Raw genomic sequence first — 48,471 nt, 5'->3', positions numbered from 1 at the left:
TAAGTACTTTACACCATAAGGTGTAACCCATTGCCTAATCCATCCAATAGCTACGTCTCCAGATGGAGTTAAGCTAATTAATAGTTCAAAGTCAGGTGCACCCTTAATTCCCTTTAACATAGGAATTTGATCTAGTGGTGTACCATAGAAATCTGCTGGAACAGCCGCATGAATATTTTCAGCTAATGCCTTTCTCGCAGTCTCTCCACCGGGGACATAGCCTAGGAAGACATAGTCTTCTCCATACTTTTTACCATATGCATCTGGGTTCACTTTTTCAATTGCAGATCTATAGCATATTGGCCCATCACTATATAGTGTAGCAAAGACCACTTTAACATTCTTTGCAAACAAGTCATGCATGGTAGCTATCATGAATGGCTCGAATGCAGGTAGAGAGCTAACACCATAGTCTATGCTCACAAAGACGTAGGCTCCATCAGGTAGGTTCTTGATATATTCGTGATATTCTTTAACTCTTGCACTAACAGGAACTGGTAGTCCTATAGGTTTCACCAGTGGAAGGGATAAGCAGATTAGAAGAAGTGTATAAATGAATTCCCTTGGCAATGCTTCAACATACTCGAGAAGCGACTTGCCCATCCTAATCCCTCCTTCCAAAGTATCCAGTCTCCCAGCCCATCAATGTTCTTATACCCAGCAGTATAGCTCCAAGTCCTGCACCAATAGCTATACCCCTGAAGGATGATTTTACAATATATTTGTTGATCCAATCTGCAGCATCAACTATTGGAGAATATATTTGCAAGGATGGTGTCCTGGACATTAAAGTTATAAATCCAACTAATAATAGTGCTGCAGTTTCAATGTTTCTAGCTCTGAAAGATCTTATAGTGGCTGAAGTAATGTAAAAGGCCAGTGATGAGTACATAGCTCCAGCACAAGCACCGAACACATATATTTGCATCCAACGATATTGATCAGCTGTAACATTTAATCCAAGTCTTGGCTCTCCACCAATACCGATAATCGCCATAACTAGAGCTACAAATATAAGCCAAGCACTATAGTACCATTGACCAGGAGTTTTACGGCTAATATGCCTCATGTGTATTAGCATTATGTTTGTGAAGCCGAAGCCAACAGTAAAGGCTGCTAATAGATTTGCCCAGTTTGTTAAGTCTCCACCTATTCTATTAAGGGTAATCTGATAAGGCTCTGTAGGTTTAGCTGGAACAAGGAAATACTGTATAATTATAACTATACCAGTTATGAAAGTTATTGCAATGGGTACATATCTCCTATATGCAACAGATGCCATACATAATCACCTACCATTTAAGGAAATCTAAAATAGCCTTTGAACCGGCAGAGTATAGTAATGCACCTAGTAAACCGAAGATTAATGCAAATAGTTTCCCAAGGTCCTGTACAAATAGGCTGCCAGTCTGAGCGGGGTCCTTAGTTAGGTAAGCTCCAGCTGCATAACACTCCTCACCAATTAAGACGTAATCTGCAACTATGGCGAAGAATGGTATCTGATAAGCTCTCGCAGTTCCAGCGATTTGTATGGCTCCAATTCTGAAGAAAGTTTCGGCGAAGATCAATGACTCAGCGTAGAAGGGTCCAACCATTATATTTGCAGCTGGTCTTTCACGCTCAGCAATACCTTGAACTGCAGCTGCGAAGGCGAATTGTGAGCTTGAAAGATAACGGATGGCCTCTTCAGGCCTGGCTTTCTCAGGTTTACCCTCAGCCAAGAAAGCTTGTCTATATAATTCTTGTGCTAGAGGCATAACCGTATGGCTATAGCACGAATAAATCACTGGAACATCATATTTAGCGCATAGTCTAGCAACTTCTGCAAATACTGCCAATCCTGCCAATTTTAGTGGAGCCCAAGTGCCAGTTAACCCGCCTAATCCAGTTGTTACGTGAACTGGTTTACCCATTTCTGCAGCTCTACCTACAGCTTCTTCTAGAGCCTCTAAGCCAGCGATTTTTCTAATGTTTATTGTCCATCCTTTCTTTATTCTGTCGAAGGCCCAAAATGCAATGGCCCAGAATAATATTAGTATAACAAAATCCAATTGTCTACCTGAGACAATCATAGTTCTCTCTCCATAAAACAACTTTTATATTAACTGCTATACGTTTCTATCCTAAAAACATATTTAACCTTTACTAAAAAAATCAGTATAAAAAAATTTTTTAGACATGATTAAGAAAAAAGAAATAGAAAATTTGAATTAATTATAGGAGATTTCTACAAAAATATAGGATAAATTTAGAATTTATAGTCAAAAATAAAGTATCTTCTTACACTGACTATCTAGAATTGAAATATTAGAATAAATTTGCAAACCATGAAGCAATATTTAATAAGACAAAGTAGAATTATTACATTACTTGAGGATGATTAAGCTCGAAAGGGCTGACCTTGCAGGGGATGATTGACCCGTGCATAATGACTCAACAAATTTAATAGCAATATAAGTGATTATTATGGAAATAATCCCAGCAATACTGATGGGGGTTATTCAAGGTCTTTTAGAATGGCTGCCAATAAGTAGTAGCGGTCAAATATCAGTAATCTTAATGGAAGCACTAAATATTAATCCCATCAAGGCATTTCAACTATCCTTAACTCTACACATAGGAACAGCATTAACAGCCATCACAATATTTAGAAGACAAATTTTTCAAGATATAAGAGAAAAACTAGAAAATAAACTATGGAACGACCCAATTTTCCTAATACTTCTAGTCTTACCAATCATCTCCATGATGACTGGATTACCTACCCTTCTAATTTTAAGGTACTACTTAAAAAAATTAAATGCCGAAATAGCTACGTCGATAATAGGATTCTTCCTAGTGATAACAGGCTTCACACAGTTACTATTGAAAGAAAAAAGTAGATATAAGCTAAAAGGAATGAATTCCCTCAATATTAGAGACATCATCATACTAGGTTTAATTCAAGGATTCTCTATAATTCCAGGTATATCCAGAAGTGCAATTACAATCTCATGTCTACTCGCAAGGAAATATAAAGGAGAAGATGCAATTAAAATATCATTCATCGCATCAATACCATTATCACTAGCCATTGGAATCTATGGACTGAAGGAAAATATATCAATTGAAATCATTCTAGGCATTCTAGCATCATTCATCACAGGCATGTTATCAATTAAAACGATGATAACTCTATCTAGGAAGCTAAGATTCCCAGTCCTACTCATAACGTTAGGCCTAATAATGATCTTACAACTAGTAATCATTAGACCATAAAGCAACATAAAATTTAAGTACTCCTTATGGAAACAAATCGACAATAAATTAGGAGGTAAAATATTGGGAGGACCAAAAAAGAAAAAACCAATCAAAAGAAGAAAACCAAAGAGAAGAATAGAAGCAAAAAAACCTGAACCACAAAAAAACATAAGGGAAGTAGTAGTCCCAGATAAACTAGCAATCCAAATTGAAAAAGAAACATCAAAAATGAATTATGTTACACCATACATTATAGCAACAAAATACAATATAAGAGTCAGTATTGCTAAAGACATACTAAGAAAACTATCTGAAAAGGGCATAGTAGAGAAAATTTCATCCAATAGAAGAACTACAGTATATGCCCCAATCATGAATAAATAAACAACGAATAACAATTAACGTTAACGAAAGATTTTTATTTAATATATTTAGTTTTAACTTCGACAAGGTGATGTCATATTGTGTTGTATATATACAATACTTTAACCCGGAAAAAAGAGCCATTCCAACCATTAGACCCTAACCTTGTAAAAATCTATGTCTGCGGACCCACAGTCTATGACAAAACACATATTGGACATGCGAAAACATACGTAGCATTCGATGTGATAAGAAGATATCTTGAATTCCTAGGATACAATGTATTATACATAGTAAATATAACAGACATAGAAGACAAAATAATAATGAAATCTCTCAAAACAGGAAAGGAATGGCATCAAATAGCCGAAGAATATATAAAAGACTTCTTCAACGCCACAGACAAATTAAATATAAGACGGGCCCATATCTATCCAAGAGTTTCAGAACATATAGAAGATATAATAAAATTCATAGAAAAACTAATTGAAAAAGGATATGCCTATGAGGCAGAAGGAAGTGTATACTTCTCAGTAGATTTATTCGACGATTACGGAAAACTATCCAATATAACTAAAGAACAATTAAAAACCTTTGAAGAAGGTCTTGGAAAGAGGAAGCCATATGACTTCGCACTCTGGAAGAAGGCAAAACCAAATGAACCATATTGGAAAAGTCCATGGGGACCGGGAAGACCAGGATGGCATATTGAATGTTCAGCAATGTCATCAAAATATCTAGGATCACAATTTGACATTCATGGAGGCGGCGAAGACTTAATATTCCCACACCATGAAAATGAAATAGCCCAAAGTGAAGCATACTTTGGAACTAAACCATGGGTAAAATACTGGATACATACAGGCATGCTAGTAATGGGAAAAGACAAGATGTCAAAGTCTATAGGAAATGTAATCACAGTTGAGGAACTAATCTCTAAGCATGACCCAATGGAAATACGATACTACTTAATAAGTGGACATTATAGAAGCCAACTAGCGTTCAGCGAAGAAACACTCAAACATGCCAAAGCAGCCTACAATAGAATTTTAAATGCAATTACAGATCTAAATCACATAAAGCAAGAAATGTCTGAAAAATATAAGGCAACCAATGAAACTCTAGAAACATTTCATAAAATAATTAAAATTAGAAACTCATTCATCCAAGCAATGAATGACGATTTTAACACACCAGTAGCACTAGCCAAACTCCATGAATTAACTTCACTAGTAAATAAGAAAATAGTAAAATCACCTGAACCATTAACGGTTCTAGCTGCACTAAAAGTATATGAAGAAGCAAGCAGCATACTAGGATTATTCGAAAAGGAATTTAGAAAGAAAGAAGGAGGAGAAATGAAATTAATTTCATCACTAATAAATCTAATATTATCTATAAGGCAAAAGTATCGGAAGAAGAAAGAGTGGGAAACTGCAGATTGGATCGCATCTGAGTTAAGAAAAATGGGGGTCGAACTATCAGATATGAAAGACAAAACATTATGGCGAATAAAACTATGACTTTTCACTGGGTAAGAAAGGTGTTAAAAATCTTTCGTCAACATAGACCTCAGCACCAGCTAATAAAGCTAGAATAATGGCACTACTTGGAACCATAATTTTCTTAAAAATTTTACCATTAATATTAACTTTAACAGTAGCACAATAAACATAACCTCCCCTATGTTCAAGCACATCATCTATAGTCACTTCTTTAACGGCATCCCTTAAAGCATGCTCAACAAATGGGAGCTCAGCTAAAAATAAAGCCAATATCATTCTAGGATCGCTTGTTATATCAATTCCATTAGCCAACCTCTCAATGGCAATTGCCGCATCAATAGGTATTGAACTCATATCAAAAAATCTGCCATCTTCAAGAGTACATCTAAGTATCGGATACTGAAAGCGGGGGTTAAACATTATTTTATAACTAATAACTCTAACCTTACTCAATATATTCCCTCATTGTAAAATTAGAAGTCATTATATTTAAGTGTGCCTTAAGTCACCCAGTTCATCATAAACTGAAGCGAGCAATATAGGGAGAATTACAGTTGCATCACCATAAACAGTTACATGCTTCGCTTCAGGTTTAACCTTTCCCCAACTTATAGCCTCTCTCACTCTAGCACCACTTAAACTTCCATCATACTCAACTGCAGTTGTAATATAAATCGCATAGTCTAATCCACCTTTAAACTGATTCCACCAAATAACATGATGCTTACTAATTCCTCCACCGATAATTAAAGCTCCACTCCTCCTAGACTCAAAAACAATATCAGAAAGCTCCTTCATATCTTCAAATAAATCAATTGAAAAATTACGTGACTGAGAAAACATAAATAAATGTGTACCAAAAGCCGAGTCAACTATTCCAGGTACATAAATGGGAACATTACTCAAGTAAGCCTGCCTCAAAAAGGAATTCTCATCATTTATATGCTTACCTAATTCCATTAACAGTTCACGTACACTAAATCTATCCTTGACTCTGGAAATCTCATTCATAAGACGCCAAGTAACAGATTCAATAAGTGGACCATAGGAATCAAGGGGAATAAGGACATTTCCCAAGCGATGTATCTTCAATTCACTTAGCATAACATCATCTAAATCAAAGCTACCATGAAAATACTTACCACCGAAACTTCGAGCAATATCATGATCTATTGCACCGCCAGTAGTAATAATCACATCAATCAACCCTTTAGAAATAAGTTCAGATAATACTCCACGCAATCCAGTAGCAATAAGATTTCCAGTAAAAGATAAGAAAACAGTACATTCCTCATCCCTGAACATTTCAGTAGCAATCTCTTTAGCCTTTGCTATAAATCTTGAAGAAAAACCACCCATTACATCATATGCTTCAACCAGTTTACTTACAGTCATATAATTTCCAATCCTAACATCCCGTACCTCTGAAACAAGTAAATCATTAATCTTCAAAACAATCACCCATTAATCTAATGGCAAACCTTTACAATGAACCTTCCCACTAAAACGCCTAATGAAATTTTTACATGTAAAACATACAAGAAAAGGTGTTAGCTTGCCCCTAACAGGACACTCAACAGCTTCAGATCTCATCTTCCTAAGCATTTTCCTTCCAACAGCACCCTTCAATTCATTTTGAATTTCTTTAGGAACACGTAATGTCTTTTCTAAAGTAACTACGTCAACAACATACCTATAGTCACCCATTAAAACCACCTTTCGAGAATATGAGAAAACCATCCATATAAAATTAATTTTCAATATAGGGAATGATTTTAAGTAACTTTTACGACTACCAATAAGTGAGGAACCTTGACCAGACGCATTACACCCATAGATGTAGCATCAAAAGATTATAAGGCCTCCAAAAGATATGCAATACACATATATGTGGAAAGCATCGGAGTAGCAATTGAAGCCGCAAAAAAAGCAAGGGAAAAATTCAATTTAGATGAACACGAATACGTAATAGTCTTTGAAAAACTACTAGACAAAGTATTGGGACCCCTAAAATATCTACTTCAAGAATTCGACTACTTACCAGAAGATGCAAAGCATCTCTTTAGAACAACAGAAGAAAAAGAATTAGAGGAAAAAATAGCTAAACTTGTAAGTGAGAGAATAGAAAAAATGATTGAAGAAGCTGAGAGACTTGGCAGCAAAAATTAAGGAAATGGAAAAAATAATACATGAAATAAAAAACTGTAAGAAGTGCAATTTATGGAGAACTCGTAAAAATCCAGTACCTGGAGAGGGCGATATAAACTCTGAAATTATGTTTATTGGAGAAGCTCCAGGAAAAAGTGAAGATGAACAAGGTCGACCATTCGTTGGAGCAGCTGGAAAGCTATTAACTCAGTTGATAAATAGCATCAAACTAAGTAGAAACGAAGTCTACATAACAAATATACTAAAATGTAGACCTCCGAATAACAGAGAACCAGAACCAATGGAAATAAAAGCTTGTACACCATATTTGAAAAGACAAATCAAAATAATAAAACCCAAAATAATAGTTACTCTGGGGAACTATTCTACCAGGTTCATTTTGAAACAATTAAAGATACAATTTCGAGGAATAACAAGAGTTAGAGGAAAAATATACATGGGAACCATAGAAAACATAAAAGTAAACGTAATACCAACATTTCATCCAGCAGCAGCTCTATACAATCCGAAATTTAAAAAATATTTAGAGGAAGACTTTATAATAATTAGAAAAATATTGAAAGGAGAGATAAAGCAAACAGGACTACTAGACTTCATAAAAATCCTAACATTCTAACAGAGAAGTTTTATCCCTTTATAACATAGAATATTAAGGGAAAATTAAAGGTGAAACTTCAATATCAATAAAGGATGCACTATCATTTCTAATACTCATAATCACGTTAATTACAATAAAAATAAGAGAGGTAGGTTACCAAGAAATAGCAAAGATAATTCAAGACACAATTGAAAAAATAGGGAATTACTCTATAGTCATAATTCCCATCATACTTTCAGTACTATACGTTTCACTTAAAACACTTACATCAAAGGATAAAATTCTCATAGGCTTCAATACGGTAAAACCAGTAATAATAGATCTATCAAAACCACGACATGTAGTCATCTTTGGAATGACGGGAAGTGGGAAGACAGAAACAGCGAAGAAAATAGCATTATCTGCGAAAAAGAAGAAATTAATTATAGATTGGGCTGGAGAGTATAGGTATGGAAGAACAGCTAAGCCTCAAGAATTAAACTTAAAACTAACACCACATGAAATAATAGACTCAATATCAAGTGCATTTCAATTAACCATTCCTCAACAAGCATTCCTCCTCCAAGCGACAAAGGGAACAGAAACACTAAGTGAAATAATCAGCAGAATAAAAAACATAAAGGCAAGTGAAACTGAAAAAGAAATTAAAAATGCACTACTGAGAAGATTACTCCCACTGGAAGAGCTAGGATTGTTTACTGGCAACTTGAGTTTAAAGGAGATTGACACCCTAGACTTATCTCAACTAACATATGAAGCAAAAAAGCTTACAATAAATATAGTACTGAGAATGTTCTATAATGCACCTGAACCAAGAATTCTAATAATAGAAGAATCACAAAACATTATACCGCCAGTACAATTAAATCAAACTCCAACCACAGCAGAGCTGATTATAAATGAACTTAGAAAAAGAGGAGTAAGTGTCATCCTAATAGCCCAAATGCCAAGTCAAATATCATTATCATTTAGGAATTCAGACTACATAATAATCCACAGATTACAGTTAACAGTTAAAGAAGCACAAATACTAGGTCTAAACAACCATGAAACAATGAAAATAGCAAAACTTGAAACAGGAGAATGCCTCATAATCAGCAAGGGGAAAAAAATCTGGACAAAAGTTTTTAAAGGGAAAAAAGTCCAGAGAGGAAAAAATCACAAGAAAGTCACAAAGAATAACATAAAAAACGATAATTATAGAACTCTATATCCAACCATTGAAGAAATAATTGAAGAAATATCATCAATATCAAAGTGGAGGCTAGAAACATCTAGTAGAATAGGCAAGATTGAAGAAATATTAAGCAAAATAATCCAAGATATAAGAGAGCTAAACGATGCATGGGAAGCCATAAGAAAAGCAAAAATAGCAATTAATCCAATATCAATAGGAGACTTTATAAAAAGAACAAACGAAAAAATAACTCAACTATCAACAGCAATCGCAGTTCTAAGGAAAAAACAGATAGAAGAAAAACCTAAAATAATAAAAAATGAACAACAAAACATCAACCAAATAAAATTAGAATTAAAGGAATTAAAAAGAAAAATAGAAGACCTAGAAAAAACCACTAAAAAGAACACTCGTAAAATTTATGGGCTGATAGTAAAACTACAGAAAATTCAAGACAACCTTATTGAATTTGAAAGATGGATCAAGGAGGCCTTTAATAACATTGAATAAAAGTATGATATCAAAATACTTTCCATATAAAAGCTACAGAGAAAACCAAGTAAAACTAATAGAAGCAACTAGAAAAGCAATTCTAGATAAGAAACATTTAGTTGTACAAGCACCAGCAGGATTTGGTAAAACAATATGTATACTTACAGGCGCATTAGAAGCAACAGAAAAAAGCAATTTAAAAGTACTATGGATATGTAGAACACATAGAGAAGCAGATCGAGTAATAGAGGAAGCAAAAAGAATACATTTAATAAATCCAATCATATCAGCAATCACAATAAGAGCAAGAAGCGAAATGTGCCCCTTACCATTAAGTAATGAAATAAAAATGGATGCTGAATCATTCTCAATACTATGCTCCGAAATAAAAAGAAAAAAGCTATGCCCATACTATAGTAAACAAAAAATAGACAACATAGAACTCCCATCAATCGGATCAATAGAAAACATAACCCAAATATGCTTAGAAAATGGAGTCTGCCCCTACGAAAGCATAAGGAAAAACATTGAAAAATACAAGGTGATCTCTCTAACATACCTATACGTGCTAAAAGAGCCGATATTTAAACGACTAAAAATAAATCAAGAAAAATGCATATTAATCATAGATGAAGCCCATAACATATTAGAAACAGCTCAAAAACTATTAAGTGAAAAACTGACACAAAAAAGTCTAAAAATGACCATAATAGAGGCAAAAAAATATAATATAAATACTGCAGAAAAAATAGCAAACAAAATTCTAAGTATAATAAACTCAACAGAAAAAGAGAAAATAATAGAGAAGATAAACTTCATATCGAAAATAGAGAAAGAATCTAAAAATAAGGTCAATGCAATAGCAGAACATTTGCTCGAAATAGGCATGAGCATAAGAAGACAGCTTGCATCAGAAAACAAACTTCCAAGATCACACATACATCACCTGGGGAAATTTCTAACCCTATTAAACAATGCAAAGGAGAAAGAAGAATTCACCCTCATTACAAGAGAAGGAGAAATCGAAATACTATGCTTTGACCCAAAAAACATAATGCGCAGAATATTTAAAAACTATCATACAACAATAAGCCTTTCTGGAACCATTAATAAGGAATACATCAAAATGGTGGGAGTAAAACGAGCAGAGTATATGGAAATACCGATAAAATATCATCCTGATCAAATACTATCCATAATAGCAATCAATGTCACTAGCGACTATGAAAAAAGAAACATTCAAATGTACAGGAAAATGCTAGAGTATATAATCGTAACATCAGAAATTGTAAATGCAGGAATAGGAGTATTCACAGCATCATACAATGTATTGAAAGGAATCATAGAAGCTGGAGTATTAAACATTAAAAAACCAATATTTATTGAAGAAGAAAAAATGCCATCAAGAATAAATGAAATACAAATAAACTTATTCAAAGAAAAAGCAAGAAAAACTGGCGCATTATACATAGGAGTATGTGGAGGAAGAGCAAGTGAAGGAGTCGACTATCCAGGAAGAGAAATGGACGTAGTGATATTAGTAGGAATACCATTCCCAGAACCAACACCATCAATCAAAGCCAAGATAAAATATTATGAAAGAAAATTCGGCAAAAAAGCTGGAAAACTATATGGATACATAATACCATCCATGTGGAAAGCAGCTCAAGCAGCTGGAAGAGCTATAAGAGGACCTAAGGATAGAGGGGCAATAATCTATCTTGACAAAAGATACCTAAAATACAACACTCTACTCCCAAATTGGATGCGTCCAAAGAAAAAAATAAAAGATGCAGCAGAACTAAAAGAAGAATTAAGCCTATTCTTTATACAGTAAAAATAAATAAACTAAACTTAGAAAAGTTAAAACATGAATAGCAAGTATGAAAAATACATAATTAAACTGGAAATACCCACAGACAAAACAGTTAAAATTGAACTCATACGGAAAAATGCACCACTAACAATTCAAGAACTACTAAGGAAACTCCCTCTAATAACACGAATGAGAAAGTATAGAAGAGAAATAATAATACACTTCCCAATGCGATTTAAAGCTGAAAAAACCACCACTAATCTGAAAAAGGGCGAGGTAGCATACTGGCCATTATCACAAGCATTACTCATATGTCTAGATGACACAAATACAATCAACCCAGTCATACTAATAGGAAAGGTAATTGAAGGCCTAAAATATCTCACAGATATATCCAGTGGAATAGGAGTAAAAATTAGTGAAGTAACTTAAAATTAAAGCTTTAAAAATGAAGGCTTCTCCTTCAACTTAATAATTGGAACTGCAATCCATCCAGGCTTAACACCCTCCGAAATGAGTACTTGCTCCCCCCTCTCCTCCGCCTTAACTAAAAAGTATTTTCCAGAAATCTCCTTTTCACTTTCATAGTAATAGAAAATAGGCATTCCGTAAAACTTATAATAATCACGGTAAACTGCAATTATTCCTAGAACATCCTTACCTCTATCATTAAAATGTAAAACATAAATAGGTTGCCCCAAAGCAGCAATTGAAGCAACAAACCTAGCTAAATCCTCAATAGAATTCACCCTCAAAGAAATAGGAGGAACAATCTTAAATGATTCATCAATCTTTGACATAATATTCACCTAGAATAAATTCTAGAGAGGATATATTAAAGTAATTGTGTTAAACCAAGAAAATGGAAAAGTGAAAGCGCTTAACAAATAGATAATTTTACTGTAGATTCTCAACAAAAATTCTTATTCTCTCAACTCCTTCTCTAAGATTTTCAATCGAAGAAGCATATGAAATTCTAAGGTGAAATTTACCTCCCCTTCCAAAAACACTCCCTGGAACAGTACAGACCCCAGCCTCTAAAAGCAATCTTTCAGCAAGCTCCATTGAATTCATACTAAGAAAAGAGAAGTCCGGAAATACATAGAAAGCCCCTTTCGGATATAAACATTCTACACCATCAATGGAATTTAATGCATCAACCAGAAATTTTCTTCTCCTATCATATTCCTTAATCATAAATTTAACTGGTTCTTGATCACCTCTTAAAGCAGCTACGCCAGCCATCTGCACAAAAGCAACTGGACATGTAACTGAATTTTGCTGAATTTTAACGAGGAAATTTATTAGTTCTTTAGATGCAATGGTAAACCCAAGTCTCCAGCCGGTCATAGCATAAGCCTTCGAAAAACCATCAATAACAATAACTCTATCAAATGAGTCAACTAAGGAAAGAATTGTAAATGGAGAAAATTCATCATAAACAATTAATCTGTAAATTTCATCAGAAATTACATAGAAATCATAATCATCAGCAAGATCTAATATCAATCTAAAATCATCCTTTAACAGAACACTTCCAGTAGGATTATTTGGAGAATTTACAATAAGAGCTTTAGTTCGATTACTAATAGAATTTTTTAACATTTCATCTTTATCAGAACTCAAGTAATATGGAACTTCAACTATTTTTCCACCTGAAAGAACTATACAAGAATTATAGGTAGGCCATGCAGGAGTTAACACTACTACCTCATCGCCTGGATCTATAATTGATTGAAATACGGAGTAAATTGCAAATTTAGATCCGGGAGTAACAATTATTTCACTCTCAGCATCAATACTAACATTAAAATGCTTTGAATAATATTCAGCAATAGCTTCCCTTAATTCTAACAAACCTCTAGAAGACGTGTAATGTGTATACCCAGCTTTTAAGGCATCAATACAGGCACTTTTAATATGATGAGGCGTATCAAAATCAGGCTCCCCAATATCTAACTTAACTATACTCTTTCCCTCTCTCAAAAGGCTATTCGCCTTTTCAGCTATACTTAATGTGGGAGAAGGCTTCAAATTAGATACACGCTTCGATAGGCGCAACATTTCACAACACCGTTAACAACGAAACTTACCAATAGTCCTTAAAAATTATTTCGATTTAAACATAATTAAGAAGGATAAAATTAAAAAGGAGGTTAAGAGTACTGAATATTTCTAGGCCTTCCTCTCTAGTACTATTTCAATCGTTGAGACATTGCGCATTTGTTCACCTGTGCCAACCTGCTCTGTACCAATGGAGACACTTTTGACGTCCACTTGTTCTGGCATAAATCTTGTTTTCACTATCTCAGCTACATCCACAGCTTTGCTGATCGCTCGTCCCCTAGCCTTTATTATAACATTCTGAGCACCCTGATTAAACTGGATTACTACTGCCAAAACGTAATTCATAGTTCCCTTCTTACCAACCAAAACAACATTTCCAGTCTGTTGAGCCATTTTCCACCCTCCGTTGCAGTTGTTTAATGAAGTCGTATTCTAGTGAGAATATATTAAATTTAAGTCTTACTACAATCGACAAAAACAATTTGTTTAGAACAAAAGTTTTTTAAGTGAATTAATAAATTCTTTAGCTCTTTCAAAAGTCTTCAACCCATATTCCGTTGGGACATAGTATGTCTCACCATTACGTTTAACCTTTTTAATTAAACCTTCCCTCGCCATTCTATATAAAACAGCGTAAACAGTCACAGTTGAAGGAGAAAAATTAAATTTCTCTCTAATGGCCTTCTTGACCTCATAACCATATCTAGGTTTCTCTTTTAATACACTCATGACATATAACCATAAATTCTCCTTAGTCAACTTTCTAACAAGCCTATTATAAGCCATAAATTGATACACCCACAATATTTACGACGCGAAATATATTTATAGTTTTTAGGAAAAGAGGAGGAGAGGGAAAAGGTCATGTCTAAAAGAATAAGAGTTGCAGTTGTGGGAATTGGGAATTGTGCATCAGCCTTAATTCAAGGAGTATACTACTATCAAAATGTAAGTGATGATGAAATAGTACCTGGGTTAATTCATACAAATTTTGGGGGATACAGAGTCAAAGATATAGAGTTTGTAGCTGCATTTGATATAGATTCAAGAAAAATTGGCCTTGACTTATCTGAAGCAATATTTTCAGGCGAAAATAATACTCGTAAATTTGCAGACGTACCTAAAATTGGAGTAGAAGTGATGAAAGGACCAGTGTTAGATGGAATTGGAAAGTACTTGAAGAAAGTAATACCTATAGATGAAAATCAAAAACCAGTAGATGTAGCAGATGTCCTACGTAAAACAAAGGCAGACATGCTAATAAATTTCCTACCCGTAGGAGCTGAAAGAGCTTCACGTTGGTATGCTCAACAAGCATTAAAAGCAAACTGTGCATTTGTAAACTGTATACCTGTGTTTATAGCATCAAATATAGAATGGCAGAGAAAATTTGAGGAGAGAAAAATACCGTTAGCCGGAGACGATGTAATGAGCCAAATTGGAGCAACAGTTCTACATAAAACCATAATAAAATTGTTAGTTGATAGAGGAGTCATAGTAGATGAAAGCTACCAACTAAACGTAGGTGGCGACACCGATTTTCTAAACATGTTAGAAAAAGAGAGGTTAAAGTCAAAGGAAATTAGTAAAACATCGGCCGTACAAGCAATGACCCCCTACAATGTACCATTGAAGATAGGCCCGTCAGATTACATACCATTTCTAAAAAACAAAAAAATATGCTATATTTGGATTAAGGGGAGATATTTTGGAAACACACCAGTATACATTGATGTAAAACTAGATGTATGGGATGCACCCAATAGTGCAGGGGTAGTTATAGACGTAATAAGATCAGTGAAAATTGCATTAGATAGGGGGATAGGAGGGCCATTAATAAGCATATCTGCATTTGCATTTAAACATCCGCCGATACAAGTTCCATATCATATAGCAAAGCAATGGGTTGAAGACTTCATACAAGGAAAAAGAGAACGATAACACAATTTACTTTAAGGAAAAAAGAAAAAATATCATGGTGAAAATGTGGTAGAAAAAGAGCAACAACTTGAAGACCTAAGAAAAAAGATAGTAGAGAGAATCCAAGAGCTAAGTGAAGAACTAAAAGCGTGGCAAACATGCCTACAGCTAATAGATGAACTACTCAGACATAAAGAAATAAGACCACTAAAAACTAAAAAGGTAATCGCTGAAATACGAGATGACATCGGTGTCCTATTAGCAAGAATATATGAAGACGAAAATGAAGTGAAAATAATACCAGAAAAAAGAGTAAAAGTAAATGTAAACTCAAAAGAATTTAAACAATTCTTTATTAGAAAAGTACTAGAAAACATTAGAAAAGAAAATCCTGGAGTCCAATATAAAGTTAGAGAGAGCAAAGGAGTATTAGTAGAAGTATCTCTCAAAAACATTTCAAGTGAAAGAGAATTAAGAAGAATTCAAGGAGCAGTAAAGTGGACGTTTAAAAAGTTTTTAACGAGTTAAACTAAGCTTTAAACCATTTGAACATATAGTAAGTAATCCTCCTACTTGAAGGATCAGTAGTAGCAATAATAAACTTCTTCCTAACACTATGAGAAAGCCTCCCAGCTCTAACAATTTCTATTGGATCTAAAGAACTTTTAATAGGAAGAACCTCTACGAGAAATGGTGCATGATCAATTCCAGGACCATACTTATAAACAGCAAAATCTGCACCAAACTTAATTCCAGGACGAACAACATACCCCTTATCTCTTAAATCCTTATATACATGATATATATCATCAAACAAATTGTAGCTTTCCCTAGCAATCTTCAATAAAGAATCATAGGAAATCTCATTGCCAAATTCATCTACAATAACAATTTGACCCTTCTCAAGCAAGTATAAAGCCTCAAAAAGAGATAACTCAAGTGGACAGGAAAACTCAGCATCCTTGGGTTTTCTAACCCCTACAGGTTTACCGTAAAATCCCTCCTTGTATAAGTGACGAGACTCATCAATACTCCAAACTATGACACGTGAATCTACCAGACTAGCCTTTATCTTCCTAGACTTATCACCCACAAAATAACCCTCCAATATCAGCAATTGTTATTTATATCTCTTTACTAATACTCTGTAAACTAGGCGGGGGATAAATGCTTCGGTACGTGGGTAAACACAAGGAAAAACTAATATTTATAGCATCATATATGATAGGCTTCATCATAATAGTCGCTCTACTCTACTATGTTGGATTTGGAAGTGTAGCCACAGTGATTATGCGAATGAGCATAGGCTTCTTCATGATAACATTAGCATTAGACCTTGCAGGATTAGTATTCTACGCATTGACATGGCATATACTTTTAAAAGGCTTAAAATGTAACATATCATTTAAAACATCATTGACAGTTTCATTAGCAAGCATCTTTACGTGTTATGTAACTCCATCAGGGGTATTATTAGAGCTATTAAGGGTAGTGTTAGCAAATAAAGAAGCAAAGATACCTATAGGACATAGTGCAGCATCAGTTGTAATGCATCGAATACTATATACCGTAGGCTTTATACTATGTGCTGTTGCAAGCTTCGCAGTAGTACAAGCAAAATATACAACTCTAGGAACTATAGAAACCTTACTCTTACTTATAATAATACTTTCCATAGCATTCGCAGCGGGAATACTATATTTGAGCCATCGTGCTGACATAATAGAAAAAATGCTTATAAGGCTATATCGAAGATTCGAGGGAAGAATAAATAAAATTATACGTGTATATGAAAGTGAAGAAATTGTAAATTCACTCTCAAATACAGTGTCGGACTTTAAAAATGCATTTACAGAATTAAGGAAAAAACCATTATATCTTTTAATGGCATTCATAACAGTTTTAATCACATGGATTGTTGATATCGCAATATTCTATGTAGTGTTCCTAGCCTTGAATTATCCAATATCCGTATGGGCAGCTGCATTAACAATAGTAATAGGTGACTTTGTGCAAATGACACCGATAATGATTCCTGGAATGCTCGGAATACTAGAAACAGCATTCACAACAACTTTACTAGCCTTTGGCATACCATTAGATATAGCGGCATCGGCAGCTATACTTGCAAGAATAGCTACATTTTGGTTTGACATACCAGTTACTGCAATAGCTGCATCATATTATGGAGTAAAGTATTTATTAAAAGGTGCTAAAGCAATATCAGAATAAGAAAAATTTACTCTAGAATTACACCTTCAACAACTCTATCAGAAATAACTTTTGTTACTTTAACTTTAACAACTCGACCAATTAATTTCTCACCCACACTACTTGGAACCTTCACATGTATTACTGGTCCATGTTTAAAAGGATAAGCTATAAAAGGAACTTTTTTAGAAATAGATCTAACAATAATAGCGTCAACAACCTTTCCAACTAGTCTCCTCTTAAGACTCTCATTTATTCTCCTAGCTTCATTCCAAATCATGTAACTAACTGGATCCCTATAAGCCGGAGGAGCCTTAGGGAAATTACCAAAGGCAGACATTGGTAATGGTTGAAAACGATAAACAGTAATTTTTTCAACACCAATAGAAAAAGCCTTCTCCATTACCTCTACAGTAGCTTTAGCAGTCTCTAATTTCTGCCCAGGAAGACCATGAATGAAGTAGAGATAAGGCCTTAAACCATAACGCTTCAAAATCTTGACAGCCCTAATAACTTCATCAGGGCTTGAAGGACGACCTAACTCATAGGCATGTTCAATAGAACCAGTCTCACAACCGATATGAACAGGGGAACCACGCAGATATTTAGCAAGAACATATGCAACATCCTCATCAACTAAACATGGCTTAACATTTTCAATCCCAATAAATACTCTATGACCAGCCTCATCAATAATGTTCTTAATAGCAGATAATAACTCTTCAATCATATCAAGGTTAGGAGGAGGATCGCGAGGGTTAGTTAAGGGTTTAGGCTCAACAAGTAAATCCCGACCATAATCAAGGAAATCTGAACCACTTAGAACAATACGTCTAACACCAATTTTAATCAACCCATCAATCTCCCTTACAATCAAATCAATAGACTTACTCCTAGCTGGACCAAAAAGGCTAGGAACAGAACAATAGCCACAGCCAGGAGGAATTTTAACAGGACAATTATACCTCTCCTCTAAATCTCCACTCCTACATTTGTTGCAACCAATACATCTCCGCCCATCAGGAAGAGGAATGGTGGTTCTATAATAATTGCTACATCCTCGAACAACCTCCACATAAACTCTACAAGCAAAAAAGTTAGGATATTCCTTCACAGCCTCTATTGAAGGGAAATAAGAATTCAACTTATCTCTACTTAAAACAGGTCTTAATGGATTCACATGAAAGCCATTATCTATAGAAAATGCTATGCCCTTAATTTTTGATAATATGTTTTGCGATAATTCATCATTAAAAATAATTTGCAAAAGTTCTTCTAAAGTCTCCTCCCCCTCACCAATTACAGCTATAGGAAAACCAGCTCTTACAATTGCATCATAGGGATCCGAAGCAACTGGGCCGCCAATAATGGCTAAGCCCCCCGAATACTTGTCCCATAAACCCTTGACCTTTCTCACAGCTGGAAAATCAACACTCATAGCACTAACTAAAAGAAATCTAAAATTTCTCAGAACAACAGGTTTAGAAATAAGCTTACTATAATGAATTACTTTGACATTTAAATCATGCCTTTCCAGTACACCTGCAATTATTCTAGGACCTGAACCAATAACATCGAGGGTAGCTAATCTTCCCCCCTTACCACAACCTAAAGTATCAACAATTAAAAAAGACATTAAATTACTCCTACATTTTCAATGGACGCCTAACAGTGGCTATTGAATTATCTGCAATTCCCAAACTTTTCATTTCCTCTGCACTAGCCCAAACTTCCCTTAACGGAATTTTTTCATCGCCCTTAACCACTAAAACACATTTTCTTTTACCTGCAATTACAATTTCGATTCTATCAATAACTTGTAATTCACTCATCATTTGAGGATTCATCCTAGCAGTTCCAGGCTCAATCTCCGGAATCCTTCTAATTCTAAGTCTACGTTCCGGCGGTCTACTCATAATCTCACCGACATAAAATTTTAAATCACAGCTATATTTTAATTAAACGCTGGAAAAACATGCCTAGAGTAAGAGAAAAACTGAAAAAAGGCGATAAAGTTATCTATCCAGCAATAGGAATAAAGGGAAAAATAACTGAAATTAGAAAAATGAATGGAAGAATATGGGCCCTCATTGAACCAATATATGTTTGGATTGAAATTACAAAGCTAGTAAAAATAAATGAAGCTAAATAAGAGGCCCCAACTCATCAAATTTAACCTTCCCTTCAATATAGGATCTAATTTTGACATCAAGATTCTTAACTCCAACTCTAACTTGCCTCCAAGTATCTCTATCCCTTAAGGTAACAGTTTCATCATCTAAAGATTGATAATCAACAGTAACAGCTACTGGAACTCCTATCTCATCAGCTCTAACATATCTACGACCAATAGAGCCAGAAGCATCATATTCAACTCTCAAGCCACTATCCCTCAGTTTCTCATAAACCTTAAATGCAAATTCAGGCAAACCATCCTTATTAACCAAGGGAAAAACACAAACTTGAATAGGTGCAACATCCATAGGAAGCCTTAAAACTATACGTCCATTTTTCTCTGAAAAAGCATACTCCAAAGTAGCATAAACAATTCTATCTGCACCAAATGATGGCTCAACAACCTGAGGTATGAAACGCTTACCCTTAACCTCTAATTTTTCCTTTGAAATAATAAAGTGATTCCTAGTTAATTTAAAACCTAAAACCTCAATAAATCCCCTTCGATTAATCTCATCAACCAATCTATCGAGCTCAATGGATTGTAAAGCAGATATTATCCGCTTAGCATCACTTCTAAACTCCCTACCAATAGCACTCATATTTGGCCTAACAACCAGTTTTTCAGTGGTTATTGGCTTGGGATAAGGCTTAAAAACCCTTAAATCCACACCACTATACTCCATATGACGCCTTAAGTCATAGTCAGTACGATGCGAGTAACCTGCAATTTCAACCCAACCCCACCTCTCAAGCTTAACCACTTGATCATATGTTTGAGCTGAATAATGCGCCCTTTCCTGAGGCAACTTCTCAATAAACATTTGACAATCCTCAGGAATACCTAAACTCTTAGCGAAATCTCTACCTAAAACCATAAAGTACGCTAGCCACTCATTCAAAATTAAACCACTCTCAACTGCATCCAAAGCAGTAATTTGTCTTGGTTTCTTCACTCCAGAGATAATATCACTGATTGGAAGAAGATTTAAGACTTCATCTTTAAAACCATTGAAAAATGGGCATCTAGGATCATCAGGATCGAAAAACAACTCTAACTCCATAATTGTAAATTCCCTCAACCTTATGGGACCCTGTCTAGGTGAAATTTCATTTCTCAAAACTCTTCCAATTTGAGCAATTCCAAGCGGGAGCTTATTGCGCATCACCTCATAAACTCGCTTAAAAGCAAGAAACATACCTTGAGCAGCCTCAGGCCTTGCATATCCAACACTATCACTATAAGGCCCAATAATAGTTCTAAAAAGTAAATTAAAAGTCCTTACAGAGCCAAGTTTGCCACCACACTCAGGACACTTAACATTTTTCTCAACAATAATTCGATTTACCTCATCTAGCGACAGTGACTCTACATCCTTAATCTCAGTTTGTTCAACTATTAAATGATCAGCCCTGAATTTCCTGCGGCAATCAATACATTCAACAATAAAATCTGTAAAATGTTCTAAATGACCTGAAGCCTCAAAAACCTTCGCAGGCATAACTACAGGAGTCTCAATCTCAACTATAAAATCTTGATGACGAAAAATAAACCATTTCCTCCACTTATTTTCAATATTTCTCTTAAGAGAAGCTCCTAAGGGTCCAAAATCTATAAAACCTCTTATACCACCATACAACTCAGCTGCAGGCCAAATAAAGCCCCGTCTCTTAGCAAGCTCAACAATTTTATCATACTTATCCAAGTTCACAACCTCACTGCATAGTATACTCAATCAGTAATGCAATTTAAACTTTAATTGTCTTACCACTATAATGATTTGCAAGTCATATTAATATAAAATATCATCGATAACCACGTATGACACTATATCTTTTCCCAACAAAATCTTTAGATCTAGACTTATCATATTCTATCTCTAGCAAGTCTTCAGTGACCTTCAATTTCAATATACAACTAGAAAGAATATTCCAAGCAAGATACAAATTCAGCGACTTAAGTTCAGGGAAAATCAACTCTATAATAAAAATCTTCAAGTATTTACTTCCACTCAAAACAAGAAAAGGAAAGCCTAAGCTAATGAACTCCTTAACATAAATTTCACTCTTAAACTCAGCCAAGTGATTATTTAAAATCCACTCTTCAAAATCCTTCAACGATACTGAAATCTTACTCATACATAAACACCATCTGAATAAGAGTAAAGTATTTCTCCCCTAAAGATTTTATTACTTTCGGTTAAAATGGAACAGTTAAAATTCTATTTAAACAAAAGCAAAATGAACTTCGGTGGATTCAACCAAGACCTAAATAAATCAAAGTTTATAATTTTCGGAGTACCATTAGATTTAACATCAACCTTTAGACCAGGCTCTAGATTTGCTCCAGCTGCTATAAGAGAAGCAGCTAACAACATAGAAACATTCAGTTTCAGAACTGGAATTGACATCGAAGAAATAATGATCTATGACGCTGGAGACCTAACGATAAATGAAAGCCTAGAAAGAAATCTTAGCAAAATAGGAGAAATAGTGAAAGTAATCGTTGAAATGAAAAAAATCCCGGTGATATTAGGTGGTGAACATACAATTACATATGGAGCCATAAAAAACCTCAAAAACATAGGAGTAATAACTTTTGACGCACACTTAGATTTAAGAGATGAATATCCATTAGGCGTAAAGTGGAGCCATGCAACAATTATGCGTCGAATCACAGAGAAGATTGGAACAAACAAAGTATTCTTTATAGGGACAAGAGCAATATGCAAAGAGGAATATGAATATGTAAAAAAATATCAAATAACATATATCACATCAAATGAAGTTAGAGAGAAGAATCCAAGGATCATAACAAGCAAAATCACTGATGAAATAAAAATAAACAAAATTTCGAGAACATGGTTATCAATAGACATTGATGTTCTAGATCCAGCCTATGCACCAGGAGTAGGAAATCCAGAACCAGAGGGAATAACAACAACGCAACTACTTAACATAATTGAAGAAATAGTAAGGAGGAAAATTGACATTGTTGGATTCGACATTGTAGAAATTACTCCAATATTCGATAGAGGAATAACAGCGATTCAAGCAGCTAAAATAATAATGGAAACAATAGGCTTAATCTATAAAACTAAACTTTTAAACGCTTAACAATAGGAGGTCTAACCTTATAGAAAATCCTATAATTACATTTAGGACACCGAGTACCGGGAATAGACTCGAATTCCCTCAAATCAGTAATCTGATAACCACACCTACCACAACGATAGGGCATGAATTACACCACCAATAAAACATTCAAAGAAGAATATAACTTTGACGCCTCCTCATGTAAAGACTTATAAGATTATTAGAGTAGAATTTCATTGGAGCTTGGGAGCCCATGAGTGAGATATGCCCAATATGCGGGCTACCGAAGGATCTCTGCGTCTGCGAGTCAATAGCCAAAGAGCAACAGCGAATTAAAGTAAAAGTCGAAAAAAGAAAATGGGGAAGAGAGGTTACTATAATTGAAGGAATTAGTGATAAAGACGTCGACCTATATGAAGTTGCAGCAACACTAAAAAGCAAATTGGCATGCGGTGGTACTGCAAAAAATGGTAGAATAGAGCTACAAGGAGATCATAGAGCACGAATAAAGGAACTCCTAGTTACATTAGGATTTCCATCAGAAAACATTGATGTAGAATAAATAACAATGTAAGTTTTTCTTCCCACCATTAAATCTAAGGAATTATCCTACTAGACTCACCAGGCAAATATATGCTATGAGGTTTCATCTCCTCTAAACCAGCAGAAGTTAACCATGCAAGTTTAGCTTTTTCCCACAATTCATGAATACTCTTACATCCAGCATATCCCATTGCCGCCTTGAGCCCAGCAACTAACTCCTTGACAACACTAGCCACATCTCCACGGTAAGGAACCCAGCCCTCCACACCCTCAGCAATCTCCTTGGCAGGTATAGCATAGCGATCAATAGCAAACCTCTTGGCACGAGCAGAGGGACTTGCCATCCCCCTATACCTCTTATAATAACGTCCTCCAATGGCTACAAGAGTACCTGGACTCTCTCTACAACCAGCAAATATATTACCCATCATCACAGCCCATGCACCAAGAGCCAGTGCCACAGCAATATCACCTGAAGAACGAATACCGCCATCGGCAATTATGGGTAATGTAAATCCATATTCCTCCAATGCATCTGCAACTTGAGCAGTAGCAAATAATGTGGGAGAGCCAGCTCTAGTTACCTCATAAGTAGAACAAATAGAGCCAGAGCCGATTCCAACTCTAATTCCAGCAATACCATCAATCTCAGTTACAACATCAACTGTAGCTTCATACGTACCAATATTTCCAACAATAACATCAGCACTAACATTTCTAATCAACTTTCTAGTAGAATTCATAACATTTTCATTATGAAAATGAGCCACATCAACAACTAGGATATCAACAAATCTATCCAAAGCCTTAGCCCGTTCAAGATCAAAAGGAGAAATGGCAGCTGCACATAAAAGTTGACCCTCCTCATTCCTGGCAGCGTTAGGAAACTTTTCTCGGGCTAAGATATCTTTAAAAGTAATTAATCCAACCAACTTTCCATTCTCATCCACTACTGGAAGCTTCTCAATTCTATATTCATGTAACAAACGTTTAGCTTCATCAATAGTAATAGATTGAGAAGCGGTAACTACATTTCTAGTCATAACCTCTTCAACCCTAAGATGAGGATTAGCAAAACGAACATCACGCCCAGTCAAAATTCCAACTAACCTCTCATTTTCAACTACAGGCAAACCAGAAATAGAATGCTTACGCATTAATTCTAGAGCATGCTCAACACTATCATCAGGAGAAATAGTGATAACATCACGTATAATAAAGGACTCAGCTCTCCTAACACGCTTGACCATTTCAACTTGCTCCTCCATACTACAATTCCTATGAATAACGCCTAACCCCCCAAGCCTAGCCAAGGCAATAGCCATTTCACTCTCAGTAACTGTATCCATTGGAGAAGATACAAATGGAATATTCAACTCATAATTAACAGTAACCTTAGTTTTCAAATCAACCTCCTTTGGCTCAAAATAAGCCCTACCAGGAAGAAGAATTAAATCCCTAAAAGTAACCGCAACTTGAGCCTTCTCCAATTTACTTCTAAATCTCAACTAAACTCACACTCCCACTTTTAAAATAAAGACAACTTGCTCACTTATTAATATACTCACACCGCTAACAACTTAAAATTAAAAAATAAGATAACATTTCTACTTCTATGATAAAGACTAGGATAAAAATGGAGGGGTCAACATGAGTATAAGTACTGAACTTGGATTCATGAGAGTTGGAGCCCATAGCCACATAAAAGGACTGGGATTAAAAAATGGAAAAGCCCTAATCAAAGCAGATGGTATGGTTGGACAAATTGAAGCAAGAGAAGCAGCAGGAATAATTGTAGAGTTAATTAAACAAGGCAAAATGGCAGGTAGAGGAATACTACTCGCCGGACCACCAGGAACAGGTAAGACAGCCATAGCTGTCGCAATAGCGAAAGAATTGGGAGAAGATGTGCCATTCATAGCTATTACTGGGTCAGAAATATACTCCAGTGAACTGAAGAAAACAGAGGTATTAATGCAAGCCATGAGAAAAGCTATTGGAGTAAGAATACATGAATTTAGAAAAGTGTATGAGGGAATGGTCTCAGACCTAGACATAAAAATGACAAGACATCCATACAATCCATATCAGCAAATACCTGAAAGTGCAAAAGTAAAACTAAAAACGAAAAATGAAGAAAGAACACTAACAGTAGGATCGTCAATAGCAAGAGAGTTAATAGCTAGAGGAGTTGCAATAGGGGATGTAATATGGATTGAAGCTGAAACCGGAAGAGTTACAAAAATAGGCAAATGCAAGGAATATGAAGGACCAAAATACGATATTGAAACAGAAGTACAAGTCCCCCTACCAACAGGACCAGTACTAAAAGAAAAAGAATTCGTATACACAGTAACGTTACACGACTTAGATGTAAGAATGCATAGTAGCTCAGGAGGGTTATTCAGCCTATTCTTTGGAGGAAGAGAAGAAAAAGAAATACCTCCAGATGTGAGGCAAAATGTAGACAAACTAGTTAAGAAATGGGTTGACGAAGGAACTGCTGAAATAATTCCAGGAGTAATGTTCATAGATGAAGTATCAGCGTTAGATATTGAAGCATTTTCATTCCTCGGAAGAGCTATGGAAAGTGAATTAGCACCAATAATAATTCTAGCAACAAATAGAGGAATAACAAGAATCCGTGGAACTGATATAATATCTCCACATGGCATCCCACTAGACATACTAGACAGACTAATGATAATAACCACAAGAAAATATAATGCAGATGAAATTAAAGAAATCCTACAAATAAGAGCAAGAGAGGAAAAAGTAACATTAAATCAAGAAGCACTAGAAATGCTAACGAAAATAGGGGAAGAAACATCACTAAGATATGCAGTACAGATGCTAACACCAGCACAAATAATAGCAAAAAGAAGAGGAAGAGACATAGTTACAGCAGAAGATGTAAAGGAGGTAAGAATGCTATTTGCAGATATAAAACAATCCTCAGAATATCTCAAGAAATATGAAGCTGAAATGCTCAAATAGTGAAATTAAATGATAGAGATAACCTCAAATACAATTCCAGAAGCACTACAAAAATTAAAAAAGGAAATTACAAAGAAAAATGAGAAAATATTAGAGAAAATAACCATTACAATTAAGAACCCGGAAAAAAGACCCCTCTATCAACTAGACCCAAAAGAAAGAACAAGAAAAATAATCTTAAAATACTATAGAGAAATCACAGAAAACAAGAAATTCAAGAAAAAAATAGAAAAAACAATTAAAAACCTAAAAGAAAGAAGAAAAACAATTATACCATTAAACTTAACCTTTAAAGGCCACAACCTAGGAATCTATTTAGAAATAGAGCCACAAAAAGACAAAATACATCCAACCCTATTTTATTTAATATGTAAAAAAATTGAAGAACTAAACGACCAAATAGCATTCACACAAATACTGCAAGAAGATTTATCAATGGGTTTGAAGTTTAATCCAGGCCCAATAACAGTAAGCATAGAGCTAATTATACTTCACCATTTAAAAGACAACTGAGTATATTAAGCCAAAAATACTAATCACTGATAGCATCGTTGTTATAAGCCAACATGAAATCTTCACATATGTAGCCTTAACATCACCTGGAAAACTCATTTTAGTAAAAATCAAAGAGAGAAAAATAAGAGGTACTGGAGTAAAGAAACATGAAAGTGCAGAAGCATTAATAGCCAGTTTCAATGGTGAAATACCAAATGCCAATAAAATGGGAGCAACCAGCAAAGCCAGTGATCCTAATATCACCTTCCAACCAGCTAAAATAGCAGCTCTAATATGAAGAACTTCAGCTAAATCCTCAATCAATTCATCCATAATTTTAAAATTAGAAACAGCCATCACTGCAGTAGAAAGAAAGGATGAAGCAAAAACTCCAATAATAAGACCAGTTACAGCAAGATCGCCTAAAATCGGTTTTAAAATAAATATCGCCTCTTCTAAAGCCTCTATTCTCAACCCTTGAGGATACAACAATGAAGCACAAATAACCAGAATAGAAGCATCGACAAGTGATACAATTATAGCACCAATAGTAGCTCCAGTATACTCTAGCGGTAACTCCTTAAAATCCCCTGACTTCTGAGCTACTTCAGAAGCCTCAAACAAAAAGGAATAAGCTGATATGGAGGTTCCTAGAATAGCCATTACCGTAATAATATAATCTTTAGAAGAAACTATATTTGGACGTAGAAAACCTTTAACAATCTCCTCTATAGGAGGAGAAGTTAGAAAAGCAATGGGGACACATATAATAACAACAAAACTCATTAAAGTTAAAACATTCTTTACAGTAGGCGTTGATCCTTTAACAGCGAAGACGCAAATAGAAAGAGCTACTATAGGAGCCCAAAAAACTGGAGAAATACCTGTAAGCATGGAAAGAAAAACAGAGCCTCCACCTATTTCAGCTGTTATTAATGCAACATTAGTTGAAGCAATTGCAAAAGCAACAAAAACAGCAGTTAAATTTCCATAACGTACACGAACATTAGAAAGCAAACCTCTCCTAGTAGTTAAACCTATCTGAGCAGTTATCTGCAAAATAAAGATAGTGAAGAATAATACGGGCATAACAGTCCATAATAAAGAGAAACCATAGGCTGAGCCAGCATAACTAAAGGCTGCAATATCGGATGCACCCAGATCAGAAACACCTGCAATAATTGCAGGAGCAATAAATTTTAGATGATCAATTAACCTCTTCTTTAACTCCAACTTCACAGTTTAACACCCCTTAATCAACCGGCTTCTTCGAAAGCAATTGGACCAACATGGATTCATCAATCACTAAGCTAAGGCAAATCACGCCGTCGCGAGCCCTAATATCATCAACTCTAAAGTATAAACCGTTAACCTCTCTTGAAGTTTGTTGATCAATTGCTTCACTAGATTTCTCTTTTGTCACTGAATAAACGACATTAGAAACTCCATATTTTTTAGCAAGCTTTCTAGCAATAGCATAATTGTATGCAACAGGGAAGGCTCCAACAATCAGATAAGTTAAGAGTAAAGCTACATCCTCAAACATTCTAACCACCGTAAAATAATGTATAATTTTTAAGTATTGGACATTTTGAATTTACCTATGTAAAATAACCTAGAAGAATACAAGAAGAATACAGTGAGAAATGGAATTTAAACTCTAAAACAAATAAACTAATCAACATTCAATTTATTAATTTAAAAAACCTTCTAACTATTAATCCAGGATTACTAGCCCTAGTAATAGAAGAACCAACAATTAATATTTCAACATTAGAATCAATCATCATCTCTGCATTAGACAAATTAATTCCACCAGCAACAGCAATTGGAAGCTCAACTGAAGCCTTAACTCTTGAAAGAACCTCAAGAAATTCATCTATCACAGTTATACCAATTCTCCTTTGGACGTCAATGCCTGTATGAAGACATATAAAATGGACACCCATTTTTTCCACATCTAAAGCTCGCTTAACAGGATCAGGAACATTAATTAAATCTACCATAATCATCACACCATGCTCTTTTGCTGAGTCCACAGCCTCAAGTAAAGTGCTATTGTGCGCAACACCAAGAACAGTAACTATATCAGCGCCAGCATCAGCAGCCAGAGAAACCTCAATACCACCAGCATCCATACACTTCATATCCGCAATTAAAATTGCTTCAGGAAATCTCTTCCTAAAAGATCTAATCGCATTAACACCCTCACTTTTAATTAAAGGAGTCCCTATTTCAAGCCAAGTTACCCCACTTCTCCATACAACAGATGCAATGTAAAGAGCCTTATTTAAATCTATAAAATCCAATGCAACTTGAAGAATAGGGTATTTAAACTTCAAATCCCTAACCTCAAATGATTAATACACTAAAAGTATATATTAGGATATTCAATTCAACATGAGTGGTGAATATGAAGAAACATGAAGCCACAATTATAATAATATTAACAATAATTTTTTCAAACATAATTATTGTACCATCATTCTCGCAGACTACTAACAAGTACATAATTGGAATAGAAACTACAATTAAAAATGAAGGAAATATAACCTATCCTCTGACAGATACAAACAAGTTGATATTAATCCCAGAAACTGAATATCAAAAATTAATATCATTTAAATACTATGTAAACAACACAGAAATCAAATGGAAGATACTAGGACTAAATGATGAAGGAAACATAGAGGTAGAATTATACAACATTCCAGATAAATTACCTCCAAATCAAACAATAAACATTAAAATAATACTAGAAGTAGAGCTAAGTAAAAGAACACCACCACAAAATCTTTCCCTAGAAAATGCAGGATCACTAACTGACATTCCAAACGAAATAATCGAAAAATATTGTAGAATGGAGGGATTATGGTCAAAAAGCAATAATGTAAGCAACCTAGCAAATAAACTTGCCGGAGAGGAGAGTAATACACTCCAAGTATTATATAAATTCATAAAATGGATTGAAAACAATATTAGATATCCTCAATTAGAATCGCCCAAAATACCATCATACCCAGACGAAACACTAAAAATAAAAGAAGGAGACTGCGATGACCAAGCAAACCTACTTGTAGCAATGCTTAGAAGTGTAGGCATACCAGCATACACACAACTAGCTTTCCTATTAATAAAAGATTTGGGAAGAAGAACAAGAGAGAATCTACTTGGAGGGCATTTAACAATTGAAACAATAAATGTCGCTGGACATGGATGGGCGATGGTATACATTCCACCATGGGGATGGCTACCAGTAGATATGACCTACTTCAAAAATGCAAAAATAGAATTCGGAAGAATAGTAAGTATAAATGTTGAAGACCACATTATAGGTGCAGCAGTATTTCAATACCATTCACTTGTAACTGAAAATGTAATTAAAACAGATTATATTGAGGACTTAGTCAAATGGATTAAAGAATTAGATATCTACAATTTAAAGTGGAAAGAGAAATATTGGATGGAAATAAAAGTTGAAGAGCCAAAAAGAGAAAGTAATGGAATAATAGTAATGTCGGTTGCAGGACTAACAATACTATCAATAACAGCATTCATATTATACATATACGCCAGGAAGAAAAGAAAAGTAGAAGAAAAAGAAATATTTCCTTTCACAACAATTAAAAGAGAAGCCACCATAATATAGTGAGGGTAGTAAATGGAGTTATTAGAGGCTATAAAAAACAGGAGAAGTATAAGAAGATTTACAAGTGAAAGAATTCCAGATGAAGATTTAAAGACAATTCTAAATGCAGCCATAAGAGCACCCTCAGCAGGAAACCTTCAACCATGGGAATTCATCATAGTAAAAAATGAAGAAACGAAGAAAAAGCTAGCAAGAGCAGCACTAGGCCAAACATGGATGACTAAAGCCCATGTAATAATAGCAGTATGTGCAAACATACCTAGAACAGCCAGATATTATGGAGAAAGAGGAAGAACACTATATTGCATACAAGATACAGCAGCTGCAATACAAAACATGCTATTAACAGTCCATGCACTGGGATATGGCGCATGCTGGGTAGGCGCATTTTCAGAAAGTGAAGTAAAAGAAATACTTGAAATCCCAGAACATGTAAGACCAGTAGCGTTAATCCCTATTGGAGTACCAAATGAAAATCCACCTCCAAGACCAAGAATTCCACTAGAAAAAGTAGTACATTACGAAAAATATTAAATTACAAATGTATTCGCAGCGTATTCGTTCAAGTCTATTTACAAAGGTAAAATGATAATAGCCATACAATAAAACATCCAATGATATACGGGGAAAACAGTGAAGGAAAATGGAAACAAGTACATCCAGCAAATATACAGTAAAATTGCAAAGCACATAGTAAATGATACGAGGAACTGGAGAAAAATAGCAGTCTTCACCTATAAGAAAAACTATAAAAAATTCAAAATAATACCAGAAATGCTAGCAATATCAATAGCAAGAGAGCTATGGGTAAACCATGACATTAGATCAATACTCATGATCAATACAAACAACATAAAATTAAGCAAACTAATAGAAATCACAAAAAACCTAGAGATAAAATCAAATATATTTAGGTTTGGAATACATGACGAAGAATACGGATTCCTACCAAAAGTAAAAATTAAAATAAAAGACATCACCCAAAAAACAAATCTATTCACCAAGATAATCAAAGGAATGGCTCCTGAAAAAAGCGAAAAAATAGACAGAAACACCTTCAAAAAAGTTACAAGCATCAATGAACTCAGCATAAAACTAATAAAAAACCTTAAACCACCCAGCATGAACGAGACAATAGGTAGAAAAATACTTGAAAAAGCAAAAAACGATAAAATGGCAACAATAATGGAAGTTGTCGGAATAGTGGGAGGAGCAGTAGTACAACCATTCATGACCGCCCCAAAAGGGATAAGAATGGTAAAAGAATTAATAGAAATAATAAAAACAAGGAAAAAGGAATTCTATAAAGAGTGGGAAAAGGCCATTAAAAAATCCTTTCAACCACAAACAATTAGGCATTTATTTAGTCAAGAAGAAAAAAGCCAAATACTGAATAGTATAAAACAAAATGGCTATGCAATTATTCTCAATTCAACAATAAACACCATATACGAACCATTTTCCTACTACTTATTATATAATGCTATAGAAGAAGTAGTAAGTGAAGTAGGAGAAGTAGGAGGAATACTAACGAACTCAGAAGACTTAGCGCAACTACCAATAATAGGAGAAAGCATAAGAAGTGGATTAGAAAACGAAAGAAGCGTAAAAATGACGTACATATTTGAAAATGAGAAAATAAACAACGTAGATTCACTTAAAAACTATGTTAACGATAGAGTAGTACTATTTGAAATGAAGACATCAACACTAATAAAACTATTCTTCGAAGATAAAGCAACCCTAACCGGAGAATTAATCTACTGCTTAGCCAAAGCCAGTAGATATGAAAAGTATGGAGAAATACCATTAATAATGAGAGACTATGGATTAAAGGGAAGATGGACAGTAAAAACAATACCAATTGAATCAGGATTAAAAGCATGGCTAAAAAGAACCCTCAGAAAGTTCATCGATAAGATAAATGGACAATACGTCTAATAAGTCAGCCACACTATTCAAAACTACATCAGCCCCATATTTTAAAAGTTGATCCCTTGTCATTAAACCAGTCAAAACACCAATAACCATTTTAGCATTAACAAGCCTACCAGACTTTATATCAGGCCAATAATCACCAACAACAACACATTCATTAATAGGAACGCCAAGACAGTCCGCAGCCCTCTTGAGAACCTCAACCTTTGAAAAGAGCTCTCCATCATCAAAATCCTTACAAGTAACAACACAATCAACGTAGTCAGCCATTCCATGACGCCTCAATTCTCTCCATACACATTCCTCATCAACAGCTCTTCCAGTAACAATAGCAATCTTTACACCTAACTCCTTCAATTTACTTAAAATCTCAATGGCACCAGGAAATGGAGATTCATCCTCCAATATAATGTCACTATAACGATAAAGAAAAGTTCTCCAAAAAACCCTAACAGAAACACCTTTAGGAATAAATAAGTCCAAAGTATCTTCCCTATAATGTTTAATAAAGGTATTCCAATCCAACGACTTCCCACCAAAATCTTGTAATACAAGATTGAAAATCCTATAAAAACGACTAAGAGTATCAATTAAAGTTTGATCAAGATCAAATATAACTGCCTTCAACATATCAGTCCTCAAAGCAAAATTATTAAAACATACATATAATCATTAGTGGGGAAAATGAATATAAAGATAAAACAGAGAATTGGTGCAATAATAGTATTTTGGCATAAAAAACCACAAAAAATAACAAGGAAAAAAATATTAGCCATACTTAAAAGGCATCAATCGAGAAACTTAAAATTCCTAGATGCAGTAAAAACAAGCATTATAATATACTCATCAACAAACCTTAGAAAAGAGGAAATTGAAAAAAGAGTTGAGAAAATACTCTCCATAGAACTAAAAACAAAAGTGAAAATAAAAGCAGTATCCTTCACAACACTAAATGAAATTATAGATAAAATCACGAAGATACTAGCAGAAAAAAAGGAAGATAACAATTAATGTAAATACAATTTCACATATATTGATATAGTAGAAGTGAGAACATGGAAAGAAACATAGAAGAGCTAGCTAAACTAAAAAAGACACTATCAAGAAAACTTGAAAAATTAGAAAAACAAATAGAAATCCTAAGAGAATGTATACAATTAATAGACAAAAAATTAATCGAAAGGACATTTACAACTGCAGAAAGACTAGTGAAAACAATAGAAGAAAAGGAAGAGTTGGGAGAAGAAATAGCAACAATAACCTTCAGGAAAGAGGTATTAGCAAAAATATATAAACATAAAGAAACCATACGGATAATACCATCAAAGAAGATTAAATTCAAAATATCAACGCCACCATTCACAGTATTCTTTATCAACAAAGTTTTGAAAGAGATGAAAAGAAAAGATGAAAGATTAATTGAAAATGGAGAATTAATGCCAGACGAAGCAATACAATATGAAGTGAAGACAGAAAACAACATCATAAAAGAAATAGTGATAAGAAATGTAAAAGAAGAAAGAGTAAACAGCATAAAGGGAGCTGCAAGATGGACCTTCACAAGAATGTATGAGAAATATTTAAGGTGAAAAAATGAGAGAAAACCTCCTAAAACTAGCCGAAAAAAGCAAAATGCTGAGAAATGCACTAGAAATGCCAGAAAATTTAGAGAAGGCACTTAAAAAAACAACGATAATAGGAGAGTTAAAATCAAGAGAAATTGACAACATAACCTTCATTGGAATGGGTGGATCAGGAATAGTAGGAGATATAATTCTAGACTGGCTTGAAGAAAAAATAAACATACCCATAAAAATTTGGAAAAACTATGGACTACCAGCCTACATAAATTCAAAGTCACTAATAATAGCAACAAGCTACTCAGGAAATACAGAAGAAGTACTATCGGCAGTAATCGAAGCAATAAGAAAAAAGGGCAACATAATAGCTATAACAAGTAATGGTGTACTAGAAAAAATACATGAGAAGAAAAAGTTTCCACTAATCAAAATACCCAAAAATTTCCAACCAAGAGAAGCACTCCCCTACCTATTCATAGCAGCATTAAATGCATTAAATCAAGTATATGAAATTCCAACCCATAAATCAGATATAAAAAACACAATTAAATTACTAAAAGAAATAAGGAAACAAATAATAGAACAAAAAGATACCACAATATTTAAAATATCCAATAAAATCATGGAGAAAAACACAAACATATACACCTACAAGCCATTTAGAGCAGCAGCCCTAAGATTTAAACAACAATTAAACGAAAACAGTAAACAATGGGCTAAAGTCGAAATAATCCCAGAAGCATGCCATAATGAAATTGTCGGATGGAGCGGAAACAAAAGCTCATATAAGAACATGAAAGTCATAATGATAAGAGATAAACATGAAAGCGAAGTTATAAAAACCAGAATTGAAGCACTCAAGGAAGAAATATTAAAAAAACAAGTAGAAATACTAGAAATTAAAACTAAAGGAACAAGAACAATAAGCAAGATATTTTCCATAATATATATGGGAGACTTAATCTCAATATTAATCGCATTATTAAAGGGAATAGATCCAAAAAGAATCGAGCCAATTGCAAAATTGAAAACAAAATTAAAATCAATTGGATATATAGATAAAGTCTTAAAGGAATATTTATGCTCATAAATATTAATCTTTATAAATATTTTTCAGTTATATATGAATGGTGGAAAAATGCCGAAACCCATAGTTAAAGTATGTGTAAATGGTTATGGAGTAATTGGGAAAAGAGTAGCTGATGCAGTAATGCTACAAAATGATATGAAGCTAATAGGAGTATCAGACATTGCAACAGACTGGAGAATAAAAATAGCAGCAAGGAAAGGATACAACATATACTGCTCAATACCAGGAAAAATGAAAGATATGGAAAAAGCAGGAATAGAAGTTGAAGGCACACTAGAAGACTTACTAAAGAAAGTTGATGTGGTGGTAGACTGTACACCCAAGAAGATTGGAGCAAAAAATAAACCTATATATAAAAAATTCAATGTAAAAGCAGTATTTCAAGGAGGAGAAAAACATGAAGTTGCAGGCACAAGCTTCGTAGCCCAATGCAACTATGAAGAAGCACTAGGAAAGCAATTTGTTAGAGTTGTAAGCTGTAACACAACAGCTCTATGCAGAGTATTAGGAGCAATAAAACGGGAAATAGGAATAGAGAAAGTGAGAGCATTCATAGTGAGAAGAGCAGTAGATGTATGGGAAAGTGGAAGAACAGGAATAATGAATACAGTTATTCCAACTATGGGTGTAAGTCATCACGCACCAGATGTAAAAACAGTCCTACCAGACCTAGATATAGTTAGTGTCGCTGTAAAGGCTTCACACAACCTATTCCACCTACACTTCTGCCTAATAAAAACTAAAAGAAGTATAGATATAAACAGCATTATAGAAGCATTAGAAAAAGCACCAAGAATAGTATTCGTCAACTCAAAGGATGGAATAGATGGACTACACGCAGTATTTGAATTAGGTAGAGACCTAGGAAGAATGAGAGGAGATATTTATGAAATACCAATATGGAAAGACAGTATAATAGTAATGGAAGATGAAGTATACCTGGCATGGAGCACACCAAATGAAAGCAATGTAATACCAGAAAACATAGATGCAATAAGAGCAATAACTGAAATAGAAAAAGACGCTCAAAAAAGCATTGAGAAAACAGATAAGGCACTAGGAGTACTTAAACGATTATATTAAACTTAAACCCACAATTTTTTAAATTCTAGCAACATTTAAGATTTCGTATGCTCTAAAGAAGAATAGTGAAAAGCCTTGGACTATGAAATACTAGTTGACACATATGAAAGAATAGAAGCAACGACAAAAAGACTTGAAATGACAGATTTACTCGTAAATCTATTCATTAAAACTCCCAGAGAAATAATCGACAAAGTCGTATATTTAACTCAAGGAAAGCTATATCCAGATTACGTTGGAATTGAATTAGGCATTGCTGAGAAAATGGCCATGAGAGCCATCTCATTAGCAAGCGGACTATCGCTAAATGAAATTGAAGAAGAATTAAAGAAAACAGGAGACATAGGCCTAGCTGCGGAAAATGCACTTAAAAAGAAGAAAATTTCAACATTAATGGACTTCTTTGGAAGATCTACAAAACTCGAAAAATTAACAGTTGAAAAAGTCTATGAGACACTAGATAAAATAGCCAGAACGTCAGGAGAAGGCTCACAAGACACAAAAATAAAACTACTAACAAAGCTATTAAGAAGATCATCACCTAAAGAAGCAAGATACTTGGTAAGAATTATAACAGGAAAACTTAGATTAGGAATAGCGGACATGACCATTCTAGATGCATTATCAATAGCATTCTGTAGATCTAAGGAATTCAGACCTATAATTGAAAGAGCATATAATCTTTCATCAGATCTAGGAGCAGTAGCAAAAACACTAGCATATGAAGGAATAGAAGGAATAAAGAAATTCAAGATAACTATTGGAAGACCAGTAAGACCAATGCTAGCTGAAAGACTATCCTCACCAAGCGAAATATTGGAGAAACTTGGAGGGAAATGCGCCGCAGAATATAAGTATGATGGAGAAAGACTTCAAGCCCACAAAAGCGGAGATAAAGTTCAACTATTCTCAAGAAGACTTGAAAATATTACACACCACTATCCAGATGCATGCGAATTAATTAGAAATAACATTAAGGCGGAAGAAGCCATAGTAGAATGCGAATGCGTAGCAATAAATCCTGAGACAGGTGAAATGCAACCATTCCAAGAGTTAATGCATAGGAGAAGAAAATATGGCATAAAAGAAGCAATGAAACTATATCCAGTAAGCCTCTTCATGTTTGATGCACTCTACGTAGATGGAGAAGACTTAACATTAAAACCATACCCATATAGAAGAAAAATCCTAAGCAAAATAGTAGATGAAAATGAAAGAATAAAAATAGCCAAAATGAAGATAATAGGCAACATTGAAGATCTAGAGAAATTTTTCCTAGAAGCAGTTGAAGAAGGATGTGAAGGATTAATGTGCAAATCAATAGGACCAGACTCCATATACCAAGCAGGGTCAAGAGGATGGCTCTGGATAAAATATAAGCGAGACTATAAATCAGAAATGACAGATACCGTTGACCTAGTCGTAGTAGGAGGATTTTGGGGTAAAGGAAGAAGAGCAGGAACATATGGAGCACTACTAATGGCAGCCTACGATCCAGAAACAGACACCTTCAAAACAGTATGCAAAGTCGGTAGTGGATTTACAGATGAAGACTTAGCAAAACTACCAAAAATGCTTGAACCCTATAAAATAACTCACATACATCCAAGAGTTGATAGTAAAATGGAAGCAGATGTATGGTTTATACCAGCAGTAGTATTGGAAATTATAGGAGCAGAAATAACATTAAGTCCCATGCATACATGCGCATTAAACGCAATAAGAGAAGGGGCAGGACTAGCCATTAGATTTCCAAGATTCACTGGAAACTACAGGTTCGACAAAAAAGCTGAAGATGCAACAACAGTAAAAGAGATAATAGAAATGTACAAGTCACAAATGAAAAGAATTTCAATGGAATGACAACAATGTCCAGGAAAAAAGGCAACCAATGGTGGAAAAAATACCTAAACTATCTCGACAATAGTCCCCAGTCCATCAAAAATCTAGTTGAAAAATTAACACCCAAATATCCAATAACATTTATAGAAAAAATAAGAATTAAAAAAGACTATGAACTATGGCCCTTTCAAGAAGAAATTCTAAATAAAATGTTGAAACATGAAAGATCACTAATACTCGGCTTACCAACAGGTCTAGGAAAAACATTTCTGGCAGGAGCATACCTAGAAAAAATATCTAGAGATGGATTACGAGTATTATTTCTAGTCCCATCAGTACCCCTAGGGGTACAACAGACACTATTTGCAAGAAGAAAATTAGGAGTGAAAAATGCATACTTCATCTCAGGAGCAATTCCACCTGAAAAAAGAAGAAAATTGAAAGTATGGAATGCAGGATTCATAGTCACAACACCCCAAACATTCGCCAACGACCACCTATACGCCTTTGAAATGATGCTGAAGGAAGCAAGAATAATGTCTAATCCACTGCCATACCTATCAGAAATTCTAGAAGTAGCAGACTTCCAATTCCCCTTCGACATATTAATTGCAGATGAATGTCAAAGATACATTGGAGAAACAGATGGATATTCAATACTATTAGTTGCAGCTGCATGTAAAGTAAAAATATTAGCCCTCAGCGCAACCCCTCAACTACATGCACCCCACAGACTAGAAGAATTAAGAAAAATATTCAATAAAATAGAAGTTTTTTCAATAGACAATCCATCAATAAAAAAATACATGCCAAGTAGAATATTATACATCACAAAAATACAAACACCCAATGAATTACTATTAGTATACAGAGCCATGGACATCATAATAAGTGAAAAAGAAAAAGAAATTAAAAGCAAATATGGATCAAACCACTTAAAACTAAACTGTACAAATCATCCTGAATGTCGAAAACTAGTAGCATTAAAACTATTAAAATTCAGAATGATTGAAAATGGAGCAAGTAGCGTGTTAAAATATGCTACATGGAGAATAAAGGAGCTAAATAAACCTATAGCAGAATTGAATGGAAAAAGCATAATTAAACTATACAGAGAAGCATTAAAATCATGCTTCAATCACAAGTTAAACGTTACAATAAAAATTCTTGAAAACGAAATATATGATAAGGCAATAATATTCGCAGAAGGAGTAGAAGTAGTTAAACAAATCGGTAGAAAGTTACAAAGCATTTATGGAATGGAAAAAGTAGCAATACTAGTAGGTAAAGGACATATGAAGCTAGAACAACAAGCATCAGCCCTAATGCAATTCAAAGAAAAAGCGAAAATACTAGTTGCCACACAAGTAGGTGAAGAAGGACTAGATATACCGGCTGCTGAAATTGAAATCTGGATAGATCCCCCAAGCAATCCAAGAAAATGGATTCAAAGGTTTGGAAGAATATTACGTCAACCCTCAGGGAAGAAGATAGCAAGAATCTATGCCTTAATATCAACTCAGACCCATGAGAAAAACAAGCTCCTAAGCGTGATGAAGAAAACTGAGAAAACCTATGGATTCACACAAAAAGTAGTATATAAAACAATAACACAAATCGAAAAGGGACAAAAAACATTAACAAGCTTTATGAAAAACTAGTCAATCAAAACAACCCTTGAACCTATAGCTTGACCTGGTAGAGGAGATCTAAACCTAGCTAATACAACACCCTTCCTTCCATGAAGCCTCACAATTTTACCAATAAACCTTAAACCTCTCCTACTTCTCCAAACAACACGTCTACCAATTAAGCGTGAAGCCTCACTCTTAGATGAAAAACCATCAAACCTTAAATATACATATCTGGGATAAAGTCTCTTCAATCCACGCTTATAACCTAAAATAACTCCATTAATCCCAACAACCACCATGACAGTAAACCCCCAATAACTCAGGGGTTCACAGCAAAATAATTCTTGAAAAGTACAATATCAATATTTCTCTATAAACCACTACAAGTAAACCCTAGTACCAATAGGGTCAACCTCAAAAACCATAATCCCCTCACATGGGAAAAAATCAAGTAGAAAATCTGCAAACTTCATAATTTCATTCTTCATACACAATGCATACACAAGTTTGCCATTGAGACTTAAGCCACAAACAATTGGATTGAGCTCCATCAAACCATTAATAATTGAAGATACATTCTTAAAACGAGAAGCAAATCTATTCACAAACAATTTAGTCTTCTCAACAACTGAATTGAAATCTCTCACCAATGAAACATTAAATAGAAAATCCTTCAAATTAAATTCATCCCAAAAATGTGGATAGAACAACATTTCAATAGAAGATGCACTTCCAACAACAACCCTAACATCCCTAGGATAATCTATTTTTAAAAATCCTGCTGGAAAATCAGTGTTTAAATCCCCTACCAAAACCAACCCACCAATGGATTGCAGAGGTGAAGTACCAAAACCAATCTTATACTTAAATTCAATATCCTGAGCTATATTAATAATGGACTTAACTGGAATGCTTAATTTAAGAGCTGAATGAAGAGCTACTAAAGAAGAAATAAGTGCAGCTGAAGGTAAAGACAAATCAAAATTTAGAGGAACCTCAAAGTTAAAGTCAAAAACACCTTGAATACCATTTAAACCAGTTAAAGCTAATAGTCTCCTAACAGCCTCCTCAATCCACGGTAAATTTAACTCTCTTCTCCCGAAAAGAAAATTAAACTTAACACACGAAGAAGGCTCCCCAACAACTTTACATGAAACACCTCTAAATAGATTTAGACCAGCTCCTATAAATCTGGGTTTACCATGTACATATTGAATGTCGAAGAAAAGAGGTAGAAAAGCTGGAGTAAATGCCTTGCCAATAAAACTCAATTTCAACTCCTCCAAGCCAGATTAAAGGCTAATTGAGCTATACGCTTAGCACCATCCATCTCCAATGCCATTTTCTGAAGCAATTTAACTCGACGTCTAACACCCATATCAGTTAACAAATATCTAATTGCACCATGAAGAGAAGAAAATGAAAAATCATCATAAGCCAAAATCTTAGCAACTCCAAGAGCTTGAGCAGCTAAAGCATTACTATAACGCTCAGTATGACCTCTAGCTGGAAAAAGTATCATCGGCAAACCATAACATATGGCCTCAATTATACTCGTATGACCAGCATGATTCATATTCAAATCACACGCCTTTAGATACCAATAATAATTTCTAATCCAATTATAAACTTTAAGATTACCTTTATCATAGAGAAGCATTCTTCCCTTAGGATTAGATAGAGTAATAACTGAAAAGTACTTGCTACTAAACTTTTTAAAGAATTTAATCAGAAATTTTGCTAACAATATCTTCTCAAGGGGGAGGCCACTAATCACAATAAAGATAAATGGAAGATGAGAAGGAATTTTTAACTTTGACTTCAAATATTTCCTAGAAGGAAGAGATCTTGGATCAACATCAATAATTGGCCCTGTAAACTCAATTTTATCATCAAACTTGAAACCTAAAACATTCCTCTTACATATAGCATATTTTGAAGGTAGATCTGGAACCATTATTCTACCCGAAAAATTCCACATATAACTGAAAACTTGGGAGATTATTCTCTCAGAAAGAGTTTTAATCAGCTTGATAGATGGAGACATAGGTCTTGTTCTAGGAATTATTAGTGCCAGCTGATTTATAACCAAAATAGACGGCTTACCGAGCAATTTAGCGGCAATAATTGTAGATAAGCGTGAATCAGAAATAACAACATCAGCTTTAAAGTTATCAATAAACTTTATTTCCAAGGCTATTTGATCAAAAAATCTCTTTACAAACCTGACACCTCTACTCATTGTTTGCTTGAAATCAAAGGTTCCGTCTGGTTTTTGATAATAAGTAATTTCAGGAACTGAACAAACATGAAAACCTCTTCCACCAATTAGAGAAACAGCAGTACCATAAGTTGAGAATAGAATTAATGGTTTCACCTCATATATTCTGGATAAATCAATTATTTTACCTGCAATTCTAAGAGAACGATTAGCATGGCCAAGACCTATACCGCACGGTGCAATATAAAATCTAATTTTATCCATTGAAATCTACCCAGCTGTACTGTGCCAATGCAATTCCTTCTTAATAATTCTACCCTTCGGATCAAGCTCCTCAAAAATTTCAGCTTGAAACTTATATATCCTAGTCTCTTCATCCAACCATGCATCAGGCATGAGGCCAGCCTTCATACAGCAATGACTTAGAAACTCCTCTGGAGACCAATTCCACTCTACAGCCACTTGAGGTAGAAGTAAACCCTTAAAGAAACCCCTTTCAACAATTAATCCATCAATTCCAATTTTAATCTTTGAGGGGTATTCTTTAGTATTTTTAACTTCAATTAATTGGGGAACAGTTAATACACTCACCTCAAATACAACTGAATTTAACTCCTTAATTCTAAGTGGAGGAAAACGGGGATCTGAAGTTGCTGCACTAATAGCAGCTTCAATTGTAGCCTCAACAAGTGGCATGACAGGTAAAGGAAAGCCAATACATCCCCTTAAGCGCTTAACTCTCCTTCCCCCACTTTCAAGCAACTTATTAATTGTAACAAAAACCCCCATTTTCTTCCATAATTTACTAGGAGTATTTTCAGGTGGCTTAATTTGAATACCTCTGGTTAAATATTCTTCAACTGCTCTACGAGACAATTTAACAAGAAATTCCCCTTCCTTCAAAGTTATAGTGGACATATCCATCACCTAATAACTTATACCCCTAATAGCAAAAAGCTTCTTTGGATATTTAGCTTCAACTACAATGCTAACTATATCTGCATAATTAATAAGTTCTGGCGGTGCATTTCTACCTGTTAGGACGACATGCGTCTCCTCTGGAATTTTAGATAAGAAACTTAAGATTTTATCTATTGATATTAAACCAATTGAGACAGCTAAATTTACTTCATCTAAAACCAGGAGAAAAGGCCTTTTTTCCAGCATTACTCTTTCTGCAAAATCCAATCCCTTCAAAGCTAATTCCCTATCCTCATCACTGGGATTATGCAGGTCAACCCAATCTTTCCTTCCAAATTGATAGATTTCATATTCTGGAGAAAGCCTCTCCTTCACCAAGTATTCTCCAATATTCTTTCTCCCCTTCATAAACTGTATTATAATGACCTTAAAGCCATGACCAATACACCTCAACGCTAATCCAAGTGCACTTGTAGTTTTACCAACGCCAGTTCCAGTATATAGAATTATCAGCCCCATAAAATCACCTAAACTCTACAAACACCCTTCGGACATGAGCCAGTATCTTCAGAATCAAGTTCAATAACACCTTCACTCAGTTTTCTTTCCTTTGGTTTACCTACATAGAGTACCTGCTCACCCTTACTTCCATATCGATAGACAGTAATACCTTTACACTTCAGCTTATATGCTAGTAGGAATGCTCTACGAACATCTTCTGGGCTTGCTTCATACCTCAAGTTAATAGTCTTTGAAACAGCATTATCAGTAAATTCTTGAAATGCAGCCTGCATTCTAACGTGCCAATCAACATCTATATCTAATGCGGTGACAAATATCCTCTTGACCTCGTCAGGAATACCGTCAATATACTTTATAGAACCAACTCTAGCTATCTCACGCATTAACTCATCACTATAGAGGCCCTTCTCTCTCATATATTCCTCAAAAACTGAGTTTATCTCAAATAAGCTAACTCCACCCAAAACTCTTCGGAAGAAAGCTAGAGCAAATATAGGTTCAATTCCACTAGAACAACCTGCAATTATACTTATAGTCCCAGTCGGAGCTATAGTTGTAGTGGTGGCATTCCTAATTCCATAACGCTTAATTCTACTCCTCAAATCATTCCACTTCAAATTATACTGTTTAACTTCATCATCCGCCTCAAATGGAAAGCGTGGAGAATCATAATCATAAATTGAACCCTTAAAAGCTGGAAAACTTCCACGCCTCCTAGCCAAATTAATTGACTCAACCTTACTGTAATAGTTTATGTACTCCATTATTCTTCTGGCTAGACTTAAAGCCTCCTCAGAGTCATATGGTATTTGAAGCTTAAACAATAGTTCAGCCCAACCCATTACACCTAAACCAATCTTCCTCGTCAGCAAAGTCTTCTCTTCAACTTGAGGCAACGGATAGCAATTAGCATCAATAACATTGTCTAGGAAGTGAACTGCAATTCTAACAACCTCCCTTAACTTCTTCCAATCGACTTCATAGCTTCCATCCCTTCTACGCTTAACCATCAATGATAGATTAACCGACCCAAGATTACAGGATTCATAAGGCAATAAAGGTTGTTCACCACAATTATGAACTATAAATCCATTTGCAATAAATGAATGAGTTAGAGGCTCAGTTACATCGTAAACTGGCTCTTCACCTACATATTCAATTTTCTCTACCTTAACCTTAAACTTATCGTGATAATAAGTGGTGGATGAATGCTTCATGTAAGATGTAGATGTCATCATCTTGTCGCTAGGGCCAATTTCTTGAATAAACTTGTTTTCATAGCCCCTCGAAATTATAAGTTCATAATAATCATGCTTAACATGACGCTTATGAATTTCAGATTTAATTCCAAAATTAAGTAATAGTAGCTGTACATCTTTTAGCAATCTTAGCGAAGAAGATGTCAATCGTATTGATAATTCTCTCTCAACCTCTCCTTGAACTAAGCCATCTGTAGCAAACAAGCCTCTGAGAAAACCTTTCACTGCACATTTAGGAGCAGTAAAAATACTGTATGGAACATGCTTCTGTTCCTCCCCACACTCATCAACACCTAGCTTCTTGAAAAATTCAATGAAAGCTTTAGCATGATATGATAAGCAGTACACCTTATTTCCACATTTTACAGGCTTAACATAACCATACCACTTAGAAATTATCTCTTGAACTTTCATTAGCAGGTCTAGTTTTTCAGCTGAAAATTTAAATCCAACACTATCCCTTCTAAGCCAGCCATCACCTATAAGTAAGCCCATTATAAAGCCAAGTTCCTCAGACCACTCCTTTGGCAAGTTTAACTTCTCCATTTCAGTTAGATTGTTTAACTCGTCAATTTCATCCTTTATTGGAAGCTCGATTGAATTAGAAAAGCAACCACCACTCTGAATTAATAAAACATCACCTTCCTTTAATTCACCTAACCTCTTCCATCCATTAGGCGTTAAGAACATATGGTCAATAGTAGCTTTAATCTCATAACCCTCTTTAGTTACAAGTCTATAGACAGGTTTCACTCCAGTGAAAATATACTTGAGAGGTTTAGACCTTAAAATCCCCTTACCTCCAATAGCTCTTAAATCCACAATCAATGAAGTTGAAAGTGATCGTGGATTATTTTTAGTTAAACTTTCAATAGAAATTAATCCCTTTTCAGTAGTCACCAAAGTATCACCAGTAATACATGGATTAGTGCTTTCAATTTCTCCTAAATGTGGTGTGGGGTTATGCTTATTTATACGGTCAATGAAAATGATGCCTGGATCACCTGTCTTCCAAGCATTGTAAACCATCATGTCGAATAGGTATCTTGCATTAATTGAGCCTTGAGGTTTACCGGTTCTAGGATTTATAAATTGTATCTCACGCTCTTCCTCCACTGCCCTCATAAATTCATCAGTAACTGCAACTGAAATATTAAAGTTAGTTAGCATACCCTCCTTAGTCTTAGCATATATAAAGTCCATAATATCAGGGTGATCAACCCTCAAAATACCCATGTTCGCGCCTCGACGCTTATTGTGTACTAATAAGCCATTAGCTATAAAGCATCCGGAAATTGTTTCTATGTCCATTGTATATTTTCTGTCTTCTCTTATTTCGACTACTTTTGTGAAGTAATATTTGGGGTTGCATAGTTTGGCTATCCACTCATCACTTTTAAGGAATGGAAATTTTTCAAGCAACTTCATTAAACGTTTACGAGTTAGATTTCTCTTCGACCTATTATTTTCAGTTATGTAATGATAAATTGCTTTATAAAAGGCTTCATTAGATCCTCTTCTAGACCTATTCTTTCCACAACTTCTTCCCACAAACTTATAATGAGATTTAAGTATCTTCTCGACATTTAGGATAATATCTTCATATTCAAACTTCTTTTCATGAAAACGCTCTATTAGCTTTTTATTTTTCTTCTCACTTAAAAATCCAATATGTTCAATGAATTTCTTGATGCTTCTTTCTGGAACTATGGTTAGATAGTATTTGGGAGAAGTTTCGAGTCTATTATCTCCACTTTCATATCTCCCTATGGATGAAACTACCCCTAAACTTAATAGTAATTGTTGGACTTCCTTAACCAATCTCTCAGAGGAAACTTGAAGTCTAGGATATCCATCTTCATGAATATCACCGGCACCTTCAAATAATCCTCTTAGAAAACCATAGGCAACTTCCTTGGATGAAGTAAATATTTCTCTTGGTATGAAGGCTTCAAGAGAACTCCTTTTAATCCAATTCATAGATCCAAAAAATCGCTGGAGATCTCTAGAGTAGAAGACTAAGTCTACATATCCATTTTTCTTTCTCTTATATCCAACCTTCAAATTGAAAACTTTAAGCATTAAATTCTCGATTATTCTTTCCAGTTCTTCATCTTCTCTTGAGACAGTGAATATTATTCTTCCATTAGTACTTGTACGGCCATCAGCCATGTACAAGCCTAAAATTTCCGCCAGCTTAGGAGTCATTGTCCTTGGAATTGTTATCCTATTAGCATTAAAGTGCTGCTTCCCAATTCTTGGGAGAAGCGCATTCGGTAGATCTGGATGCCCACCTAACAAAACAACTAGCCAATCCCCAATCTTTATGTCCTTAGCCTCCCTCCATACTATTTTACCCTCCTCAGATATCACTGCAACCCTGTGATTATATGTAACATCAAGTTCTAAACCTAGATCAGTCTTAATCTTCAAAACATCAGCCATGCCATTATCCGCAGCCAAAAAGGCATGAACAAACTGATCACCATCAAAAACCAAATAGTTAGTTGGATTCTCCGAATGGGAGGGACAATCAAGAAGCTCAGCCAATGGTAATATACCCCTATTCGTCAAAACAAGAGTGTCAACAGCAATACAACCACCCTGCTTTATAACGTCGGTTGCAACATCAAATATGCGCATAAAGCTAACTGGTCCAGAAGCAACTCCACTGGTGGTTCTAACAACATCGCCCTTGGGTCTAAGCTTTGAAAAAGAAAAACCTGTGTTGTGTACTATCATAAATCCATTTTGACCTGCCAGATATGTTTTTGTTCCATCAACTGTGAGGTCATACATAACCATTTTTTCAGATCCATTCAATCTTTTAACGGACTTTATTGGGACTGAATGGAGCATCGCATATAATAGACTTCTTACCTTTTCAGCGTCATCCCGGTATCCTCGCTGTTCTAATACTTCAGCTAATTTAGTCATGAATTTTTCAAATTTAATTGCACTTATTCCATGTCCCCATATCCACCTGTGAAGCCATATTCTTGAGTCGTTAAGAATTAATGGTTTTTTATGTAGAGAAGAGATATCCACTCCCAGTTTCTCTAGAAAACCTCTCACAACCTCAAAACTTAGCCGTATACTTGTTTTGTATGAAGATTTTCCAATCGCCTTAATTAATTGCATAGCCTTACTTTTTATACGCATTTTAGAAGCAATCTCTCGGGCGAAAAACTGAAATTCAGGTGAGCCCTCTATGTAAACAATATAAAGACTACTTTCTTCTCTAGATCTCTTAGGCCTTCGCACTCTAAATCTAGTTTTCAATCCTAAAGCAGTTAGAAGTAATGCTAATTGTCTCACAATGCTACTTGAAGTATATTCAATAGCAATTCTAGCTTTACCCTTTGAAATTTCACCTCTAGCATCAATGAAACCAGAAATAAATGATAAAACTACACTTAAAGGCGACTTGAATATTTGTTTAGGAATCCTCCAATTTCCATTGTTATCTCTTAGATTTTTTAAAACAAAATTCACGACCTCACTATTACATGTCTGGAAAATCCACATATCATATTTCTTCTCCTTATAAATGCAACCAACTTTATTGTTGAAGATTTTGCTCAGAACTTCTTTAAGATACTTGAGGGGGGCTCTGTCACTATCAAAGACTCTTAACCTATTTTCTTCAATACAACCATCACCAAGTATATAGCCAATAGCCCACCCCAAATCCTCAGATAATCTATAACCATCAATACTTTGATATTTATTGAAGATCCAGTTAAGCGGCTTAGACGGAAGTAATAGTAAATCACACTCTCTAAGTTCATCCGCCCTTTTCTCTAAGATCTCGCCTTTTTCATTTACTACAATAAATGGATGCCACTCACTTACAATGATTTCTAAA

General features: G+C 34.7%; 52 protein-coding genes. 25 read left to right on the top strand and 27 right to left on the bottom strand.

Translation table 11 applies throughout. The features are described 5' to 3' along the window. The 3 genes from ACW8TM_RS11530 to ACW8TM_RS11520 form a co-directional block, all read right to left on the bottom strand. Positions 1-603, bottom strand: a 603-nt coding sequence (locus ACW8TM_RS11530) for a hypothetical protein (RefSeq protein ID WP_491533449.1), incomplete at its 3' end; no start/stop codon positions are given. A 1-nt stretch (position 604) separates the two neighbouring features. Then, positions 605-1,282: a hypothetical protein gene (locus ACW8TM_RS11525; protein WP_491533448.1), complete on the bottom strand. Its 678-nt coding sequence runs from the start codon at positions 1,280-1,282 to the stop codon at positions 605-607. Positions 1,283-1,292: 10 nt separating this feature from the next. Further along, positions 1,293-2,072: a DUF6754 domain-containing protein gene (locus ACW8TM_RS11520; RefSeq protein WP_491533447.1), complete on the bottom strand. Its 780-nt coding sequence runs from the start codon at positions 2,070-2,072 to the stop codon at positions 1,293-1,295. 394 nt (positions 2,073-2,466) lie between these two features. Here ACW8TM_RS11520 and ACW8TM_RS11515 point away from each other — a divergent pair, with 394 nt between their 5' ends. The 3 genes from ACW8TM_RS11515 (at position 2,467) to cysS (ending at position 5,126) form a co-directional block, all read left to right on the top strand. Further along, entirely contained in the window at positions 2,467-3,258 is a 792-nt protein-coding gene (locus tag ACW8TM_RS11515; RefSeq protein WP_491533446.1) for an undecaprenyl-diphosphate phosphatase, read from the top strand. Positions 3,259-3,321: 63 nt separating this feature from the next. Next, positions 3,322-3,624: a hypothetical protein gene (locus ACW8TM_RS11510; RefSeq protein WP_491533445.1), complete on the top strand. Its 303-nt coding sequence runs from the start codon at positions 3,322-3,324 to the stop codon at positions 3,622-3,624. 80 nt (positions 3,625-3,704) lie between these two features. Beyond that, positions 3,705-5,126 (top strand): cysteine--tRNA ligase, encoded by a 1,422-nt coding sequence (gene cysS / locus ACW8TM_RS11505; protein WP_491533444.1) that lies wholly within the window; start codon positions 3,705-3,707, stop codon positions 5,124-5,126. Here the strand turns inward: cysS and ACW8TM_RS11500 are convergent. Genes ACW8TM_RS11500 through ACW8TM_RS11490 form a run of 3 tightly spaced genes read right to left on the bottom strand, consistent with a single transcriptional unit; the run spans position 5,121 to position 6,815 of the window. Continuing rightward, positions 5,121-5,561, bottom strand: coding sequence for a bifunctional nuclease family protein (locus tag ACW8TM_RS11500; RefSeq protein ID WP_491533443.1), 441 nt, complete (start codon positions 5,559-5,561; stop codon positions 5,121-5,123). The two genes, cysS and ACW8TM_RS11500, sit on opposite strands and share 6 nt — an antisense overlap. 36 nt (positions 5,562-5,597) lie before the next feature. Next, the gene (locus ACW8TM_RS11495; RefSeq protein ID WP_491533442.1) at positions 5,598-6,560 is read right to left on the bottom strand and encodes a deoxyhypusine synthase; all 963 of its coding nucleotides are present in this window, start codon (positions 6,558-6,560) and stop codon (positions 5,598-5,600) included. Positions 6,561-6,572: 12 nt separating this feature from the next. After that, complete coding sequence (locus ACW8TM_RS11490) at positions 6,573-6,815, bottom strand: hypothetical protein (RefSeq protein WP_491533441.1); 243 nt, start codon at positions 6,813-6,815, stop codon at positions 6,573-6,575. A gap of 105 nt (positions 6,816-6,920) precedes the next feature. Between ACW8TM_RS11490 and ACW8TM_RS11485 the strand changes: the two genes are divergently transcribed. From ACW8TM_RS11485 to ACW8TM_RS11465, 5 genes are read left to right on the top strand one after another with little or no spacing between them, the layout of a single operon-like run. Next, positions 6,921-7,277: a hypothetical protein gene (locus ACW8TM_RS11485; RefSeq protein ID WP_491533440.1), complete on the top strand. Its 357-nt coding sequence runs from the start codon at positions 6,921-6,923 to the stop codon at positions 7,275-7,277. After that, positions 7,243-7,893 (top strand): type-4 uracil-DNA glycosylase, encoded by a 651-nt coding sequence (gene udg / locus ACW8TM_RS11480; protein WP_491533439.1) that lies wholly within the window; start codon positions 7,243-7,245, stop codon positions 7,891-7,893. The genes ACW8TM_RS11485 and udg overlap by 35 nt, the downstream gene beginning before the upstream one ends. A 43-nt stretch (positions 7,894-7,936) precedes the next feature. Beyond that, positions 7,937-9,562, top strand: coding sequence for an ATP-binding protein (locus tag ACW8TM_RS11475; RefSeq protein ID WP_491533450.1), 1,626 nt, complete (start codon positions 7,937-7,939; stop codon positions 9,560-9,562). Continuing rightward, positions 9,555-11,381, top strand: a complete 1,827-nt coding sequence (locus ACW8TM_RS11470) for a helicase C-terminal domain-containing protein (protein WP_491533438.1) — start codon at positions 9,555-9,557, stop codon at positions 11,379-11,381. The genes ACW8TM_RS11475 and ACW8TM_RS11470 overlap by 8 nt, the downstream gene beginning before the upstream one ends. 33 nt (positions 11,382-11,414) lie before the next feature. After that, positions 11,415-11,792 (top strand): cyclophilin-like fold protein, encoded by a 378-nt coding sequence (locus tag ACW8TM_RS11465; RefSeq protein ID WP_491533437.1) that lies wholly within the window; start codon positions 11,415-11,417, stop codon positions 11,790-11,792. 2 nt (positions 11,793-11,794) lie between these two features. Here the strand turns inward: ACW8TM_RS11465 and ACW8TM_RS11460 are convergent, their stop codons facing one another. The 4 genes from ACW8TM_RS11460 to ACW8TM_RS11445 form a co-directional block, all read right to left on the bottom strand. Continuing rightward, positions 11,795-12,160, bottom strand: coding sequence for a cren protein (locus ACW8TM_RS11460; RefSeq protein WP_491533436.1), 366 nt, complete (start codon positions 12,158-12,160; stop codon positions 11,795-11,797). Positions 12,161-12,257: 97 nt separating this feature from the next. Continuing rightward, a complete protein-coding gene (locus tag ACW8TM_RS11455) occupies positions 12,258-13,424 on the bottom strand; it encodes a pyridoxal phosphate-dependent aminotransferase (protein WP_491533435.1) in 1,167 nt (388 codons plus the stop codon). Between the two features lie 111 nt (positions 13,425-13,535). Then, positions 13,536-13,820, bottom strand: coding sequence for a DNA-binding protein Alba (gene albA, locus ACW8TM_RS11450; protein WP_491533434.1), 285 nt, complete (start codon positions 13,818-13,820; stop codon positions 13,536-13,538). Between the two features lie 93 nt (positions 13,821-13,913). Beyond that, positions 13,914-14,213, bottom strand: a complete 300-nt coding sequence (locus ACW8TM_RS11445; protein ID WP_491533433.1) for a PadR family transcriptional regulator — start codon at positions 14,211-14,213, stop codon at positions 13,914-13,916. A gap of 78 nt (positions 14,214-14,291) precedes the next feature. Between ACW8TM_RS11445 and ACW8TM_RS11440 the strand changes: the two genes are divergently transcribed. Both ACW8TM_RS11440 and ACW8TM_RS11435 read left to right on the top strand, forming a co-directional pair. Then, complete coding sequence (locus ACW8TM_RS11440) at positions 14,292-15,368, top strand: inositol-3-phosphate synthase (RefSeq protein ID WP_491533432.1); 1,077 nt, start codon at positions 14,292-14,294, stop codon at positions 15,366-15,368. A 45-nt stretch (positions 15,369-15,413) separates the two neighbouring features. Beyond that, complete coding sequence (locus ACW8TM_RS11435; RefSeq protein WP_491533431.1) at positions 15,414-15,875, top strand: hypothetical protein; 462 nt, start codon at positions 15,414-15,416, stop codon at positions 15,873-15,875. Position 15,876: 1 nt separating this feature from the next. On the opposite strand, the gene endA is transcribed toward ACW8TM_RS11435, so the two are convergent. Continuing rightward, positions 15,877-16,440: a tRNA-intron lyase gene (endA, locus tag ACW8TM_RS11430; protein WP_491533430.1), complete on the bottom strand. Its 564-nt coding sequence runs from the start codon at positions 16,438-16,440 to the stop codon at positions 15,877-15,879. 74 nt (positions 16,441-16,514) lie between these two features. On the opposite strand from endA, the gene ACW8TM_RS11425 reads away from it, so the two are divergent. Beyond that, the gene (locus ACW8TM_RS11425; RefSeq protein WP_491533429.1) at positions 16,515-17,579 is read left to right on the top strand and encodes a lysylphosphatidylglycerol synthase transmembrane domain-containing protein; all 1,065 of its coding nucleotides are present in this window, start codon (positions 16,515-16,517) and stop codon (positions 17,577-17,579) included. 7 nt (positions 17,580-17,586) lie between these two features. Here ACW8TM_RS11425 and ACW8TM_RS11420 read toward each other — a convergent pair whose 3' ends face one another. Together ACW8TM_RS11420 and ACW8TM_RS11415 are read right to left on the bottom strand one after the other, a co-directional pair. After that, the gene (locus ACW8TM_RS11420) at positions 17,587-19,194 is read right to left on the bottom strand and encodes a B12-binding domain-containing radical SAM protein (RefSeq protein ID WP_491533428.1); all 1,608 of its coding nucleotides are present in this window, start codon (positions 19,192-19,194) and stop codon (positions 17,587-17,589) included. Positions 19,195-19,204: 10 nt separating this feature from the next. Further along, a complete protein-coding gene (locus ACW8TM_RS11415) occupies positions 19,205-19,474 on the bottom strand; it encodes a hypothetical protein (protein ID WP_491533427.1) in 270 nt (89 codons plus the stop codon). A 59-nt stretch (positions 19,475-19,533) separates the two neighbouring features. Here ACW8TM_RS11415 and ACW8TM_RS11410 point away from each other — a divergent pair, with 59 nt between their 5' ends. Further along, on the top strand, positions 19,534-19,710 hold the full coding sequence (locus ACW8TM_RS11410) for a hypothetical protein (protein WP_491533426.1): 177 nt from the start codon (positions 19,534-19,536) through the stop codon (positions 19,708-19,710). On the opposite strand, the gene glyS is transcribed toward ACW8TM_RS11410, so the two are convergent. After that, positions 19,703-21,445: a glycine--tRNA ligase gene (gene glyS, locus ACW8TM_RS11405; protein WP_491533425.1), complete on the bottom strand. Its 1,743-nt coding sequence runs from the start codon at positions 21,443-21,445 to the stop codon at positions 19,703-19,705. The two genes, ACW8TM_RS11410 and glyS, sit on opposite strands and share 8 nt — an antisense overlap. Positions 21,446-21,539: 94 nt before the next feature. Then, positions 21,540-21,872 carry a hypothetical protein gene (locus tag ACW8TM_RS11400; RefSeq protein WP_491533424.1) on the bottom strand — a complete coding sequence of 111 codons (333 nt, stop codon included), beginning with the start codon at positions 21,870-21,872 and terminating at the stop codon, positions 21,540-21,542. Between the two features lie 66 nt (positions 21,873-21,938). Between ACW8TM_RS11400 and speB the strand changes: the two genes are divergently transcribed. Then, positions 21,939-22,850: an agmatinase gene (speB, locus tag ACW8TM_RS11395; RefSeq protein WP_491533423.1), complete on the top strand. Its 912-nt coding sequence runs from the start codon at positions 21,939-21,941 to the stop codon at positions 22,848-22,850. Here speB and ACW8TM_RS11390 read toward each other — a convergent pair. After that, positions 22,831-22,974 (bottom strand): TFIIB-type zinc ribbon-containing protein, encoded by a 144-nt coding sequence (locus ACW8TM_RS11390; protein ID WP_491533422.1) that lies wholly within the window; start codon positions 22,972-22,974, stop codon positions 22,831-22,833. The genes speB and ACW8TM_RS11390 overlap by 20 nt on opposite strands. Before the next feature lie 108 nt (positions 22,975-23,082). On the opposite strand from ACW8TM_RS11390, the gene yciH reads away from it, so the two are divergent. Beyond that, positions 23,083-23,391: a stress response translation initiation inhibitor YciH gene (gene yciH, locus ACW8TM_RS11385; RefSeq protein WP_491533421.1), complete on the top strand. Its 309-nt coding sequence runs from the start codon at positions 23,083-23,085 to the stop codon at positions 23,389-23,391. Between the two features lie 34 nt (positions 23,392-23,425). Here the strand turns inward: yciH and guaB are convergent, their stop codons facing one another. Further along, positions 23,426-24,880, bottom strand: a complete 1,455-nt coding sequence (gene guaB / locus ACW8TM_RS11380) for an IMP dehydrogenase (protein ID WP_491533420.1) — start codon at positions 24,878-24,880, stop codon at positions 23,426-23,428. Positions 24,881-25,022: 142 nt separating this feature from the next. Here guaB and ACW8TM_RS11375 point away from each other — a divergent pair, with 142 nt between their 5' ends. Then, the gene (locus ACW8TM_RS11375; protein WP_491533419.1) at positions 25,023-26,369 is read left to right on the top strand and encodes a RuvB-like helicase; all 1,347 of its coding nucleotides are present in this window, start codon (positions 25,023-25,025) and stop codon (positions 26,367-26,369) included. 9 nt (positions 26,370-26,378) lie between these two features. Further along, on the top strand, positions 26,379-26,882 hold the full coding sequence (locus ACW8TM_RS11370) for a hypothetical protein (protein WP_491533418.1): 504 nt from the start codon (positions 26,379-26,381) through the stop codon (positions 26,880-26,882). On the opposite strand, the gene ACW8TM_RS11365 is transcribed toward ACW8TM_RS11370, so the two are convergent. The 3 genes from ACW8TM_RS11365 to hxlA all read right to left on the bottom strand — a co-directional run bounded on the left by ACW8TM_RS11365 (position 26,868) and on the right by hxlA (position 29,206). After that, the gene (locus ACW8TM_RS11365; protein ID WP_491533417.1) at positions 26,868-28,103 is read right to left on the bottom strand and encodes an NRAMP family divalent metal transporter; all 1,236 of its coding nucleotides are present in this window, start codon (positions 28,101-28,103) and stop codon (positions 26,868-26,870) included. The two genes, ACW8TM_RS11370 and ACW8TM_RS11365, sit on opposite strands and share 15 nt — an antisense overlap. Positions 28,104-28,116: 13 nt before the next feature. Continuing rightward, entirely contained in the window at positions 28,117-28,410 is a 294-nt protein-coding gene (locus ACW8TM_RS11360) for a hypothetical protein (RefSeq protein WP_491533416.1), read from the bottom strand. 139 nt (positions 28,411-28,549) lie between these two features. Continuing rightward, positions 28,550-29,206: a 3-hexulose-6-phosphate synthase gene (hxlA, locus tag ACW8TM_RS11355; RefSeq protein WP_491533415.1), complete on the bottom strand. Its 657-nt coding sequence runs from the start codon at positions 29,204-29,206 to the stop codon at positions 28,550-28,552. Between the two features lie 71 nt (positions 29,207-29,277). Between hxlA and ACW8TM_RS11350 the strand changes: the two genes are divergently transcribed. The 3 genes from ACW8TM_RS11350 to ACW8TM_RS11340 all read left to right on the top strand — a co-directional run bounded on the left by ACW8TM_RS11350 (position 29,278) and on the right by ACW8TM_RS11340 (position 32,454). Further along, the gene (locus ACW8TM_RS11350) at positions 29,278-30,513 is read left to right on the top strand and encodes a transglutaminase-like domain-containing protein (protein ID WP_491533414.1); all 1,236 of its coding nucleotides are present in this window, start codon (positions 29,278-29,280) and stop codon (positions 30,511-30,513) included. A gap of 12 nt (positions 30,514-30,525) precedes the next feature. After that, complete coding sequence (locus ACW8TM_RS11345) at positions 30,526-31,047, top strand: nitroreductase family protein (protein ID WP_491533413.1); 522 nt, start codon at positions 30,526-30,528, stop codon at positions 31,045-31,047. Positions 31,048-31,146: 99 nt separating this feature from the next. Then, complete coding sequence (locus tag ACW8TM_RS11340) at positions 31,147-32,454, top strand: hypothetical protein (RefSeq protein WP_491533412.1); 1,308 nt, start codon at positions 31,147-31,149, stop codon at positions 32,452-32,454. On the opposite strand, the gene ACW8TM_RS11335 is transcribed toward ACW8TM_RS11340, so the two are convergent. Continuing rightward, positions 32,401-33,081, bottom strand: a complete 681-nt coding sequence (locus ACW8TM_RS11335; RefSeq protein WP_491533411.1) for an HAD family hydrolase — start codon at positions 33,079-33,081, stop codon at positions 32,401-32,403. The genes ACW8TM_RS11340 and ACW8TM_RS11335 overlap by 54 nt on opposite strands. 54 nt (positions 33,082-33,135) lie before the next feature. Here ACW8TM_RS11335 and ACW8TM_RS11330 point away from each other — a divergent pair, with 54 nt between their 5' ends. The 6 genes from ACW8TM_RS11330 (at position 33,136) to ACW8TM_RS11305 (ending at position 39,707) form a co-directional block, all read left to right on the top strand. Beyond that, on the top strand, positions 33,136-33,462 hold the full coding sequence (locus ACW8TM_RS11330) for a hypothetical protein (protein ID WP_491533410.1): 327 nt from the start codon (positions 33,136-33,138) through the stop codon (positions 33,460-33,462). A 44-nt stretch (positions 33,463-33,506) separates the two neighbouring features. Beyond that, the gene (locus ACW8TM_RS11325) at positions 33,507-34,040 is read left to right on the top strand and encodes a hypothetical protein (protein WP_491533409.1); all 534 of its coding nucleotides are present in this window, start codon (positions 33,507-33,509) and stop codon (positions 34,038-34,040) included. A 4-nt stretch (positions 34,041-34,044) separates the two neighbouring features. Beyond that, positions 34,045-35,121 (top strand): bifunctional phosphoglucose/phosphomannose isomerase, encoded by a 1,077-nt coding sequence (locus ACW8TM_RS11320; protein WP_491533407.1) that lies wholly within the window; start codon positions 34,045-34,047, stop codon positions 35,119-35,121. 48 nt (positions 35,122-35,169) lie between these two features. Continuing rightward, entirely contained in the window at positions 35,170-36,204 is a 1,035-nt protein-coding gene (locus tag ACW8TM_RS11315) for a type II glyceraldehyde-3-phosphate dehydrogenase (protein WP_491533406.1), read from the top strand. 75 nt (positions 36,205-36,279) lie between these two features. Continuing rightward, entirely contained in the window at positions 36,280-38,067 is a 1,788-nt protein-coding gene (locus ACW8TM_RS11310) for an ATP-dependent DNA ligase (protein ID WP_491533405.1), read from the top strand. 5 nt (positions 38,068-38,072) lie between these two features. Beyond that, the gene (locus ACW8TM_RS11305) at positions 38,073-39,707 is read left to right on the top strand and encodes a helicase-related protein (protein ID WP_491533404.1); all 1,635 of its coding nucleotides are present in this window, start codon (positions 38,073-38,075) and stop codon (positions 39,705-39,707) included. Here ACW8TM_RS11305 and ACW8TM_RS11300 read toward each other — a convergent pair. The 6 genes from ACW8TM_RS11300 to ACW8TM_RS11275 all read right to left on the bottom strand — a co-directional run. Beyond that, complete coding sequence (locus tag ACW8TM_RS11300; protein ID WP_491533403.1) at positions 39,704-39,979, bottom strand: 50S ribosomal protein L35ae; 276 nt, start codon at positions 39,977-39,979, stop codon at positions 39,704-39,706. The two genes, ACW8TM_RS11305 and ACW8TM_RS11300, sit on opposite strands and share 4 nt — an antisense overlap. Positions 39,980-40,060: 81 nt before the next feature. Further along, positions 40,061-40,951 (bottom strand): hypothetical protein, encoded by an 891-nt coding sequence (locus tag ACW8TM_RS11295; protein WP_491533402.1) that lies wholly within the window; start codon positions 40,949-40,951, stop codon positions 40,061-40,063. A 2-nt stretch (positions 40,952-40,953) separates the two neighbouring features. After that, entirely contained in the window at positions 40,954-42,165 is a 1,212-nt protein-coding gene (locus ACW8TM_RS11290; RefSeq protein WP_491533401.1) for a glycosyltransferase, read from the bottom strand. Between the two features lie 6 nt (positions 42,166-42,171). Continuing rightward, on the bottom strand, positions 42,172-42,819 hold the full coding sequence (locus ACW8TM_RS11285) for a TIGR00296 family protein (RefSeq protein ID WP_491533400.1): 648 nt from the start codon (positions 42,817-42,819) through the stop codon (positions 42,172-42,174). A gap of 9 nt (positions 42,820-42,828) precedes the next feature. Continuing rightward, a complete protein-coding gene (locus ACW8TM_RS11280; RefSeq protein WP_491533399.1) occupies positions 42,829-43,341 on the bottom strand; it encodes a cob(I)yrinic acid a,c-diamide adenosyltransferase in 513 nt (170 codons plus the stop codon). A gap of 8 nt (positions 43,342-43,349) precedes the next feature. After that, the coding region (locus tag ACW8TM_RS11275) for an adenosylcobalamin-dependent ribonucleoside-diphosphate reductase (RefSeq protein WP_491533398.1) at positions 43,350-48,471 on the bottom strand (5,122 nt) is incomplete at its 5' end.

The sequence above is a fragment of the Candidatus Culexmicrobium sp. genome (assembly GCF_058356305.1).
Note: the sequence above shows the minus strand (reverse complement) of the source record. Positions and strands in the feature narration are given on the sequence as shown.

Coding starts and splice junctions, on each gene's coding strand:
- ACW8TM_RS11460 (WP_491533436.1), bottom strand. CDS start 12,160: ATGTCAAAGATTGATGAATCATTTAAGATTGTTCCTCCTATTTCTTTG.
- ACW8TM_RS11420 (WP_491533428.1), bottom strand. CDS start 19,194: ATGTCTTTTTTAATTGTTGATACTTTAGGTTGTGGTAAGGGGGGAAGA.
- ACW8TM_RS11490 (WP_491533441.1), bottom strand. CDS start 6,815: ATGGGTGACTATAGGTATGTTGTTGACGTAGTTACTTTAGAAAAGACA.
- ACW8TM_RS11280 (WP_491533399.1), bottom strand. CDS start 43,341: ATGGGGCTGATAATTCTATATACTGGAACTGGCGTTGGTAAAACTACA.
- ACW8TM_RS11350 (WP_491533414.1), top strand. CDS start 29,278: ATGAAGAAACATGAAGCCACAATTATAATAATATTAACAATAATTTTT.
- ACW8TM_RS11315 (WP_491533406.1), top strand. CDS start 35,170: ATGCCGAAACCCATAGTTAAAGTATGTGTAAATGGTTATGGAGTAATT.
- ACW8TM_RS11335 (WP_491533411.1), bottom strand. CDS start 33,081: ATGTTGAAGGCAGTTATATTTGATCTTGATCAAACTTTAATTGATACT.
- ACW8TM_RS11330 (WP_491533410.1), top strand. CDS start 33,136: ATGAATATAAAGATAAAACAGAGAATTGGTGCAATAATAGTATTTTGG.
- ACW8TM_RS11400 (WP_491533424.1), bottom strand. CDS start 21,872: ATGAGTAAGATTTCAGTATCGTTGAAGGATTTTGAAGAGTGGATTTTA.
- ACW8TM_RS11325 (WP_491533409.1), top strand. CDS start 33,507: ATGGAAAGAAACATAGAAGAGCTAGCTAAACTAAAAAAGACACTATCA.
- ACW8TM_RS11445 (WP_491533433.1), bottom strand. CDS start 14,213: ATGGCTTATAATAGGCTTGTTAGAAAGTTGACTAAGGAGAATTTATGG.
- ACW8TM_RS11370 (WP_491533418.1), top strand. CDS start 26,379: ATGATAGAGATAACCTCAAATACAATTCCAGAAGCACTACAAAAATTA.
- ACW8TM_RS11455 (WP_491533435.1), bottom strand. CDS start 13,424: ATGTTGCGCCTATCGAAGCGTGTATCTAATTTGAAGCCTTCTCCCACA.
- ACW8TM_RS11415 (WP_491533427.1), bottom strand. CDS start 19,474: ATGAGTAGACCGCCGGAACGTAGACTTAGAATTAGAAGGATTCCGGAG.
- yciH (WP_491533421.1), top strand. CDS start 23,083: ATGAGTGAGATATGCCCAATATGCGGGCTACCGAAGGATCTCTGCGTC.
- ACW8TM_RS11375 (WP_491533419.1), top strand. CDS start 25,023: ATGAGTATAAGTACTGAACTTGGATTCATGAGAGTTGGAGCCCATAGC.
- speB (WP_491533423.1), top strand. CDS start 21,939: ATGGAACAGTTAAAATTCTATTTAAACAAAAGCAAAATGAACTTCGGT.
- albA (WP_491533434.1), bottom strand. CDS start 13,820: ATGGCTCAACAGACTGGAAATGTTGTTTTGGTTGGTAAGAAGGGAACT.
- ACW8TM_RS11360 (WP_491533416.1), bottom strand. CDS start 28,410: ATGTTTGAGGATGTAGCTTTACTCTTAACTTATCTGATTGTTGGAGCC.
- ACW8TM_RS11345 (WP_491533413.1), top strand. CDS start 30,526: ATGGAGTTATTAGAGGCTATAAAAAACAGGAGAAGTATAAGAAGATTT.
- ACW8TM_RS11425 (WP_491533429.1), top strand. CDS start 16,515: ATGCTTCGGTACGTGGGTAAACACAAGGAAAAACTAATATTTATAGCA.
- ACW8TM_RS11410 (WP_491533426.1), top strand. CDS start 19,534: ATGCCTAGAGTAAGAGAAAAACTGAAAAAAGGCGATAAAGTTATCTAT.
- ACW8TM_RS11305 (WP_491533404.1), top strand. CDS start 38,073: ATGTCCAGGAAAAAAGGCAACCAATGGTGGAAAAAATACCTAAACTAT.
- ACW8TM_RS11515 (WP_491533446.1), top strand. CDS start 2,467: ATGGAAATAATCCCAGCAATACTGATGGGGGTTATTCAAGGTCTTTTA.
- ACW8TM_RS11300 (WP_491533403.1), bottom strand. CDS start 39,979: ATGGTGGTTGTTGGGATTAATGGAGTTATTTTAGGTTATAAGCGTGGA.
- ACW8TM_RS11285 (WP_491533400.1), bottom strand. CDS start 42,819: ATGTCCACTATAACTTTGAAGGAAGGGGAATTTCTTGTTAAATTGTCT.
- ACW8TM_RS11320 (WP_491533407.1), top strand. CDS start 34,045: ATGAGAGAAAACCTCCTAAAACTAGCCGAAAAAAGCAAAATGCTGAGA.
- ACW8TM_RS11520 (WP_491533447.1), bottom strand. CDS start 2,072: ATGATTGTCTCAGGTAGACAATTGGATTTTGTTATACTAATATTATTC.
- ACW8TM_RS11290 (WP_491533401.1), bottom strand. CDS start 42,165: ATGGATAAAATTAGATTTTATATTGCACCGTGCGGTATAGGTCTTGGC.
- ACW8TM_RS11465 (WP_491533437.1), top strand. CDS start 11,415: ATGAATAGCAAGTATGAAAAATACATAATTAAACTGGAAATACCCACA.
- ACW8TM_RS11390 (WP_491533422.1), bottom strand. CDS start 22,974: ATGCCCTATCGTTGTGGTAGGTGTGGTTATCAGATTACTGATTTGAGG.
- ACW8TM_RS11440 (WP_491533432.1), top strand. CDS start 14,292: ATGTCTAAAAGAATAAGAGTTGCAGTTGTGGGAATTGGGAATTGTGCA.
- ACW8TM_RS11525 (WP_491533448.1), bottom strand. CDS start 1,282: ATGGCATCTGTTGCATATAGGAGATATGTACCCATTGCAATAACTTTC.